Source organism: Streptomyces sp. NPDC046197 (assembly GCF_040646295.1).
In the GTDB taxonomy this organism is placed as follows: domain Bacteria; phylum Actinomycetota; class Actinomycetes; order Streptomycetales; family Streptomycetaceae; genus Streptomyces.
Genome location: NZ_JBEYZY010000046.1, coordinates 1 through 53462, shown reverse-complemented (window position 1 = coordinate 53462; position 53462 = coordinate 1). Strand labels below are relative to the sequence as shown.

General features: G+C 68.0%; 36 protein-coding genes and 2 pseudogenes. 26 read left to right on the top strand and 12 right to left on the bottom strand.

The features are described from left to right. Window positions 1-842: 842 nt before the first annotated feature. The 4 genes and pseudogenes from AB0A61_RS36560 to AB0A61_RS36545 all read left to right on the top strand — a co-directional run. A pseudogene (locus AB0A61_RS36560) lies at window positions 843-1092 on the top strand (DUF5926 family protein); the annotation flags it as partial. A gap of 211 nt (window positions 1093-1303) precedes the next feature. Further along, a complete protein-coding gene (locus tag AB0A61_RS36555; protein ID WP_361302476.1) occupies window positions 1304-1435 on the top strand; it encodes a hypothetical protein in 132 nt (43 codons plus the stop codon). Between the two features lie 938 nt (window positions 1436-2373). After that, on the top strand, window positions 2374-2649 hold the full coding sequence (locus AB0A61_RS36550; RefSeq protein WP_361302473.1) for a hypothetical protein: 276 nt from the start codon (window positions 2374-2376) through the stop codon (window positions 2647-2649). Window positions 2650-3033: 384 nt separating this feature from the next. Beyond that, window positions 3034-3780 carry a transposase family protein gene (locus AB0A61_RS36545; protein WP_361302470.1) on the top strand — a complete coding sequence of 249 codons (747 nt, stop codon included), beginning with the start codon at window positions 3034-3036 and terminating at the stop codon, window positions 3778-3780. 37 nt (window positions 3781-3817) lie between these two features. On the opposite strand, the gene AB0A61_RS36540 is transcribed toward AB0A61_RS36545, so the two are convergent. After that, window positions 3818-5620: a hypothetical protein gene (locus tag AB0A61_RS36540; protein ID WP_361302482.1), complete on the bottom strand. Its 1803-nt coding sequence runs from the start codon at window positions 5618-5620 to the stop codon at window positions 3818-3820. A gap of 79 nt (window positions 5621-5699) precedes the next feature. On the opposite strand from AB0A61_RS36540, the pseudogene AB0A61_RS36535 reads away from it, so the two are divergent. The 3 genes and pseudogenes from AB0A61_RS36535 to AB0A61_RS36525 all read left to right on the top strand — a co-directional run. Beyond that, window positions 5700-5795: pseudogene (locus tag AB0A61_RS36535) on the top strand (IS5/IS1182 family transposase); the annotation flags it as partial. A 1005-nt stretch (window positions 5796-6800) separates the two neighbouring features. After that, the gene (locus tag AB0A61_RS36530; protein WP_361302468.1) at window positions 6801-8672 is read left to right on the top strand and encodes a serine/threonine-protein kinase; all 1872 of its coding nucleotides are present in this window, start codon (window positions 6801-6803) and stop codon (window positions 8670-8672) included. A gap of 219 nt (window positions 8673-8891) precedes the next feature. Continuing rightward, window positions 8892-11252 carry an FHA domain-containing protein gene (locus AB0A61_RS36525; protein WP_361302465.1) on the top strand — a complete coding sequence of 787 codons (2361 nt, stop codon included), beginning with the start codon at window positions 8892-8894 and terminating at the stop codon, window positions 11250-11252. 386 nt (window positions 11253-11638) lie between these two features. On the opposite strand, the gene AB0A61_RS36520 is transcribed toward AB0A61_RS36525, so the two are convergent. The 4 genes from AB0A61_RS36520 to AB0A61_RS36505 all read right to left on the bottom strand — a co-directional run bounded on the left by AB0A61_RS36520 (window position 11639) and on the right by AB0A61_RS36505 (window position 16755). Beyond that, a complete protein-coding gene (locus AB0A61_RS36520; protein WP_361302462.1) occupies window positions 11639-12259 on the bottom strand; it encodes a hypothetical protein in 621 nt (206 codons plus the stop codon). Continuing rightward, window positions 12260-14131 (bottom strand): DnaB-like helicase C-terminal domain-containing protein, encoded by a 1872-nt coding sequence (locus AB0A61_RS36515; RefSeq protein ID WP_361302459.1) that lies wholly within the window; start codon window positions 14129-14131, stop codon window positions 12260-12262. 1407 nt (window positions 14132-15538) lie between these two features. Further along, a complete protein-coding gene (locus AB0A61_RS36510) occupies window positions 15539-16498 on the bottom strand; it encodes a helix-turn-helix domain-containing protein (protein ID WP_361302457.1) in 960 nt (319 codons plus the stop codon). Then, on the bottom strand, window positions 16498-16755 hold the full coding sequence (locus AB0A61_RS36505; protein ID WP_361302455.1) for a hypothetical protein: 258 nt from the start codon (window positions 16753-16755) through the stop codon (window positions 16498-16500). Before AB0A61_RS36505 ends, AB0A61_RS36510 begins: the two co-directional genes overlap by 1 nt. Before the next feature lie 487 nt (window positions 16756-17242). Here AB0A61_RS36505 and AB0A61_RS36500 point away from each other — a divergent pair, with 487 nt between their 5' ends. The 3 genes from AB0A61_RS36500 (at window position 17243) to AB0A61_RS36490 (ending at window position 24634) form a co-directional block, all read left to right on the top strand. After that, the gene (locus tag AB0A61_RS36500) at window positions 17243-21559 is read left to right on the top strand and encodes a hypothetical protein (protein WP_361302453.1); all 4317 of its coding nucleotides are present in this window, start codon (window positions 17243-17245) and stop codon (window positions 21557-21559) included. 102 nt (window positions 21560-21661) lie between these two features. Further along, window positions 21662-23170, top strand: coding sequence for a toll/interleukin-1 receptor domain-containing protein (locus AB0A61_RS36495; RefSeq protein WP_361302450.1), 1509 nt, complete (start codon window positions 21662-21664; stop codon window positions 23168-23170). 192 nt (window positions 23171-23362) lie between these two features. Continuing rightward, on the top strand, window positions 23363-24634 hold the full coding sequence (locus AB0A61_RS36490) for an IS256 family transposase (protein WP_361302447.1): 1272 nt from the start codon (window positions 23363-23365) through the stop codon (window positions 24632-24634). 21 nt (window positions 24635-24655) lie between these two features. On the opposite strand, the gene AB0A61_RS36485 is transcribed toward AB0A61_RS36490, so the two are convergent. Genes AB0A61_RS36485 through AB0A61_RS36470 form a run of 4 tightly spaced genes read right to left on the bottom strand, consistent with a single transcriptional unit; the run spans window position 24656 to window position 29551 of the window. Next, entirely contained in the window at window positions 24656-26023 is a 1368-nt protein-coding gene (locus AB0A61_RS36485) for an AAA domain-containing protein (RefSeq protein ID WP_361302444.1), read from the bottom strand. Further along, entirely contained in the window at window positions 26020-27522 is a 1503-nt protein-coding gene (locus AB0A61_RS36480) for a hypothetical protein (RefSeq protein WP_361302441.1), read from the bottom strand. The genes AB0A61_RS36485 and AB0A61_RS36480 overlap by 4 nt, the downstream gene beginning before the upstream one ends. Continuing rightward, on the bottom strand, window positions 27519-28661 hold the full coding sequence (locus AB0A61_RS36475) for a nuclease-related domain-containing protein (protein WP_361302438.1): 1143 nt from the start codon (window positions 28659-28661) through the stop codon (window positions 27519-27521). The genes AB0A61_RS36480 and AB0A61_RS36475 overlap by 4 nt, the downstream gene beginning before the upstream one ends. Before the next feature lie 50 nt (window positions 28662-28711). Further along, window positions 28712-29551, bottom strand: coding sequence for a hypothetical protein (locus AB0A61_RS36470; protein ID WP_361302435.1), 840 nt, complete (start codon window positions 29549-29551; stop codon window positions 28712-28714). A gap of 432 nt (window positions 29552-29983) precedes the next feature. Between AB0A61_RS36470 and AB0A61_RS36465 the strand changes: the two genes are divergently transcribed. The 13 genes from AB0A61_RS36465 to AB0A61_RS36405 all read left to right on the top strand — a co-directional run bounded on the left by AB0A61_RS36465 (window position 29984) and on the right by AB0A61_RS36405 (window position 46122). Next, the gene (locus tag AB0A61_RS36465; protein ID WP_361302432.1) at window positions 29984-31225 is read left to right on the top strand and encodes an exonuclease SbcCD subunit D; all 1242 of its coding nucleotides are present in this window, start codon (window positions 29984-29986) and stop codon (window positions 31223-31225) included. Further along, on the top strand, window positions 31222-31656 hold the full coding sequence (locus AB0A61_RS36460) for an SMC family ATPase (RefSeq protein ID WP_361302429.1): 435 nt from the start codon (window positions 31222-31224) through the stop codon (window positions 31654-31656). Before AB0A61_RS36465 ends, AB0A61_RS36460 begins: the two co-directional genes overlap by 4 nt. Window positions 31657-31707: 51 nt before the next feature. Further along, complete coding sequence (locus AB0A61_RS36455) at window positions 31708-34434, top strand: SbcC/MukB-like Walker B domain-containing protein (RefSeq protein WP_361302426.1); 2727 nt, start codon at window positions 31708-31710, stop codon at window positions 34432-34434. 497 nt (window positions 34435-34931) lie between these two features. After that, window positions 34932-36527, top strand: coding sequence for a Mu transposase C-terminal domain-containing protein (locus tag AB0A61_RS36450; RefSeq protein ID WP_361302423.1), 1596 nt, complete (start codon window positions 34932-34934; stop codon window positions 36525-36527). Beyond that, window positions 36524-37297 (top strand): ATP-binding protein, encoded by a 774-nt coding sequence (locus AB0A61_RS36445; protein ID WP_361302420.1) that lies wholly within the window; start codon window positions 36524-36526, stop codon window positions 37295-37297. Before AB0A61_RS36450 ends, AB0A61_RS36445 begins: the two co-directional genes overlap by 4 nt. A gap of 122 nt (window positions 37298-37419) precedes the next feature. Then, a complete protein-coding gene (locus tag AB0A61_RS36440; protein ID WP_361302418.1) occupies window positions 37420-38454 on the top strand; it encodes a hypothetical protein in 1035 nt (344 codons plus the stop codon). A gap of 589 nt (window positions 38455-39043) precedes the next feature. After that, a complete protein-coding gene (locus AB0A61_RS36435; protein WP_361302415.1) occupies window positions 39044-39487 on the top strand; it encodes a Pycsar system effector family protein in 444 nt (147 codons plus the stop codon). Window positions 39488-39526: 39 nt separating this feature from the next. Beyond that, window positions 39527-40186: a Crp/Fnr family transcriptional regulator gene (locus tag AB0A61_RS36430; RefSeq protein ID WP_361302412.1), complete on the top strand. Its 660-nt coding sequence runs from the start codon at window positions 39527-39529 to the stop codon at window positions 40184-40186. A 167-nt stretch (window positions 40187-40353) separates the two neighbouring features. Beyond that, complete coding sequence (locus tag AB0A61_RS36425) at window positions 40354-41118, top strand: hypothetical protein (RefSeq protein WP_361302409.1); 765 nt, start codon at window positions 40354-40356, stop codon at window positions 41116-41118. Beyond that, the gene (locus AB0A61_RS36420; RefSeq protein WP_361302406.1) at window positions 41115-43145 is read left to right on the top strand and encodes a hypothetical protein; all 2031 of its coding nucleotides are present in this window, start codon (window positions 41115-41117) and stop codon (window positions 43143-43145) included. The genes AB0A61_RS36425 and AB0A61_RS36420 overlap by 4 nt, the downstream gene beginning before the upstream one ends. Beyond that, a complete protein-coding gene (locus AB0A61_RS36415; RefSeq protein WP_361302403.1) occupies window positions 43142-43906 on the top strand; it encodes a hypothetical protein in 765 nt (254 codons plus the stop codon). Before AB0A61_RS36420 ends, AB0A61_RS36415 begins: the two co-directional genes overlap by 4 nt. Continuing rightward, window positions 43903-44313 carry a hypothetical protein gene (locus AB0A61_RS36410; protein ID WP_361302400.1) on the top strand — a complete coding sequence of 137 codons (411 nt, stop codon included), beginning with the start codon at window positions 43903-43905 and terminating at the stop codon, window positions 44311-44313. The genes AB0A61_RS36415 and AB0A61_RS36410 overlap by 4 nt, the downstream gene beginning before the upstream one ends. A 1098-nt stretch (window positions 44314-45411) precedes the next feature. Further along, on the top strand, window positions 45412-46122 hold the full coding sequence (locus tag AB0A61_RS36405; RefSeq protein WP_361302397.1) for an MBL fold metallo-hydrolase: 711 nt from the start codon (window positions 45412-45414) through the stop codon (window positions 46120-46122). Here the strand turns inward: AB0A61_RS36405 and AB0A61_RS36400 are convergent. After that, window positions 46119-47156 (bottom strand): ketoacyl-ACP synthase III family protein, encoded by a 1038-nt coding sequence (locus tag AB0A61_RS36400; RefSeq protein WP_361302394.1) that lies wholly within the window; start codon window positions 47154-47156, stop codon window positions 46119-46121. The two genes, AB0A61_RS36405 and AB0A61_RS36400, sit on opposite strands and share 4 nt — an antisense overlap. A 21-nt stretch (window positions 47157-47177) precedes the next feature. After that, window positions 47178-48617, bottom strand: a complete 1440-nt coding sequence (locus AB0A61_RS36395) for a DHA2 family efflux MFS transporter permease subunit (protein WP_361302479.1) — start codon at window positions 48615-48617, stop codon at window positions 47178-47180. A 243-nt stretch (window positions 48618-48860) separates the two neighbouring features. Here AB0A61_RS36395 and AB0A61_RS36390 point away from each other — a divergent pair, with 243 nt between their 5' ends. The 3 genes from AB0A61_RS36390 to AB0A61_RS36380 all read left to right on the top strand — a co-directional run bounded on the left by AB0A61_RS36390 (window position 48861) and on the right by AB0A61_RS36380 (window position 52828). Further along, window positions 48861-49808 carry a helix-turn-helix transcriptional regulator gene (locus AB0A61_RS36390; RefSeq protein WP_361302391.1) on the top strand — a complete coding sequence of 316 codons (948 nt, stop codon included), beginning with the start codon at window positions 48861-48863 and terminating at the stop codon, window positions 49806-49808. A 288-nt stretch (window positions 49809-50096) separates the two neighbouring features. After that, window positions 50097-51974: a radical SAM protein gene (locus AB0A61_RS36385; RefSeq protein ID WP_361302388.1), complete on the top strand. Its 1878-nt coding sequence runs from the start codon at window positions 50097-50099 to the stop codon at window positions 51972-51974. Window positions 51975-52009: 35 nt separating this feature from the next. After that, window positions 52010-52828, top strand: coding sequence for a DUF364 domain-containing protein (locus tag AB0A61_RS36380; protein WP_361302385.1), 819 nt, complete (start codon window positions 52010-52012; stop codon window positions 52826-52828). A gap of 97 nt (window positions 52829-52925) precedes the next feature. On the opposite strand, the gene AB0A61_RS36375 is transcribed toward AB0A61_RS36380, so the two are convergent. Then, window positions 52926-53462 (bottom strand): beta-ketoacyl reductase (locus AB0A61_RS36375; RefSeq protein ID WP_361302382.1); only part of this gene is annotated, 537 nt, incomplete at its 5' end.

Sequence of the window (53462 nt, the reverse complement as noted above, 5' to 3'; positions counted from 1 at the left end):
GCGCGCCGTCTCCTCCGGAGACATGACGCGCCGTCACTACGTGACGGAGCGTTGCACCGTCGCTCCGCGACGGTTTTGTAACGCCGCTCCGCGTCGTTACAGGCTGGCTAAAGGGGACCAGTGCTGGCCCTCGCTGGCGTTACATAATTTTGGAGTGGTGTCACTGTTCTGAGGATGTGTCGTCAAGTTGACTTTGGTGCTCTTCTGTATCTCTGACCTGCGCTTTTATCTCTTGGGGTGCTCAATTGCTGGTGGCGAGGGTGGAGCTGACTTGCATTCAAGCGTTCTCCGAACACCCTTCCTACCCCTAATGTGTACCCATCATGTAACGCCCTCGGATCGGTACATAAATCATGCAACGGCTACCCTACGTGATAGGAGTAGTGGTCTGGACCTCTCGTGGAACACTCGATGCTTGAAAGTGACAGGAAACCTCCCGGAGAGATTCTGTAACTCGCCACGAAGGCGGTGTGCATTTCCGGTGCATTACCTGTTTTCGGGTATTCTGCACCGATTCCCTCCGGGTGGTTTTCTCAAAGGGGTGAATCATTGTGCCGCGACGCGGCATATCAGAACCTAATTCAGGGCTCGTTTTTATTGTGCTCGGGTTTCTTTGATCCGTTCTCGGGAGGTGTGAGTGGGAGCTGGTGGGAGGCCTGGAGGGCCTTTGTGTCTTCCGCTGGTTTCGTCGCCGTAGTACCCAACGGTGGTAGTCGGCGTGAGAACGACATGGCTCTTCGCCAATCATGCACCACCCGTCAGCGTCAACGACAAAGTCACCGCACCTGCACCACTGACGCCCAGACGACGACATTCAACCGACACTCCCCCGCAGACCATCACCCACGCTGCGCCGCGACGACGGCACGGTCCTCCTCGGCCGGCAGAACGACACGGCGTCCGGCGACATCAGCCGCGACCTCGCCGACACTCTCCAGCGCGCCCTCACCGCCGAGCCGGGTCGGCGTGGAGAAGCCGGCCGCCGAGTTCGCCGAGCGGCTCGCGACCGCTCTGGCCTCGGAGGCACCGCTCACGCCGGACGAGCGCCGGGCCCGTGGCGGGCTCACCAACCGACAGGTCACGCTGAGCTGAAGCTTTTGGAAGCGGTGGCTCCGGTCACAACTTCCCTGCACGGCAAGCAAATACGTGTCCGAATAGCCGAGATCGAATTCGCGAACCGCCGATGTCTTGTTACCGTTCCCATACCCCGAGAACGCGGCCCACGCCTTCCAGCTGGAGGCGTGTTCAGCGACTCCAGCGGAGCAGGACGCTCTCCTGCACTGGCTGAGGGGAGGAGCCGGTCTTGAAGCTGATCCCTTGGCTGAAAGACCGGTGGCGCCAGGTGCAACCACACGTCACAGCCGAGCGGGCATCCGTCGTCCTGGAGACCATGGGACTGCTTGTGGCCGTGATGGTCTGGGCGCCCTGGCGATAGCACCAGGCCCCGGCTGGGCGTTCCGCACAGCGGATCCGCCTGGCCAGGGCCTGTACATCACCGGTGAAGGCCTTCATCTCGCCCGCGGTAGCCGCCGCGGGACACACGGGATGGAGGTCCTTCCCATTTGCTCTCCAGGCTACCAGCGAGCTACCTGACGCCGATGAGCCGCTCACAGCCGGCAAGCAAGCGAAGGTTCATGAACGGAAGATTACGACCGGGTGCGAGGTGCCCAATTCCACCCGCGCCCCGCCTCCTACAACTTGGGCGCGTTCACACCCGTACGCGTGAGGGCCTCGACCGCGTGCGCCTGGCTGTGCCTATCCAGCATTACGGTTTCAAGATCGCTCACAGGGATTGGCTCACCGTGAAGACTCCGCTGGCCGACGCCTGAACGGCCCGTGGCCTTCACCAAGTTACCTACCCATCGGAACCACTGTGACGCTCCGTGGAGCAAGGCCCGCCGACCGCAATGAACCGATACCCGAGTCAGTTTCTAGTCAACTTTGTTTTAGGCAAGGAGTCAACTGGTCACCCACCGACATCGGGAGTCTATGCAGGACAATGATCGACATAACGCCACGAATATGTGTTTACAAGGAGCAACCGCCATTAGTGCAGGATGGCATAGTTTTTGCGATGCTTTAGAGCAATATGCACGGCTCTGGAAGCTGGACGCGACGAACGCCACGCGCCCTCCGGGAGTGGCCGGAATTGATTCAACGGTCTCCACACTCGCGCACTGCCGCACCCAGGACCTGAGTCCGGATCAGAGCGAGGCTATCGAACAATCGTGCCATCGGGGCCCATATCCTGTGGGTGACGTGGCCGGAAAGCGACGCTCGGAAGGATCTCGGCTCGGCTCGGGCAAACAGGCCAGCGCGCCGTCCGGATAGACGCGGGGGAACTCACGGACCCGCTGCGGTGTCCGGAAGGGTATGGACGGTGATCTCCTCAACACTCTCGTCAGTGCTGCCGGTGCCGTGGCTCTCGTGTTCCTCGGGGCGGCGGGGAACGACTGGCAGACACGCCGTACGGAAGCCCGCAAACAACGGGCCGATGACCGGGCAGAGTTACAGGCTCAGGCGGACGAACTGATCGCGGCGGCGCTTGCGCTCAAGGTAGCGGGCACCATCCACGATCATCTGATGGGCGGCCGGAGGACGCAGCTGACTGTCGGTATACAGGCGCTGGCCCGGGCAGCTGCGGCGTGATCCCGGACGGAATGGGGCGTTGTCGGCTTCCTTGCCAGATACGCCGAATGGACTGCAGTGGCCGGTCAGTGGAACCGGGAGGTCACAGCGTCGGCAGCGGGCATCACCGTGCTCCTGAGCCGTCTCAGCGCGGCCGTTGCACCACTGATGAGGCACCGGGAGCGGGCACTGGCCGACGCGGCCGGAAACCTAGCCACTGCGGTCACCGCCGACTTGGTAGTCGGCGTGAGAACGACATGGCTCTTCGCCAATCATGCCCGCAACGAGTGAGCGTTTTCAGAGTGGCCACCAATCGGGTGACGGGTTGGGCTCCCGCAACGCACGAGGCTCCTGTGCCGTTGAGGGAGGTGTTCGACGTCTCAACTCATCAGCGTAGGAGCCTCGTTGGTTCCCTATCCTGCCGTACTCGACCTCCCGCACGCCCTGGTCGAGTGGGTAACCATGCTCATCATCACCCGCGAGGGTGACCGTCGGTGCAAACTCCCGCCTCACCAGCGTGCCCTCGTCGGCCTGATCTTTCGACGGCACGACACGCTCGCGCAGATCGCCGTCGGATTCGGCATATCGATCGGCACCGCCCACGCCTACGTGACGGCCGTCGTCGGTCATCTGTCCCGGCGGGCGCCCGGGCTGCTGCAGGTCCTGCGGGAGACCGATCCCGAGCATGTCCTGCTCGACGGAACACTCGCCGAGTGCGACCGTGTCGGTGACAGCCGGGCCGATTTCTCTCAGAAGCACCGACGTCACGGCGTGAACGTGCAGGTCGTAGCCGATCCCGCTGGCAAGCTGCTGTGGATCTCCCCTGCACTGCCCGGCCGCACCCATGACCTGACCGCGGCCCGCACCCACCGCATCATCCGGATCTGCGAACGCCAGGGCGTCCCCGTCCTCGCCGACCGCGCCTACATCGGGGCCGGCCCCTGGGTGACCACACCGATCAGACGGCTTCCCCATCAAGGCCTCACCGCGACTCAGCGGACGATCAACCGGGCCCTGTCAGCGGCGCGAGCACCGGTCGAACGAAGCGTCGCGAGATTGAAATCCTGGCGCGTCTTCCGCAGAGCGCGCTGCAGTCCCAACCGCATAACAGTCATCGCCGCCGCCGTCCTCACCCTGGAGAGGCAACGCTGAAAACGCTCCGTGTCACCAACCGCAAACGGCAGTGACCTCACGGATCGCTGCCGTACCCGGGAGACGACGGTGGCCTGTAGTGCGCGGCCAGGCGCTCGTAGGCCGCCACGGCCTCCGCTGCGTTCCGGACAGTGGCGGGCTCTGGCACCCCTGGGGGCGGCGCATGACGCGGGGGGCGGCGGCTGCTGAATCTCGGTCTCCTGCTGAGCGCCTCGTAGCACTCGTCGACCTTGGTGATGGCCTTGTCTGCGGCGGCGAAGACCGGACCGTCGCCGAATAGGTCCCACATCGAACGCCGGGCGCGCTCCAGCTCGTATCGGGACCAATGGACTGCCAGCAGCTCCGCCCCGAGCGTTAGACGGTCATCACCGATGCGGTTGAAGTAGGCAATAGCCCTGTTTAGGTCACGTTCCACCCTCGCAGGCACTTCCACCAGCGGCGGATCAGGAGGGACCCAGGGCGTGGACAAGTGCACCCATTGTGCGATCACCCGTGCCACCGGAAAGATCAGCACGAGGAACACCGCCATCAGTTCGCACACGATGACCAGCCCAGCCCACGGCCCTGTGAAGTCCTGCTGCAGCGTCCAGTGCGTTGTCTGGGGGATATCGGGCCCCGGCAATGCTTCGGCCAGGTGCCAGGCGACCACCTGCAAAGCCGCCCCGCTCGTCGTACCAGCGCCCACACTGCCCGGTCGCAGACTGGCCCAGCCGAAGTCGTGCACGACCACCAGAATCGCGGCGGCCGCGACCAGGATCTCCAGCGCCATCGCGATACAGGTCAGCAGCGCGCCCCCGGCTTCTCGAGGGGACGGGAAACGGTCCAGTTCAGGTCCCTCGCCGAACACGGTGTACGCAAGGCAGGCGATCCCCACAATCGCCAGGATCGCCGGCAACCAGGACACGGCCGCCGCGTCGATGGTGAGGCTGAGTACATGCAGGTTTGGAAGGTGCCCGGTCAGCCACGTGCGTACAGGCGAATCTGCGCCCACGGTGAAGTAGACCAGGCACACAGAAGCGGCCACCGTCATCAACGGCGCCGAGGACGATGGGGCGAAGAAGGGTACCCCACGCGACCGCCGCTGCAGCGAGAGTTCGATGGCTCGCTCGCTCCGCCGGTGCTGTTGTGCCAGCTGAAAAATTACCACCGCCGTGCGGAGCAGCAGGAGGGCGAGGATTAACTTGAAGGCCAGAACGAGGACCCCGCCCAAGACACCGGGCAGCTGCACGGGTTCGGCCCAGCCGAGGCGTTGCGGAATCCTCAGACGCGGTACGGAGCCCACCGACTGCCACAGGTACAGCTGCTCGCACTGCCGCAGGGACAGAGGGACTGCCGAGAACGTGCCGTACCGGGATACCAGTGCTGTGAGTCCGGCGAGTGCCTCCAATGCCGCCGCGAATGCGGCCGCCAAGATGAGCAGCGAGAGAGCGAACGGCCTCCGGTCCTCCCGTTCGGACTTCATCAGAAGGTAGTGGCGAGCAAGGAGCACGAGGAGGACCGCTGCGACCGCTATGACGGCGCCGAGCCCGACCCACCCGAGCGCCCCGTGCGGTCCAGTCAGGAGCAGCAGGCCGCGCAACGCGGCCCAGGTCAGGACGGCGCTTGCGGCGGACGCGAGCAGATACGGAGTCCACCGTGCCGGTATCCCGCGCAGCCGTTGGAGCCGCGGGCTCACCTGGTCCAGCCGACGGCCAATGGCATCATGGAGCGTGTCCAGCCGACGGCTAACGGCATCAAGGAGCGTGTCCAGCTGACGGCCAACGGCATAGAGCAGCCTGTCCAGCCGTGAACCTTGAGTCCGGGGCATCGACATCCAACGGAAGTGCGTGGCCGCCTGCATGAACGGCCGGGGCCTCTGTGCTGTGGAAACGAACGCTACTGCCTATGCGCCACCATCAGGTGCGGCATGCCGTCCGGGGCTGAAGTCGTGGCGGATCTTCCGCAAAGCCCGATGCAGTCCGAATCGAATGTCGTCAATCGCCGCAGCCGTCCTCACCCTGGAGCGGCAACGCTGAAAGAGCTCAGTAAGCACCACCCGTCAGCGTCAACGACCAGGCCACCGCACCTGCACCACTGACGCCCAAACGACGACATTCAACCGACACTCCCCCTCAGACCATCACGTACTTCTCGGACTTCTCGGCTCCGAGTAATCGGTTCAAGTGCGGGCCAGGGCAGGAGCGTCCTGGCAGACGAACTCGCCGTCGGGGGTAACCAACTGAAGTTCGGGAACGCCTTGGATCTTCCCTTACCAGGGAGGGGTAACCATTCGTCGGCCGACAGGCCTTCCCCGTCAAGTTCTGCGTGTTGAACACAAATGCGAGCAGGCTGAAGCGCGCGTGGCGCCCCCTGCTCACCCTCTGGTGGGAGGCCTGTCACGAGAACGCGATGCTCCTGTCATGGCGCCCTCTCCCACCAGGATGGTCTGCGGGAATCTCCGCCGAGCACTGCGAATGACCCATTCATATGTATTTGCCTCGAAACTGATCACATCATATGGAACGGGTATGGCCTGCGCCCGCAGCCTCCCCCGACTTCCACCCGATCAGCGCGTACCGCTACGACGGCACCGCAGGGCCTCCGGCACCCCAATCGCCCCAGCCACGCCCACATCCAGAGACCGCTGCACCGTCGAGCGACTGGTGGCGACCTCGGCGCCGGTCCAGCCGCGCAACGCGCTGGCCACCGCAACGGCTAGACGCGTGAACGCCCCGCTCTCTGCGGCGTGCTCAGTCCCCGAATCACTGACGGTTCGGCTAGGCGTACCACATGGCGACTGATCACTCCTTGGTACCCAAGGCAGCGGGCCTGGCCCCAGTGGAAGCCGTCCTGCTGCCTGAACGCCACGCTGCGATGCCTGCCGATGTATCGGCTGGACATCTACAGCACCGACGATCCTGCAGGCAGAACTCATGGCACCTTGTCCAGCCATCCGACGGAAGGGCCAGTGGCCATACAGCCCATTCCGATGGCGGCGGACCGCAATTGGCTCCCTACAACACTTGGTCTGGAGGGTGGACATGGCGGGGACGAATGGTGCCGCTGGTCGGCTGATCGCCGGGCGCTACCGGCTAGTGCACTACCTCGGCGCCGGCGGAATGGGCCGCGTATGGCTTGCCCAGGACGAGGAGTTGGCATGCAAGGTCGCGGTCAAGGAGATCACCGTACCGCAGGAGATTCCAGAACAGGAGCTGAATGCCCGCATCGCCAGAGCGCGAGGCGAGGCGCGACACTCCGCTCTGCTGCGCGGAAACCCCCATGTAGTGACGGTGTATGACTGCGTCGTCGACGCCGGCCTCCCGTGGATCATCATGGAGTACGTACCCGGAGCACGGAACTTGCAGGCCGTCATCCGCGACAGCGGGCCCCTGTCACCAAGCGACACAGCCAGGCTCGGCCTGGCCGTCCTCGATGCCCTGATGGCAGGGCACCAGTTGGGCATCCTGCATAGGGACGTAAAGCCCTCCAACATCCTGCTCACCGTCCCCCAATCTCAAGCCCCCGACTCTGCTCGGCTCGGAAGGATCCTACTCAGCGACTATGGCATCTCACTCCAACGAGACGTCGGCGAACCACGACTCACCACCGCTTCCGGAATCGTCGGAACCCCCGGCTACCTTGCGCCGGAACGCGCCCGCGGCGCAGAACCGACACCGGAATCAGACCTGTTCTCCCTCGGCGCCACGCTCTATTACGCCGTCGAAGGCCACGGCCCCTTCGACCGCAGCTCTTACGTATCCACGCTCACCGCACTGCTCACCGACGAGCCCCCACGGCCCTCCCGTGCCGGCGACCTGGCGCCCGTGCTGTTGAAGCTCCTTGCCAAAGACCCCGCGCACCGGCTATCAGCTGACGCTGCGGTCCCCCTTTTCCGCGAGCTCACGACTGAGGCCGGCCGAGCCCCCCAGCAGACCGTCACGGAGATGCCGCGCCCCATCAAACGACCGTCAGCCCCCGGGCCTCCGCCTCGCCCTCCACAGCCGGAGACAGCCGAACCAGCTCCTACGCCTCATCCGTCGCGTAAGGTCCGCCGCAACATCGCCCTGGCCGCTACAGCGTCGCTCGTTATTGGGCTGGGGGTGTGGGCACTGGTGGCCGGTCTCAGCGGCCCCCACAAGCCCTCCCTCAGGCCCTCCCCCAGGCCGACTTCGACCGGCCAAGTGATGCCCTACGGAGATGCCGTCGGGCTGACCCGGGAACTGCGCCCCGGCGACTGCGTCAATGCTGCATGGGTGAAGGAGAAATTCGTAGGGCCGCCGCCAAAATTGGGACTAACGGATTGCACTGCTGCCGCCCATGACGGCCAGGTACTCGATACCGATCCGGCAAGCTCTCTGGATGACGCAAAAGAGAATGGCAACAGCCGATGCGAACAACTGCTGGCAGAAACCGTGAATGCGATGGCTGACGCGCAACCATATGCACTCCCGCCCATCAGGCAAGGTTGGGACGGCGGTGTACATAACACCGCCTGCCTGATCTTCGACAAGACCACAACACTCTCGGGAAATGTCGGCCGCTTCCGCAAAATTGGCGATGGTTCGTATCTTGACACTGGTTCAATCGGCGACTGCTGGAGCGACAAGGACGGCAATTCTTATCTCGCCCAATGCGATGCACCGCACGACGGACAGGTCGTTGGATACGTCAATCCGCCTACGGGTATGACGTACCAAACAGCCAACACCGATGCGAACACTCTCTGCCAGAAAAAGTACAGCTCCGACTACGTGAATGCACCAAACGATGTTGAAGGGTTTATCGGATCAGAAGCAGACTACTGGAAGACTGGCTTTCGATATATTGAGTGCGATGTGTATCGACCTGACGGGAAGAAAATTACGTCAAGCGTCGTCGCGCAACTGCCGTCAACCCAACCCACATCAGGGTAGGTGCTATACAGTCAGACACAGGCCGCGTTCGAGTGTTTAGCACATGTAGCCGTGGACGTCTTGGGCCGGTCGCCTGTTTAAGTCGCAGTCGGGCAGGACCGCCCGGCTCCCCGCGTTTGTTCGGCTGCAAACGGATTACCTTCCCACTGTAGCGGGACTTGTGCTCATAGGGCGTGGTGGAAGCGAGCACATATACACGTCATTTGCTAGGATTCTGCTATGGGAGAGCGGCCTGGGGTGCCGCTGGCACCCGAACTTGTTCTCGAGACCGACACGGGTTCTACGGTGATGAGCCCGAGCCAGCGTTACCACGTCGGGCGGGATCCGGCCTCTGACATAGCTATCGGTGATGCCCGGGTCTCCTGGCATCACGCGGTGCTGTGCGCCGATGTCGGCCAGTGGACGCTCGTGGATGAGGGCAGCAAGAACGGCACGTACGCCGAGGGGCGCCGGGTGCAGGCGTGCGCTGTAGGGCCCGGTAGCGTCCTCCGCTTCGGCAATCCGATCACCGGGCCGCGCGCTGTACTGCGCGCTGTACTGACCGCCCGAAACCGGGGATCTCCGGCGGCTGGCCGGCTGGAGGGGCCGTCTGCCGTGCAGGAGCCCTCGTCAACGGGAACCTTTCGTACGCCGACGACGGTGCGGCCCCGGCCGAGGCGAACTGTGCGTATCGGCCGCGAGAAGGACAACGACCTCGTCATCGACCAGGACCTGGGTGTGTCGCGCCATCACGCCGAACTACGCGCGCACACCGACGGAACGTACGAGATCGTCGACATAGGCAGCCACAACGGCACGTTCCTCAACGGTCGTCCGGTCGACCACGCTCTGATCGCCGAGGGGGACATCGTCGGCATCGGCCGCTCGGCATTCTGTCTGACCGGCGACCAGCTGCGGGAGTACGTCGACACCGGTGAGGTATCCCTCGATGTACAGGACCTGGCAGTCGCAGTCGACGGTGGCCGCAAGACGCTGATCGCCGGGATCTCCTTTCCTGTCGGCGCGAAGTGCCTGCTCGCAGTGGTCGGCCCGAGCGGCGCGGGCAAATCCACCCTATTGAACGCACTTACCGGGCTGCGCCCCGCCGACCACGGAACCGTCCTGTATGACGGCCGCGACATGTACCGCGACTACGCGGAGCTGCGCCAGCGCATCGGTCTCGTCCCGCAAGACGACATCCTGCACACCCAGCTGACCATGCGCCGGGCCCTCCTCTACGCCGCTGAACTGCGCTTCCCCCAGGACACCGCCCCGGCGGAACGGGAGAAGCGGGCCGATGAGGTCATCCGGGAGCTCGGCCTGCAGGAACACGCAGCGCAGCCCATCCACTGCCTTTCAGGCGGCCAGCGCAAGCGGGTCAGCGTAGCCTTGGAGCTGCTGACCAAGCCGTCGCTGCTCTTCCTCGACGAGCCGACCTCCGGGCTCGACCCGGGCATGGACCGGTCCGTCATGACCATGCTGCGCGGCCTGGCCGACGACGGGCGGACCATCATTGTGGTCACCCACAGTGTGCTCAGCCTTCAGGTCTGTGACCGGCTGCTCGTCCTCGCCCCCGGCGGCAGGACCGCCTACTACGGGCCCCCTGAGGGTGCCCTGGCCTTCTTCAGCTTCTCTGACTGGCCGGAGGCGTTCGAAGCGTTCGAAGCCGACCACGGCCGGGACTGGGCCGGAGAGTATCGGCGCTCACCGCAGCACCGGCAGTACATCAAGGCTGCCGGCACACGGCAGCCCGCCCAGCGGGCTCCAGCGGCTGGGAGCCAGCCGCTTCCGCGGCGCCAGACCTGGCCAGCGCAGCTGAGGACATTGGTTCGGCGCTACGCAGCCGTGCTCAAGGCCGACCACTTTTTCATTGCCGTCTTGATCGCGCTGCCGTTCGTGATGGGTCTGTTGGCCCGCGGGTTCGCCGGGGGGACTCAGCTGACCCGGGAGTCGGCGACGCGCACGCTGCTCATCCTCTGCGTCGGCGCCGTCCTGGCCGGGGCCGCCAACGCGGTGCGCGAACTGGTCAAAGAGCGCGCCATCTATCAGCGAGAACGGGTCGTCGGACTGTCCAGATCCGCTTATGTGATGTCCAAGGTCGTCGTCCTCGGCACCATCACGGTGCTGCAGGCGGTCGTGCTCACGCTGGTAGCCCTGGCCGGCATCGGCCTGAACGCGCCCGGCGGTCATGGGGTACTCATGGCCTCGCTGTTGGAGATCACGCTCGCTGTGGCCCTGCTGGCCTTCACCGCCATGATGCTCGGCCTGTTCATCTCCGCCCTGGTGAACAAGGAAGAGGTGACCCTGCCGCTGCTGGTCTTCCTCGCCATCGTCCAGGTGGTGCTCTGCGGCACAGTACTGCCCCTCCACGGCGTTCTCGGGATCGTCGCCTGGGTGGTGCCGTCCCGATGGGCGGCGGCCGCCATGGCCTCAACCATCGACCTCACCCGGATCGATCCAACCGCAACTGACGCGCTCTTCCATCACGCCGCAAGCACCTGGCTACAGAACATGGGGATACTCATCGTCTTCTCCGCCGTCCTCGGCTACGCCGTCACACGACTTCTGCGCCGCCACGAACCCGCAATCATGCGGAAGTAGGACGAGCGCGAGAGGCCTCTGTTTTCCTCCCGGACCGAACTCGTGCCCGGAGGCGCCTCCTGGAGCAGGGAGCGCCGTCGGACCGGTGTGCCGGAAGCCCGGGATTACCGGTCGCGGGCACCGCCAGGTGGGTCAGCGGCGGCTGGTCCCGCCGTCGCGGTGGTGGCCCCAGGTGACCTCGTCGACGACTGGTGGTCGGCGTGAGAATGACATGGCCCTTCGCCGGCAACGCGTGGGCACCACCCGTCAGCGTCAACGACCAGAGCACCGCACCTGCGCCGCCGACTCCCAGACGACGTCCAACCCACACTCCCCCGCAGACCATCACCGACACCGCGGGCGCCGGGCGCCGCTTTGGGCCGGCCAGGCCGGCTGCGGCGGTCATGTCAGGCGCCGATGCCGATGTAGGAGACGTAGGTGTAGGCGCCCCAGTCGGAGTCGAGTTCGGCGATGATGTCGTCCCAGAGGTCTTCCATGGTGTCCAGGTCGCTGGCGACGAGGGCGTCGACGGCGTCGTCCCAGATGTAGCGGACCTGCCGGTGCTGGATCCTCAGGTTGTCGCGGCGGCGCGGCTGGTCGACGGCCGCCTGGTTGACGGGGTGGATCTCGAGGCGGGTGCCGCGGCCGTTGCGGTTGAGGTGTTGCTTGAGGGCGCCGGGGTTGGCGAGCACGTTGCGGGCTCGTAGGTTCCAGTAGGCAGTGTCGATCGCTTCGAGGTTGGCTGGGCGCGGGCGCTGGGTGCCGCGGGTCCAGGCGCGGATCGTGGCGGGCGTGGCGTGGAGGCCGGCGTCGGCCAGGGCTCGGGGGCCGCCTTTGGTGGTGGTGAGGTAGCGCATGCGGGCTTTCAGGCCGCGGCGGGTGCCGACCGGGGATTTGATTCCGCCGTCGATGATCATGCGTTCGAGGGCGTCTTCCAGGGCCCGGGCGAGAGCGATTTTGCCGTGGACGTTTCCGGGGTCGCGGTCTGCGCCGTAGTTGCCGAAGTTCTTCCATCCGTCGGTCGACATCTATCGGGCACTCTTCCTCGGTAGGGGGTACTGGTCTTTTTGTTTCATCTGGGTGGTGAGGCGGCCTTCGGTGAATACCGTGCGCCAGTCGCCGGCGACGTGGAGTTCGTCGGTGCCGCGGACGCGGACGACGGTGAGGCCGTTGCTGTGGGCCCGGTGGGATTTATACCAGAGGTTGGCGAATGCCTGGGAGCGGATGATGTGCATCCAGTCGGGTCGGCGGATGTCGCGGTTGACGCTTGATTCTCCGATGGTGGAGGTGAATTTCGAGTACATGGCTTTGATGTATTCGACGGTCAGCGTGTCGTCGGCTTCGATGGCGTTTGCGCGGGCCTCGGTCAGGACGCGGCGGAATTTTTCCAGGAGCCCTTCACTGGCCCCGGAGGTCCAGCGCTCGGTGATGTGCGGGGCCTCGCACAGGCCGAGGCGGGCGCAGCGGATGAGGAGGCGGATGGTGGCGTCGTCGAGGAGGACGGGGCCGTCTTCGCGGCGGTTGCCGATCGGGTCGGGCAGGTGGGGGTGGTGCCAGGTGGGACGGGTAGGGAGGCGGTAGATGCCGGAGCGCTTGGGGTCGAAGCCGCCGTGGGGGTCGTGGATCAGGGCGCCGATGGGCAGATGGGTCTTGAAGGCGGACAGGAAGCTGGCGTTGGTGTCGAGGGCGTTGACGGTGATCGGGGGGTGGGTGCCGTTTTGGAGGGCGTCCATGAGGCGGGTGTTGGTCCAGTTGTGTCGGCCTTCCCAGATTTCGTCGGCACCGTCTTTGGTTTTCTTTCGGAGAAATTCGAGGGTTTCCGGATAGACGGTGTGCTCGTAATTCCCGCCGACGCGGGTTGCCTCGAACAGAGCCATGGCGTTCGGTACGGCCTTTTTCACCAGGGCTTCGGTTGCGGCGGTGATGTCGCCATCGTGGTCGTGGAGGGCTTCGTCGACGGCGCGGGTGATCATGCCGATGAAGTAGCTGTAGTCCCGGTTTGCGTAGCCGCCCTCGGGCGGGGGTGGAGCGGTGGTGCGGCGGGGCGACGGCCTGGGTGGGGCGGCGGCGTGGGCTGTCGGGGCGGGCTCGGTGGGCGGGTCCGGGGATGGGCTGGTGGGGGCTTTGAGGGGTGTCTGCGGGGGCTGTGCGGGGGTGTGCGGGCGCGCGGTCGGTGGCGGCGCTGGGGTGGTGGGGCTGGCGTAGGGGTTGGTGGGATCGGTGATGCGGGCGTGGGCGAGGTCGGCGTGGAGGGTGAGGGTGGCCTGCGGGCCGAGGTCGCGTTCGGTGACGGTGGCGTGGATCTGGTCGGCGTCGCGGGTCAGGGTGATGGTGATGTCGAGGCTGAGCGCGGCGATGAGGTGGGGGTCGTCGGTGTCGACGGCGGCGAGGACGGGGAGCTCGTGGGTGCGGGCTAGGTGGGCGAGGGCCTGGGCGGCGTCGGTGATCTGGGCCGGGCCGGACAGCGGCAACCGGGGGTCTTCGGTGGTCTGGAGGCGGTCGACTACGACGAGGGCCAGGCCGGGCAGGTCCGGGACGCTCTCGGCGATCGCGTCGGTGGTCAGGTCGGTGCCGTCGTCGATGTACAGCGGGGCTGAGGCCAGGTGGTGGTGGAGGGCTGCGGTGTCGTCCTGCTCGGTGGGGGTGAGACGGCCGGCTCGTAGCCGGCGGTAATCGACTGGCAGGTGCGCGGCGACGATGCGTGCGGCGATATCGGCGCGGGTGAGTCCGGAGGCGGCGTACAGGACGGGTTGATGCTGATCGAGGGCGCCGGTGCGAGCGGCGGCAGTGGCGATCAGGCTGGATCCGGCGCCCGGGGCGGCGGCAACGAGATAGAAGCGGCCGGGCTGAAGGCCACCGAGGGCATCGTCCAGGGTGCGGATGCCCGTCGGCAGGCCCATCAGGCGCGTGGGTGTGGTGGTCTCACCGGTGGGGACGGTGGTGGGAAGGACGGTGTCCAGGGCTTGAGCGAGTGCAGCCAGGCGTCGCGGGGTGCGCGGCGCAGTGATGGCTGGCGTGCCGCTGGCCGGGATGGTGGTCCCGTGGCCGGTACCGGGCGTCGCAGGAATGGAGGCCGGCGGGCCCGGCTCGGGCGGGACCGAGGGGGGTCCGGGGAGGGCGGTCGGCGGCGTGACCGCGTGCTGGAGTGTTGGAGTGCTGGGTGTGGAGGTGGCGGGGGTTGGAGCGGTATCGGCCGGTGAGCCGGTGGGGGTGGTCGGTGTGGCTGGGGTGGTGCCGGGTGAGGCGGGGGGTGTGTGGGCAGGTGCAGGCGTGTCTTGGGCTGCCTGCACCGGTTCCGGTTGTGCTTCTGAGGGCGTGGTGGGTGCAGCGGCCGCTTCGGCAGGGGCAGTTGTCGGCGCGGGTGCGAGGTCCTTGGCGGCTTCGGCTGCTGCTGAGGCCGGAAGGGGGGTCTGGGCTGTTTGCCGACCCTCAGGGGGTGTGGCGGCCGGAGCTGCTGTGTCGGGTGCAGGCGGGGCGGCTGTGCCGTCCTCGGCTGCAGGGAGGAGCACGGCGACGGGGGTCTTGTGGCGGCACAGCACCTGGGGGTGGCCCTCGGCACCGTACTGGACCAGATCCCCGAGTTTTTTACGGGCGTCCGCGAAGCTGTGGGTGGTGGCTTCGGTGAGGTCCCAGCCCAGTTCGGTTGCGTGGGCGGGGGTGGTGAGCAGTACACGGTGCGGGCCGCGAGACAGGGGTGTGGGTTGCCCTTCGATGGCGGCGTCGATCATCTGCCGGAGTCTGCTGCGGGCCTCGTGCAGCGTCGTCGGGACGTCTGGTGTTCCCGCGTCAGGGGCGGTGGAGGCTCTTCCCGACTCGGCCAACGGACCGCCAGCTGCCTCAGGCTCACTGTCCTCGCTGTGTGAGCGGTGGTCGGCATCGCCGGAGGCTGCCTTGACCGCTGCCGACGAGGTGGGGGGGGTCCGGAAACTCAAGGGCCAGGTGCCCGCCCAGCGTGGAGCCGGGTCAGTCGGCTCCACCGGGGCTGCGGCGGGGCTGTCCGACACGGCAGCGCCGGAGGCCGCCTCACTGGCGGTGTGGGATGAACGTGAGGAAGGCATCCGGGGACTCCAGGAGCAGAAGCGGCAAGCGGGTTGTGAGGTCGGACAGTCAGGTCGGCAACGGCCGCCAGCAGGTGCGGAGCGACCGAGCCGCAAAAATGTAACGCCACCATCTAGTTTAGCTGACGGTACATAACATTGGCTGGAGTTTGTAACGCCAAGGTTGGCGGCGCGGGTGATCACGCCCGGTCCTGCCCGGGAGGATGGCCGGCGATGGACGAGGGGCGCAGGCGGTCGGTTCGGGAGCCGTCAGGCGTGATCGGCAACCTGCCCCGCGGGGGCCGCGCGCTCCACCATGGCCTTCAACTGGGCGCAGAAGGCGGCCTGCTCAGCGACCCGCGCTTGCCTTTCGGCCTCGTCCTCCGGCTCGCCGTCGGCCTCGGGTTCGTCGTAGTCCTCGTACAGCCAGTCGTCCGCGGCCTGCCGGTACGCCCTCTCGCGCATCCGTTCCTCGTAGTCCTCGTACGTCTCGTCCGGATGGATCTGCCCGGTGCGGCGCTTGATCTCCTCGTCGCGCTCGCGGCGTTCGAGGTACTCCTGCACGGCCGGGTCGCCGTCCGCGCACGTATAGCCCCCTCGCGCGGGCGGCGGGGGCGGCTGCAGGCGGTGCTCAATGCGGTCGAGGACCGTGTGCCACTCGGTGGCGGCCGCGGCGGTCACGTCGAAGGCATTCAGGAGCGCGGCCAACTGCTCGCGGCTGGGCAGGATGTGCCCGCCCAGGATCAGGTGGGCTGTCGAACGCGGCACGCGGTGCCCGCCGGCGTCGGTCGCCCGCTCGATGGCGCTGTATGAGGGCTGGCCGGCCCGCGCCCGCAGCCGGGTCAGGGCCTGGCCCAGAGAGGCCGCGGTGCGGACCTGCCGGGTCCGCAGGCCGCGGCCGGCCAGGTGCGGGCGGGCCTTCTCGATCGCGGCCGCCTTCCACAGCTTCTGGGCTGTCGCTTCCCGCTGCTGCACGGCCCGGCTACCGGGGTCACCAGCAGCGCGGGCATAGGCGAGGACCGTCTCGATCGGGGGCAGGTGGGTGCCGCGGGCAGCCTGGCTGAGGGTGGAGGCCCCACGGTACCCCGGCGTGTTCGTGGGACCGGTGCGCTCGGACAGGGTGGCGTAGGTGACGTCGGCCTCGTCCTTGAGCTGGCGCAGGTACGCGGCCAGGACCCACAGTCGGGGCCGAGCCCTGGCGTTGACGGGCTTGGCGGGGCGGCCCATCATCACCGGTTGCGGCGGCGAGAGGGCCTGCTCGCCGGGCCGTTCGGGCGGCGGCCGGCGATCAGGTCGGCGACGGCGGCAGCAACCACCACGAGCGCGGCCGGGACGGGCCGGTTACCGAACGCCAGGACGACCACGACGACGACCACGACCTCGGGGATGCCCAGCCGGCCCGGCCGAGGGCGGGGGATGCGGGCCGGGTGGGAGGTGGAGCAGAACGCCGACGGCTCGGGGCCGGCGGGCAGGGGCAGGGCGGACATGAGCAACTCCAGAACAGGTCGAGGTCCGGCACCCAACTCGGGTGCTTCGGGGAGGGATTGGTGCGGGATCGTGCCCGCCGTCGAGACCTCATGGTGCCCCTGTCGGCGCTCTCACGGCCAGCCGGATCGGTGCCCGTCCACGCCGACGTCTTCACCGGCTGAAAACGCGGATACCTCGTTCGTCCCTGCTCAAGGCCCATGAAAAATTGAGTTAACCCGAATCCGTCCAGAAGGGCGCACCCTGTTGGAGAGCGGCTGCGAGGCCATCTTCATCCTGCTGCGTGCGCTGCCGGACAGCGATGTGTAACCCCAGGAACCGCCGGCAACCGGACACGATCAGGATGAAATTGCCCGGAGCGGTCCTGGTCTGCTGTGCTTCTGCGCAGCTCGCCCCGAGGCCGGCCGTCGTAGGCGGCGTGTCCCGGGGTCGTGCGGGGTCGGTGTCACAGGGCTGCAGGACGGGCGTAGTCGAGGCGGGGGTAGGTCGGTGGGCACGAGTAAGGGGAAGTCCGCAAAGCACAGCTCGGGGCAGAAGAAGACCAAGTCGTTGGCAGCGGATCTCTCGGAACTGTTCACGATGTTGCGCTCGGGAGCCGCGAATGTGGCCGGGGTGACCTATCAGGTCGCGTTGTCGGCCATGCTTCTGGCAGCGGGCCGAGCAGGGACAGTGGCCGGCCTGCCGGTGATGGCAGTGATCCCGGAGTACCTGGAGGATGTCGACTGCCAACTCGCTGACGGAACCCGGCTGCTGGTGCAGAGCAAGGAACGTGGCCCGGGGGCCGCCGCCATCGCGAATGCGGAACTCGCCGAGATCGCGGCTCACGCGGCCCAGGCCCTCAAGCTCAGCGACGGGTCGGGGCTCGGCGCGCCGGGAGCGCCGCGCGCGCGGCTGGCGGTGGTCACCAACGGCTCGTTCGGTAGCTCTCTCCCGGTCACCGGGTGGACGCAGACACTCGACGAGGCTTTGACGGTGCAGCCTTCCGGCGCAGCGGTCCGGCAGAACCTTCTGGCCTCCTTGCGGGCCAGGTTGAAGGGCCTTGGCCTCGACCCAGGCCTCGCGCCGTTGGTGGTGGAGCGGACGCATCTGGTCCGCCAGGATGCTCCTGCCCCGGTCACCGCCGGCCTTCTGGAAGCCGGTCTGGGGCTGCACCCGGCGGTGGCGGAGCTACTGCGGGCCCGGTTGCTCACCGATCTGTCGGACGTCGCGGCCCGACAGCGCCAGACCACGTTCGACACTGCCGAGACCCGCACGGTCAGCGACCTGGACGCGATGGCCGCGCAGTTGATGCAGGAGGTGAGCGTCGAGTCCCTCGAGGAGGCGCTTCGCGCAGGGGTTTGCGCACCGTTGAACTTCCTGACCCCCTCCAGGGAGGATCCGCGGATCTTCTACGCGGGTGTCAGCGTGGCGCCCGGCCACATCGCCGCCGGGCTCGACGTGGTGCGTCCGTACGAGTGCCGGCAGGTCCTTGAAGGCCTCGCGGTGCGAAACCATGTCGTCATCACCGGTCCCAGCGGAAGCGGGAAGTCGGCGCTGCTGTGGCGCTGTGCCCGCCTGGTGGAGGCCGGCCCCCGGCTGCTGCAGGTGCTGCGGGTGGAGAGCACAGACGATGTCGAGTTGCTGGTCCGGCATGTACAGCGGGCCCGGCCCTCGGGCGAGAACCGGATCGTGGTGTGCATCGATGACGTGGGGCGGGCCCGGACAGGGGCGTGGGCTGACGCCCGTGACCGGCTACTGGCCCTGCCGGGTGTGACGGTGATGGCCGCGGCGCGGCAGGAGGATCTCACCCCGGCCCTGTCCCGCGGGGCGGTGCTGGTGGATGCCGCGCTGACGTCCAGCGCGGCCCGGGAGGTCTATGAAGCCGTGCAGGCGTCGGGGACGCCGGTGCAGATGGCCCGCGAAGAAGCTGTTGGGCGGGCCGGAGGGCTGCTGATGGAGTTCCTGGCGCTGGTGACGACGGGGCGCCGGCTGCGGGAAGTCCTGGCCGAGCAGGTGGCTCGGTTCGATGAGGCGCAGCGTGACGTCGAACGAGAGGTGCTGCGTCTGGTCTGCGCTGCCCACGCCCTGGGTTTTGAGACCTCTGCGGAAACCCTGCCAGCGGCTCTGGAGCGGCCGCGTGCCGAGGTCGAACGCGCACTGCATCGGCTCGTCGGTGAGCACATGCTGCTGGGGACCGGGGACGGCGGCCTGCGGGGGCTGCACGACCTGCGCACCGAGGTGCTTTTGGAACTGCTGCACGAGCATGGTCTTCCGCCGCTCGGTTCGACTTTCGCGGCCGCGGTCTCGGCGCTGGCTCCGGCCAGCCGCCCCCAAGCGCTCCGCCGTGCGGCCACCCGGGTTGCACGTGCATGCGCCCGCGGCCTGGAGGCGATGGACGCCACGGCCCGGCTGACGCGCGTGCACTTCGCGTTGAAGCCGCTGGCCTCGTGCATCGCCGCCCAGCTGCGCGAGCTGGCCGGGGCCATACTCGGCGCCCCTCAGGAGGGCAGTGCGGCGCTGGGGGCTGCTGCCCTGCTGGAGGTGGCGGATCGGATCGACACCATCGCGTACGTGTACGCGTCCTTGCCGCTGGCGGACGCTGTGCGCCCGCCGCACGTGGACCGGGTGATCATGTTGCGCCTGGCCTGGATGTCCCTCGACGGCATGGACATCAGCGAGCTGCCGCCGAACCCCATCCAGGTCCTCGCGCCGCTGCTTCCGCAGCGCTGTCAGCAGGCAGGACGCGCTGCCGGTGCGGCGGTGGGTCCGGACGGGCTGGTCCGTTTGCTCATCGCTGCACCGCTGGCGGATGCGGTGCGTCTGGCCGAAGCGGCCGAAACGCTGATCTCCCTCACTGCGGAGCAGGCCGCCGAGGCGTACCGGCACCTGGTACCGGCCCTGCCCCATCCTCCCGGAAGTGGACCGGGGATCCCGGCTGACCTGCGGGCGCAGCTGACCGCATCACTCGCGTCGCTGGCCGGTTTGCGGGGAGCGGACGTCGCGGCGGTATTCGGCGATGTCAGCCTGCGGGCCGTCGACGCGGTCGCCAGTGACCCGTACGGGCGTGATGTCGAGGTCTCCTTCGTGCCGGCCGGGGAGCTTCGCGCTACCGCCGCCGATTCGCTGGCCCGGCCCTGGACCTACTCCCCCGACCTGGCCTGCACGGCGCGCATGGTGTCCTACGCCCGCCGGCCCGAGACCCCGGTGCCCGCATCGGCATACGCACCGGAGAAGGGTGGTGACCCGCAGTCGGAGAACTCCCAGGTCGTGCGCTTGATGCGGCGGTTGTTCGACGCCTGTCCGGAAGTCGACCTGGTTCATGCGGAGTTGTGGCAGGCGAACGACAGGCCCCAACAGGTTCAAGGGGTCACCGACGGCGTCAAGACCATCCTCGCGGGCGTACTGCGGCGGGCGCGGGCCACCAGCCGGAACACCGCCTTGTATGCCGTTGCTGTCGAATCGGATCAGAACGAGAGCTGGACCCGCCGTTGCCGGGCTCAGGCCGAGCTGGTGCTGGACCTGTTGGCCCTGCTCGAGAAGCTTCCGTCCCGGCTTCGGCCGCGTGACACGGTGCCCGCCCGGCAGGAATGGACGGCGAAGGTGAAACGCGTGCACGAGGCGGCCGTCGCGCTGCCGCCGCGACCGGCGGACCCCGCTGCCCCGCTGTCCCCGGCCGAAGCCGAGATGGTGACGTACGCCGCGGCGGATGATGATGCGTCGCTGCTGGAGGCTGTCGAACAGGACACCGCGAAGAAGGCCCTGATTCATCTGGCGTCCTGTCTGTCCCAGGTGGCTGACTCCGCCGGTAGCGCACAGGGGTTGCGGGGCGCCGGTTCCCGGCTTCTGGACGCGGTCCCGGATCTGGAGCGCACCCGGGAGCAGGGCGCACCGGTGTACTCCGGCATCGGTGACACCTTGCCCGTCGAGCTGATCACCGTGGTGGCGCGGGCGGCGAAGTTGCTTTCCGCCGTCGATGAGCCTGCCGTCGCGCAGGCTCTGGGCCGCGGTCTCGGCGACCGCGGGCGCTTGGAGGCCGCGGTGGAGATGGCGCTGGAACAGGTACTGCAGACCGCGCTGCAGGCTGTGAGAGAAGTGCTCGAGCAGGTGGGCATCACGGTTAACGGCTCCGCTTTCGTCGCGGAGCCGACCCCGTTGGCGCCATGGCTGGACCACCAGGTCGTGGTGACGGTAGCGGTGGAACAGTGGCCACAGACCCAGGATGCCCTCCGCGCCTGGACGGCCGAACAGCGCTCGAGCACCAAGGTCCGCTGCCGCATTGCCTGCGTGCCGGTGGAAGACAACGAGGTCCTTCCCTTCGCCAGCTCAGTCCTCCCCTGCGGCGATGTGCTGCCTTTGGACGAGGGCCGCCTGAACGCGCTGGCCGACGGGCTGGGGCTGCAAATGCGCGGACGATCTATGCAAGAGGCTCTGACACAGCCCGTTCTTGACCTTCGTGCCTACTCCTACGACCTGGTCCGGCGCGCCCATCGTCCCCAGGGGTGGGCCCCGGGCCCTGAGCGCCCCACGCCCCCGGCCCAGATCGCCGCAGCCTTCGCCCGCGACCAAGCTGGCATCCTGGCGCAGGAGGAGGATCCTGAAGCTCTCTCGCTGCGCGACCAATGCCGGCTAATCGCGGTGCAGACCCTGCTGGAGGTGTGTGACCTGGTGGCCGCCGAGGACGGTCGCAGCCCCGGACTGGCTGCCGGGCTGTCCGCCCTCGACGTCGCCAACCCGCAGATCTCCCAGGAATACCCGGCCGTGGCCCGGCTCAACTTCGCCTTGACCGCGGCGATCGAGGCCGACCACGACCAGCCGCCACCAGGCTGACAGGCCGCCGGGTTCAGCCGCTTCCCACACGGCAGCAGTCGCCGACTGAGCCTGCTCCCACGCAACTCATCAGTGTCAGAGCTGGGACCTATCATCCGACGCATGAACGACGAAGTGGCCAAACACGTCTTCATCTCCTACGTCCGTGAGGACTCGGATCAGGTGGACGGCCTCTGCGCTGTCCTGGAGGCGGCCCAGATCCCGTACTGGCGCGACCGCAAGGACCTCGGGCCGGGGGACGCCTGGCGAGCCAAGATTCGGGCGGCGATCAGAGACGGATCGCTCGTCTTCCTGGCCTGCTTCTCGGACAACGCTCGGGCCAAGGACAAGTCCTACATGAACGAGGAACTGACACTCGCCGTCGAGGAGTTCCGCCAGATGCCGCCCGGACGCGTCTGGCTGATCCCGGTGAGGTTCGACGCGGGCGGCGTCCCCGACTGGGACCTGGGGGCAGGACGTGTGCTGAGCGACCTCAACTACTCGGACCTGTTCGGCAAGGACCACATGGCCCACGCGGCCAGGCTCGTCACCACGATCAGTCGCCTGCTCGGTGAGAAAAGGCCCGATCCGGCTACCACCCTCGCCGCCGTCGAGCAGGCGACGTCTGCGGACCGGGCGGACCTTCTCACACGGCTCACCAAGGAGATGCTCCTTGAACCCTCACGGCGCATTGAGTTGGACGACCTCATCTCGCAGGAAGTCCAGCATGTGCTCGCGGTCCTCAAAGACACGGACCGGCTGACCGGACCGCTGGGCGGCACGAACGAGGAGCAGATCGTTCGTATCGCCGAGGAGGCGCAAGGCCTTTGGACCCTCTCCAAGCCGTTCTGCGCGTCGCTTCAGGTGGCCTCCCGTTGGGGAGCGCCCGAATCGTTGCTGCCGTGGAGGAACGGCATTCGCTCCTTCGTCGCGGCGGCGACCAAACCGGAGAGCGGGAAGGCGGCACTCGTCGAACTCCGCCATCTCCCGGGCATGGTTGGCATCATGGCCGCCGCGCTCGCGTGCACGTCGAGCGGCAACTGGGCCAACCTCAAGTCACTCGTCGTCGACCCGTCGGTCAGGGACAGGTACGAGCAGAAGCCGACGCCCATCATCGAGGCAACAGATCCGTGCAAGCCGTTCGGCGCCCCCGCGAACCTCACGTCCCATGTCCTCGCCCGCTCCGCCACGACGGGAAGGGACTTGAACGAGGCGTTGAAGGACTTCACGGAACGCAGGGACAGCAAGTACCACACACCGGTTGCCGAGTGGCTGCATGCCATCCTTCACCCGATCTTCTCGGACCAGTGGCCGGACGATGACGCGTACAGCTCGGAGTTCGACCGGGCCGAAGCCGTTCTCGGGGTGCTCGCGCAAGACATGGCGAACGTGCGCGCGGCCGCAAATCCGCAGAAGCCGTCGTGGAGCCGCTCCCACTGGTACGGGCGCTCGACCTGGCGGTCCCACAGCCACGGCAACCCAGTTGCCGACCTCGTGCACGAGTTCGAGACTCAAGGTGCCCAATGGAGCCCTCTCACGCATGGGTTGTTCGGCGGCGACACGGACCGCGCCCGGGCTGCACTGGAGGCCTACCAAACGTCCTTCAACAAAATCGCGAGTCAGCAGTTCTAGAGGACGCCGGCGATGCCGGCATCCTCGAGTCGGGTCCATATCCTGAGGGACCGCGCACGCTGCGGGCGCGTGCCGCGGACTACTCATCCGCGTCGGCGGCCGGAGCGTGTCTGAAAGATCGTGTAAGTCCGTGATGTGACAGGCTGGCCGGGGCCCGGTTGCAGGGCCTTGACCAGCCCGGATGGACAGATCATGACGGACAAAGGAATCCCGGCGGTGGAGCCGGCCGAGGACAAACTGGTGGACGAGGTCGTCGAGCGGCTGATGGACCGCGCCGACGCCTCCGGAGCCGTCCTGCTGGGCGAGGGCGGCCTGCTGACCGCGGTCACCCGGGCCGTGCTCGAACGGGCCCTGGACGCGGAGATGACCGAACACCTCGGCTATGAGAAGCACGACCCGGCCGGCCGTGGTTCGGGTAACAGCCGCAACGGGACCTCGCCGAAGACCGTGCTGACGGACGCAGGTGCGGTCACCGTGTGCGTTCCCCGGGACCGCAATGGCTCCTTCGAGCCGCAGTTGGTGCCCAAGCACGCACGTCGGCTGGCCGGGTTCAACGAGCAGATCCTGTCGCTGTACGCCCGCGGCATGTCGGTGCGGGACATCCGCTCGCACCTGGCAGGCATGTATGGCGTCGAGGTCTCACCGGATCTCATCAGCAAGGTGACCGACGCGGTCGCCGACGAGCTGGCCGCCTGGCAGAACCGCCCGCTGGACGCGATCTGGCCGATCATCTACATCGACGCATTGTGGATCAAGATCCGGTCCGGATCGGTCGTCTCCAAGCCGGTCTACCTCGCCGTCGGCGTCGACATGGACGGCCGCAAGGACGTCCTCGGCCTGTGGGTCGGCGACGGAGGCGAAGGCGCCACCACCTGGATGACGGTGCTGTCCGAACTGCGCAACCGCGGAGTGGAAGACGTGTGCATCGTCGCCTGCGACGGGCTCAAGGGCCTGCCCGACGCGGTCACCGCGACCTGGCCCCGAGCCACGGTGCAGACGTGCGTGATCCACTTGATGCGGGCCTCGCTGCGGTTCGCGTCGAAGAGGGACCATCCCGCGCTGGTGCCGGCACTGAAGGCGATCTACACCGCGCCGACCGAGCAGGCCGCAGAGCAGGCACTGCAGGAGTTCTCCGTCTCCGAGCTCGGCCAACGCTACCCGGCGATTCTGCGCACGTGGCAGGCCGCGTGGAACGAGTTCACTCCCTACCTGGCCTTCCCACCGGAGATAAGGAAGGTGGTCTACTCCACGAATTTGATCGAGTCGATCAACGCCCGACTGCGGAAGACCACCCGCAACCGCGGGCACTTCCCCTCCGAGCAGGCTGCATTGAAGGTGCTCTACCTCGCAGTCCGCGAGCTGATCACCCCCAAGTCCCGCGATGTCAACCACGTCGCGGCACACTGGAAGACGGCGCTGAACCAGTTCTCACTGTTCTTCGAGGACAGGCTCAACGCCGAGTGAAACCCAAGGACTTACACAAAGTCACTGACACGTCCGGCGGCCGAGCCGTGCCCGGGCGTGGACGGTGTGTTCGGCCAAGTGGGCGAGGACTGCGTGGTTGGCCTCCCAGCCGTCGGCAACCTTGGAGGCGCCTCCGGGGTGTACAGGGTCGTTGGAGGGGTGGGTGTCGAGGAGTTCGGCGATGCCGACACGGGCCACGACGATGCAGGCGTGGCGGTGGCGTGAGGTGAGAACGCACAGGCGGCCGGCTTCCAGGTGGAAGGCGGAGGCGTCGCCGCGGCCGGAGAGGGGGTGCAGGACGATGGTGATGCGGAATTCGCAGCCTTGGAGTCGGTTGGCGGTGTCGACGGTGATGCCGTGCAGTTGGGGGTACTGGCGGGCTACGAGAGCGCGGATGTGGTGGGCCTGGCTGCGGTGGGCGGTGCCGATGGCGATGTCACCGGGCAGCAGGACGTGGCCTTCGGGGTTTTCCTCGCAGGTGGTGATGGCGCGCCGGGCCCGCAGCCGCTCGGCAATGCCGAGGACGGCCTGGAAGGCTTCGATGTCGTGCTGGCCGGTGATGCGGGCCGGTAGTTCGAGCAGTGCCCATCCGGTTCGGGCGGCGTGTTCGATGACCTCGTCGGCAGGGGTGCGCATGCCCGTGATGGAAAACGTGAGGGTGCGGTCGGCTTCACGGCTTGCGGCGTGGAAGGACGTGGAGGGGTAGAAGGCGTCGCTGATCAGGGGGACGGCTGAGGGCGGCAGGCGCCAGGACACGGGCAGGGAGTGGACGGGCAGGTCGCGGTTGTTGGCGAGCAGGACGGCGACCGCGCTGTTCATGGGGTCGTGAGACAGGCCTTGGAAGCGGTTGGTTTCGACCTGGGAGAAGGGGTCGAGTTGGCCGGGGTCTCCGACGAAGAGTGCCTGGTCGAAGATGCCGGCGGTCCACAGAAGCGTGTCGGAGCGCATTTGGTAGGCCTCGTCGATGATCGCCCATGGCCATCGGCGGTCGGTGACCGTGGCCCATTTCATGGCGGTTCCCACGATGACGTCGGCCGTCTTTTCGAGGTTTTCGATGCGGGGGCCGATACGGATGCCGGGATGTGCCTGCAGGTCGTGCGGCACTGTGTGTTCCGTTGCGGTGAGCCGGGCGGTGCGCAGGTGTGGGTGGTGCCGGGCGAATCGCCGCACGAGGTGGTCGACCTGGCTGTTGGTCTGGGCGATGACGACGCAGGGGGCGCTGGATTGCGCGAGGGCGACGGCAGCCTGGGCGACCAGGGTGGATTTTCCGGCGCCGGGCGGGGAGTCCACGACGAGTCCGGGGTGGGTGAGCCTGGGCAGTTGCTCCAGGATGGCGCGGGCGACCGTGTCCATCCGCTGCTGCGGCGATGGCTGATGGGGCGGTGTCACTGTTCTTCCTCGCCCTCGTCCTCGTCGCTGTCGTCCGGATGGTCGGCAGGAGGCCCGCCGTGGGTCCAGGGTGTCTGGTCTCGTGAGGGGAATTCCGGCATCCGGTAGTGGTCGGGTGCGATGGTGAACACGAGGAAGGCGCCGGCTTCGGGCAGGACGGCATGGTTGGGGCGGGCCACTGTGCCCATGCCGGCGGTAATCTCGAGTTCGACGAGGGTGTCGCCGTCGGCCGGAGTGACCTCGCAGATCTTGTAGCGGGCGTTGCGGTGAGTGTGGCAGGCCAAGAGCTGGCCGGGTTCCATGGGCACGGGGTCCGGGGTGGACACGGTGAGGCGGGGCCGCCATTGTGCTCGTCCGGTGGGTCCGCGAAGGGTGTGCTCCGGGTCGATCGTGGTGACGGGACCGCCGAAGGCTTCGCCGGTGGTGCGCAGTTCTGCCCGTGCGAAGGGGTCGTCGGCGGCGCGTTCGGCGGCGAAGGCGGCGGCTGCTTGTTCCATGCGGGCCAGGCGGACGGCGGCGGCGATGGCGTGGTCGCGGGCTGGCCGGGGGCGTCCGTCCTGGGCCAGGTAGATGCATTCGTCGGTGAAGGCAGTACGTTCGTGGTCCCAGCGGCGTGCGGTGCCCTTGGCCTCGGGGAGAGCATGCAGGAGCGCGTAGGCGTGCCACATGAGGTCCCAGGTGGGCTGCACGTAGGTGGCCAGCAGGCGGTCGAGTTCTTGCAGGGTGCGGGTCTGCTCCTGATCCCGGGCCTGGCGCCGGGCGCGGGCGTAGGCGTCGAACAGGGGCGCCAGTTGGTCGTTGTCGAAGGCGGCGTCGGTGGCTGGTCCCGCCGGGCGGTGGGTGGCCGGGTCTTCTGCCTCCAGTGCAGCGTCGCGTCCCGAGGCTGCGTGGCGGGGCGGGTCGATCCAGGCCAGCAGGGTGGCCAGGTCCTCGTCCTCAAGGGGGCTTTGGCCGCTGACCCAGTGCATGCCGAGGAAGCTGGTCATCGGGGTGAGGGCGGCTGAGCCGGCCAGGTCGGCGCGGTCGGTGAGATAGGTGAGCCAGTGTCCCAGGCGCTGGACGGCTCGGGAGTCGGGATTCTGGCCGTCGGCGCTGCGGAATCGCAGGGCGTCTCCGAGGTCTTTCAGGTGCTGCACGGTCTGAGGGTTGGGGACGAGGATCTGGGGGGCGTCGGTGTAGCGCCGGCGGGCCGGCTTGCTGGAGGTGGCGGGCAGGTGTTCGCTGTGCCGCTGACAGGCGTCGATGTAGGCGGTGACGGCGTCTGCCAGGGAAGCGAGCATGGGGGCGGTGCTGCCCGAGGGCGGCGCGAGCAGGAGCCGGGGGCGGTACGGATCGGTGCCCAGCATGACGGCCAGCGGTCGTGCGGCGGGCCCGGTCTGCTTCAGCGCCAGCAGCATCAGCGGCTGGTCGCTGAGGTGGAGGTGGCGCAGTTGGCTGGCGCGTTGGGCGTTGCCGGTGGAGGCGGCGCGCATCCGCAGGAGTGAGGTGAGCCGGATCATGCGGTGTCCGTCTGGAGGTCTGCGTGGATGCGCTGTGCGTGGCGCAGGGCCTGGGTGATGTCTTTCTGGCCCCGTGAGGGGTGCAGGTGGCCGTCGGTGAGGGCCAGGGCCGTGGCGATGGTGTCGATTCCCGCGAGGTCGTCGCGGACTGCGGTGCCCAGGGCCGCGGTCCTGCCCTGGTTGCGGGCCTCGGTGCGGCAGTGGAAGGCCAGGTCGCAGTGGTGGCGGCAGCCGGGGGTGTAGTACGGCCGCACGGTGGCGAGTGCGGCAACGAGTTCACCGCGGGGTCGGGTCGGTCTCTGGTCGGGGCCTGGCGCCAGGTCGAAGGTGGTGCCGGGGGGAAGCTTGTCCAGCAGTTCGGGCAGGCGCCGGAGTCTGCCGAGGTGGCGGCTCAGGTTCTTGATCTGCTTGTGGGCGCTGAAGGGCGTGGCGGTGGGGTGGCGGGTGAAGTTGCGGGGGTTGACCAGGATCACGGTGTCGGAGACGCGGTCTGGTGGGAGGCCGTCGCCGGCGAGGAGTTCCCGCAGGGCCAGGACGTAGGCTGCGGCCTGGGTCAGCGCTGCGTTGGTCTTGATGGGGTCGGGCTGTCCGTGGATGACGGGGAAGGATTTGATCTCCACGACGTGGAAGAGGCCGTCGCGGTGGAAGGCGATGATGTCGGGCTCGAGGTAGGTCTGGTGGCCGGCGACGGTCAGACGCAGTACGGGGTGGTCGAGCAGGGTGCGGGGAGCCGGCTTGCGGTGTGCTGCGCTGAGGATGCGGGAGCGGGTGTGGGCGCGGCGTAGCCTCAGGGGGGACTTGTCGTCATCGCTGCCGACGCTGTTGACGTCCTCGTAGGACACCTCGGACGGGGTCAGGCTCAGGGCTTGGCGGAGCAGCGGCACCAGTGGTGCTCCGGCTTGGGCGGTGACCTCGCGTTCGAAGGTGAGGCCGTAGTCGAGGGCGAGCTGGGATTTTCTCAGCGGCCGCGGGAGGCCCAGATGGGCGGCGAGGGCGTCTTTGTCGATGCCGGCCGCGTCCAGCAGGGAGCGGCGGTCGCAGCTCGGATTGGCGGTCAGCGCTGCCAGGGTGCGTGCATTGTGTGGGATGGGCGGCGCGGTTCCGCGTAATACGCCCAGTCGTGCGTCGAGCGAGCTCACTGTTTTCCTTGGCGGGACAGGGCACAGCCGTGCTGGTTGCAGGGGCGGGTTTACGAAGTGCGGCGGACGCGGGCGGTGTCGCGCAGGATATTGCCGAAGATCTGTTCCACGTCGTCGAGTTGCTCGCGTGCGCGGTGCGCCGCTTCGGCTCGGGTGTCGGCGTCGTCGTCGGCGTGGATCTCCAGTTCCGCTGCGGCGGCCCGGCGCAGCGCGTCAAGGTCGAGCGGGCCCCGGGGGGTGTCGCCGTGGATGTTGCGGCTGTAGTGCAGCAGGAGCTGCTGGACGGGCTGCGGCATCCCCTTCTCGTCGGCGAGGTGTTCGGCGGCGTCCGCGAGCCGCAGGGCCGAGGTGAGGAAGTGGACGCGCTGGGTGAGCGGTCCCACCAGGCGCTGTTCCAGTGGCCAGGTGCTCAGGGCGAGCAACCCGCGGGCCGGTGAGAGCAGATCGGAGGTCAGCGCGGGGCAGATGTAATAGGCGCGGCCGTAGGGGGCGGAGCGGAAGGAGCGTTCCTCGTCGCGGCGCAGGGTGGTCAGACGTGCGGTGTTCAGCGGGCTGGAGAAGAACGCCTGGTGGACCTGGCTGAGCAGTTTCGGCGAGGCGGGGACGGTGAGGAGGGCCAGCGCCTGGTGGACCTGGTCGCGTACGGGCACGCCCTGGTTGGACTCGGTGACCGTCTGCGCGGGCTCCGGCCGGGCCTCTGGCTGGACCTCTGGCTGGGCCGTGTCCGGGACCTCACTGAGCCCGCACAGAACGTTCCACGCGTGCCGAGTGCGGGTCAACTCCTCGCCCAGAACCTTCACTTGGGAGTTGTCGTGTTGCGTGAGCGCCTGCCGGAGCGCCTCTTGCAGCTGCTGCATGCGCTTCTCGAGAGCGACCAGATGCTCATCCATGCCCGCATGCTAGCAGTCACTCGGGACTCCCAGTTTTACTCCAGGCAATCGCGAAGACCGACACCTGGTGGATCTGGTCGCCTATTGGGTTCGCCCGGGTAGGGCTCGGCGACCATCAACGCGGGCGTCAGTTGGGCCGCGTCCGGGACATCACCGAGCCCGCACAGAACCTTCCAGGCGCATCGAGTGCGTGTCAAATCCGCATACAGGCCGCGCACTTGGAAAGTATCGTGTTGCGCGAGCGCCTACCGGAGCGCCTCCTGCAGCTGCTGCATGCGCTTCTCGAGAGCGATCAGGCACTCGTCCATACCGGACGCCGACGACTACTCGGGAAGTCCAGTTTTACTCCAGGGATTTTGATGTACAGTCCCGGGCTCATAAGGCACCACCGGTGCCCTCCTACGCCTCGCTTCCAGAAGGGCGCATGAAGGCATGAGCAGACTGCTCCACACCTCCGACTGGCATTTGGGCCACCTCCTGCACGGCCATCCACGTGAAGAGGACTTCGACGCCGTCTTGGCCGAGATCGTGGCAATCGCCCAGGAGAACCAGCCGGACCTGATCGTCCACAGCGGCGATCTGTTCCACTCCTCCCGTCCCACCGTCCGGGACCTGTTCCGCGCCATGCGCACCCTGCGCGAACTCGCCGCCATCGCCCCCACCGTGGTCGTGGCCGGCAACCACGACTCCCCCCACTACTTAGAGTTCCTCAACTTCATGAGCGGTCCCTCCTGCGGCCGGGGCCTGTTCTTCGTCGACCAGCTCCGCCCGGCACATGACGGGGGCGTGATGACCTTCGAGGCGTGCGGCGGTGAGCAGCGAATCCGGCTGGCTGTCCTGCCGTTCGTGCACCCGAACCGGTTCTGGCAGCGCTCTTCCACCTCCGGCCCGTCGTATGCCGACTACGCCGAGGCGATGCGCGGCCTGCAGGGCGAGCTCCTGGATGCCTTGCACGAGGGATACGACCCCGAGCGGGACATCCTGGTGTTCACGGCCCATGTGCTCGTCGCCGGCGCCAGGACCTCCAAAAGCGAACGGGCCGTGGACGAGTCCTTCGAGACCCCTCCCGAGGACCTTCCGGTGGTGTCGTACGCCGCCCTCGGACACATCCACCGCCCGCAGACGGTAGAGGGCCTGAAGTTCGCCCGCTACGCGGGCAGTCCGCTCCCCATGGACTTCGGTGAAGCCAACGAAACCAAGAGCGTCGTAATCGTCGACGCCGACCCAGGACGACCGGTAAGGGCGCTGCCCCGCCGGCTCTCCAGCGGCCGACGGCTGGCCCACTTCCCCGGGACCCTCGAGGAGTTGAAGGCCGCGGCCGCCCAGTACGACGGGACCTTCCTCAAAGCGGAGATCGCCGGCGAAGAGCCCGACGGGCTCCTCAGCCAGAAGATCGCCGAGATCGTCCCGAACGCGATCCTCGTCAACCCCACCCCGGCACGGGAGGCAGCCGCCGGCGCCGTCCTGGACAGCGACCCGGGTGATGAGCCGGAACTCCCCGACGCGTTCCGGGCCTACCTGGCGCGTGAGGGACTGGACGCAGATGCCGCGGAGTCCACTGTCACCGCCTTCCTCCACCTGCTCAACGAACTCGACGACGAGACACTGACCCCGGTCCCGGCCGAGGAACTGCTGCGCGCCGCGCTGGAAAACCCCTGGATGGAGGCGTCGTGAGGCCCTTGCGGCTCACCCTTACGGGAGTGCGCAGCTACGCCGGCACCTGCAGCATCGACTTCACCGACAAGCGTCTGCTCGCCATCCTGGGCAACACCGGCGTGGGCAAGTCCACCATCCTCGAATCGATCATCTTCGTCCTGTATGGGGCGTGCTCGTGGTCCAAGGACCCCAAGGTCGCCTACGAGCTGATCGGCAAGGGATGCCCCAGCATGCATGTAGCGTTCGAGTTCTCGGCGAACGGCCGCGAGTGGAGTGTGCGCCGCACCCTGCATGCGGACAACAAGAAGAGGCCGCAGGCCGTGCTCGAGCCCCTGGCCGAAGATGCCGCCGACATGCGGGTCAACGACATGCGTGCGGTGACGCAGGCGGTGACCCGGATCATCGGGCTGGACTGGGAGGGCTTTGTCAGCACGGTCCTGCTGCGCTAGGGGAAGTTCGACACCCTCCTCAAGGCCCCCGGGGCCATCCGTGCCGACATCTTGCGGCACATCTTCGGCATCAACGAGCTCGAGCGTGTACGCAAATTGGCCGGCGCGCGACTGGAGCGCCTCAATACACAGATCACCGAGGCCACCAGGGCCCGACTGCGTCTCCTGCCGGATCCTCATGCTGCCGCTTCCCAGGCGACGCTGGACCTGGAACGCACCCGGGGTATCGCGACCCGCCGCCGCGAGCGACTGGATGCGCTGCGCACGGCCCAGAGCCGGGCCATCGAGCACAAGCACCGCAAGACGGGCCTGGACAAAGCGGCACGGCTGCTGCGTGAGCGTGCTGTTGCGGATGCGAGCATCACGATGGCTGCGCTGGCCCGGAAGAAGAGGGAACTCGATGCCGAGGCAGCAGAACAGGAGAAAGCCGGGCGCGAGCTGAACGCGAAGCTGGATGCGGCGCAGGGCGCCCTGGATACGGCCGCACAGGCCGGTGACACGCTCCGATCCCTGTCCAGCGCATCCGCCGTCCTGTCCCGCCTGCCCGAGCGTACAGCCGGCCTGGACGCCGTCGAACAGCGGCTGAAGCAGGAGCAGCTTCAGCACAGCGAGCACGAACAGGAGCACACGCAGGCACGGCAGGAACTGGAAGGGCACGAGCAGCGCAAGGCGGCCCTCGTCGAGGCCGCCGGCCGGGCCGAGCGCATGGTGAGCGAGGCACGCACGCACACCGACCGGGTCCAGGAGGCCGTCCGGGCGGCACTGCAGGAGGCCAACGCCGCGGCCGGGCATCTGCAGGCACAACGCATGGCACTGGAAACGGTGGAGGAACAGCGCGGCCACTGCGCCGGCCTGGAGAGCGAGCTAAAGGAGCGGCGCGGCGCTCTGGAGGCAACCCAGGACGTCCTCGCTGCGCTACAGCGCGGGGAGGCGGCTCACGCGGCAGGTTCCGGTCTGGCGCCCGGGGACGCCTGCACGGTGTGCACCCGGCCCATCACCAGCGACTTCACTCCCCCGCCGCTGTTGGACCGCAAGGCGCTTACTCAGGCCAAAGGCAAGGTCACCACGCGCTCGAAGGCCGTCGAAGCGGCGGTGGAGGCCAAGGCGGAGGCGGCCGCCCAGCTGAAGGGGGCCGAGCGGAAGGTCGACAAGCACCGCCGCGGACACCTGGCCGCGCGCGAGCGCATGGACGCGGCGCTGCTCCAGGTGCAGGAGCTGGTGGATGCGATGCACCCGGCCGGTGCTCCTGCCACGGCCACCGCCGTGGACACGCTGGGCGGGCAGGCGAGGGCTCAGGCGCGTGCCCTTGCCGAGGGTGACCCAGTAGGCCGGGCGCAGATCACCCGTGTGGTCAAAGCACTTGTCCAGCCGCTGCGCGAGGTGGAAGGTGAGACGCTCGCGGCACACACGAGCGCCCAGGCGGAGCTGGGGGCGGCGCAGGCCGAGCATGAGGCAGCCCGGACCGAACTCAAACGCCAGCGCGGCCGCTTGCAGCGTGAACGCAAACGGCTGGACAAGAACCAGCTGCAGTACGAGACCGAGCTGGCGGGTCTGCTGAAGGAGGTCGGCGAACTGCCGCCCTCCGTCCGCCCCGCCCAGTCCTCCCCGTCAGAACTGCCCTCCCTGCAGGACATCGCTTCCGCTAAAGAGGCAGCCGGCCAGCGGCTCGAACGGCTCGAGCAGAGGACACAGGAGCGTGACGACGCCAGGCAGGCCCTCACGCTGCACAGTGAAAGCCTGCAGGCCCTGGACGCGCGCCGCCGGCGCACGGTCGAGACCCCCGCACGCAATCTCATCAAGCAGCTGGAGCGCTGGGCGGACACGGCCACCGATGCCGCAGGCCTTCTCGAGGACGAGGACCCCCCCGACCTGCCTCCCGTTCCGGACGCAGGCGACCTGGCCGCCGTCGACACCTACTGCATGGCCCTCGCCTCGCTGCATCAGCGTCTGACCGGCGCGCTCGGGCAGGCCGCGCAGCACGCCGCCGACGAGGTCCGAGCATTCGAGAAGGAGCTGATCAGCCAAGCCGGCGCCACCGCCGATGAGACGGACCAGGACCCCGACTTCTCGGTGCCTGAGAAGAGCGACCTGCTCGCCCCCGCCGTTCTCGACCCGCTCAGCCGCAAGACAATCCAAGCGGAAGCCGCTCACGACAACGCCAAGACGGACCTGCGCACAGCACGGTCCCAAATCCCCTACGCCGACGCGCTGGACACCGCCCTCGAAGCTGCCCGCCGGCAGGCCGCGGAGTGGAAGAGCGTGAGCGACCAGCTCACCGACGGGAGGTTCCTCACCTATCTCACCGATCAGCGCACCCATTCACTGCTCAGCCACGGCAGCAGGATCCTCCAGCAGATCTCCACGGGCAACTACGCATTCACCAAGGAATTCCAGATCGTTGACCTCGCCACCAATCACGCGCGCGACCCGCAAACCCTCTCCGGCGGCGAAACCTTCCAGACCTCCCTCGCGCTGGCACTGGCGCTCGTCGAACGCCACAACCGCAGCCACAGCAAGCTGGAAAGCCTGTTCCTGGACGAAGGCTTCGGCTCGCTGGACAACAACCGCCTGGACGACACCCTCGCCGTCCTGCGCAGCAGCATGACCCGGGACAAGATGGTCACCGTCATCAGCCACCTGTTCCCGGTGGCCGAGGCCGTCGACGACGTCCTGCTCGTCGACAAGACCGCCCAGGGTTCAACGGCCACCTGGCTCACACCGCAAAAACGCACCGCACTCATCCACGACGGGATCCAGCGCCTGCTGGAACACACCTGAGCAGTACCGGGCCGGCCACCAAAGTCACCAAGGAGCCCATCTTCCGGTCCCCGGGCAGCCTCATCGGGCACCGGTGGCTCCTCTTCCGGTGACCGGCGGGCCCGGCACTTCCTTCCCGGCGCATCAGGTCGCCCCTGCATGCCTGTGGCCAGCGCTGACAAGCACTCGGCTCAGCATCGACCGCGGCCTTCCACCCGACGGCGCCGCAGCAGGACCGGCCGGTGCCGGGCCCTCCCCGGTAACCCGGCGCAAGAGTGCTCCTGCGAGCAGCCGGGCCGTCGAGGAGCACGCCCCCTTCCCAGCGAAATTGCCGACGCTCGCACTCGACGCGGGCTTACGGCTCCGCCGTGCCCGCCTCCCCTGGCATGACGCCGCGCCACGGCCCTGACAGCGGCCGGGAATCGCCCGCGCCGTCCTACCCGGGCACGCCAACCCCCGGGCAAGCACGGCACTTCTGAGCCTTTCCACGATTCGTATCCATGTAAGGAGCAGACCGCATGAGTGACTCTTCTGCCAGCACGCAGGGTGCCGGCAAACCGGTTTTCACCGCCCGCTCGGGGCGGCTGGCCGCGCTGCCGCGGCTGCTGTCGCTGGACCAGAGCGGCGAGCTGACCAGAGCGCACGTGCGCCTGGTCGCCACGGCCGTGGGCCGGTCGGAGCGGGCGGTGTGGCGGTGGGTCGCCAAGGCGCGCGCCACCGGCCACGTCGACGCGGCGTCCCGGACACGGTTCAGCGTCACCCCGGAGATCCGGCGGCTGCTGGTGCTGTGGGGAGGCAACGCCTCCGCCGTGCACCGCGAGCTTAAGCAGCGGGCCCTGGCCGACCCCCGGCTGCCTGCGGCCCCGTCGCTGTCGACGATCCACCGGGCGCTGCGCCGGGACCTGACGCCCGGGGAGCGGGCCGGGCTCGCCAAGGGGGAGGCCGCCCGGCGGGCCTTCGATGTGTTCGCACAGCGCCCTCCCACGCACCGCAACGCCGCCTGGGAAGGCGACCACAAGTGTGTGCCCGTGCGGGTGTTGCTCGATGACCAACTCGTGCAGCCCTGGGTGACTTGGTTCATCGACTGCCACACCAAAGTCATCACGGGCGTGGCCGTGACACCCCACGCACCCAGCGCAGATGCGGTCCTGGCGGCCCTGCGGATGGCCCTGGACCGTGCCGAGCCCTTCGGCCCGGCCGGCGGCCTGCCGGGCCTGATCCGGGTGGACCGCGGCAAAGAGTTCCTGTGTGCCACCGTGGCCTCGGCCCTGGGCGCCTTCGCCGTGCCCGTCATCGATCTCCCGGCCTACAGCCCGCATCTGAAGGGCACCATCGAGGCGCTCAACGGCGCGGTCGAGGACATGCTGTTCGTCTCCATGCCGCGCTACATGCACCGCCAGACGCTCACCGGCGGACACACCGCGGATCCGGACGAGCCCGCACTCACCTTCGAGGCGTTCGTGGAACTGCTGCTGAAGTGGGTGCACTGGTGGAACACCGAGCACCAGCCCAAGGGGCTGGGCGGCCGCACCCCGATGGAGACGTGGCGCTGCGACCCCACTCCCCTGCACGACGTTGCCGCCGAACAACTGGCCCATTTCGGGCTCGAGGACGACGGATGCACCCGCACCATCACCACGCAGGGCGTGCGGTGGCGCAACCGCCACTACATCGCCCCCTGGATGGTCGGCCAGGCCGGCGTCCGCGTAGCGGTGCGCCACCTGCCCCACCACGACATGACCATCGAGGTCTTCGGCCTGGACGGCGCCTACCTGGGCAGCGCCGTTCTGGCCGAGGCGGCCAGCGAGGAGCAGGTCCGCAAGGTCCGCAAAGCCCGCACCGCCAAGGCGCGGCGGCTTCGCGCGGACATGAAGGCCGCGGCACGGCTTCGCCGCGAGCGCTTCGAGGCCGTCACCACCGCCGCCCCACCCGAGCGTCTGGGTGCGCTGACCGAGGCGGAAGCCGAGGCAGAACTTGCCGAATCGGACGCCACGGACCTGCGGCGGGCCGACCCCGGCTACATCCCGCACCAGCCCGTCCCGGACGGCTGGGCCCGCCCGATCCCACCGGCCGCCGACGAGCCGGAAAACGACACCCCTGAGGAGAACGCGTGAACGGCGACATGGACTACGGCAAGCTCCCCGCAGAGGACGAGGACCACTTCCACCGCCTCGATGCGCAGCTGGTGGCCACCGACACGCTCATGACGACCCTGGACGACGTCCAGGCGACGATCGACGCCAAGGCCATGATGGTCGCCTACGGAGCGGCCGGATACGGCAAGACGATGTCGGTGAACTCGGCGCTGCGCAAGATCGCCCCCGACAACACCTACCGCCTGGAGCTGCGCTCGGGACCGACGCCCCGCGACATCCGCCACGGACTGTTCCACGCCCTGGGGCTGCCCGGGGAACCGCCGACCCGGCCGATCGAATTCGACACCCTCCTGAAAGAGACGCTGTCACAGACATTCCGCGTGCTGGTCTGCGACGAGGCCCAGTGGATGGGCCGCAGCTCGTTCGAGTACTGGCGCCACCTGTGGGACGACCGCAACACCGACATCGCGGTGATCTTCGCCGGCGGCGACAACTGCTACAAGGTCCTCAAGCGTGAACCGATGCTGGCGTCACGGATCTTCATCTGGCAGAAGTTCACGCGCATGCCCGAGGCCGAAGTCGTCGCCACCCTGCCGGCGTTCCACTCCCTGTGGGCCAAGGTCGCCCCGCAGATGATCCGCAACATCGACCGGGCCGCGGCCCACGGCAACTTCCGCAACTGGACCACCATCACCAAGCACATGCTCAACGGCATGAAGAAGAAAGGCCTGACCGAGGTCAGCCAGGACCTCGTCAACTGGGTGTACAGCAAGCTGGGCGGCATGTAGCAGCGGCCGCGAGGCGCGGCGGCCCGGCAAGCGCGGGCCGCCGCCAACATGCGCGCCGTACGGACCGGCCTGGTGCCTGGCAGGTCCGGGGCAGTGTGGCGGGGCGCGGCCGGGAGGGGGTGGTGGCACTGGTGTACAGCGACGTGACGATCGTGGTGGACGAGCAGGACGACCTGTTCTACACCCGGGCGGCGCTGCAGGCCCACCGGCCCGGGGAAGGCCGCATCACCGTGCAGCCGACGCCGGCCAGCTCCAGCCCGGCCGCGCTGGCGCACGACATGCTGTATGCGCTGGGCAAGCGGCTGGCCCCCGGGCCCCACTCCCCCGATGTGTGGCTGGACTCGGTGAACGCGGCCTGGCTCGCCGCGGCTGCCTGGGGTGTCGCGATGGGGGTACGGCACGTTGTGGTCCCCCGGGCCCATCTGCTGACCCTCCGGCGCATCGACCAACTGCTCGCCTGGCGCGAGTTGACGGGAGCTCAGCTGACCCTGCTGTGGCAGAAGCCGCCGCGCGGACTGCCACCGGCACTTGCCCGCGTGGAGCGCCGTATCAGCGGCCGGGACCAGTTCGAGGCAATCCTCGCCGAGCCGGGACCGATACCCGCGCGCTCGTCCTTCCCTCCCGCTCCACCGATGGCGGGACCGGCGACGGTGGCTGTGAGGCAGTCACCCTCCCAGCAGCCGCGGGAGACTCGGGCGGCGTCGCTGAGGCCCGGGCGGCCGGCTCACCCTTGTACCAGTGCGATGGCAACGGCGCAGCTGGTCCAGGCCGCCCCTGCCATCGGGATCGCGTCCGAGGAGGCCGACGCTCTGGCCGCTCTCGCGCACCCGCTCATCGCCGGGGCGCTGAGCGTGCTGGCCTTCACTCGGGCCCGCCTGGGCAGCCTGCGCTTCACCCGCGACCTCGACATCACCGGCGACGTCTCCGCCATCAAGCTCCACGGGGTCGGCCATTGGCACTGCCCTCTGCACGCTGTCCCTGCCTGGGCCCGCCCGCTGCTGGCCGGCGCCCGCGCCCACCACCGTCTTACGGCCCACCCGCCCGAAGACGGCGTGTTCGCCCCCGTCATGGTCGCCGAAGCCCGGCATCTGCGCGCGCACGCCGGACGTCTGCCCCGGCTCGACCTGTCCCTGCCCGCCGGCGCCCTCGTCCCTTGAGCTGGGGTGCCGTCCGCTGCGCGCCACAGACACGGCACAGCTAAGGCCACCGTTCGCGTCAGGCACAGCCGCCCACGGCCGGAGGACGACGTGGGACGGGGGACGGGGCAGACGCTGACCTTGCTGCGCCGGGTCATGTCGCTGCCAGATCCGCAGCCCAGCACCCCACGGATGCTGGGTATGGATGATTTCGCCAGCCGGCACGGACAGTCGTACGCCACTGCGATCACGGACGGTAAACGCCATCGTCCGACTGATGTCCTGCCCGGATATGGAGCGGGGCCGCTCGCCGCGTGGCTCACCGCGCATCCCCGCGTGGAGATCATCTGCAAGGGCCGGGCAGGCACCCACGCCGAGGGGCCCGGCTCGGTGCCCCTGACGCATGGGCGCAGCCGGACTGTGACGGGTTCGGCATGCGTGATGCACTGCAGTGTGCCCAGGCCCCGACGTGATTCCTGCACGGTGTGGAGCAAAACCGAGCGATGCAGAACCGAAGCCCCGATGGAGGAACGACGTGGCTGACATGGGCGGGGGGTTCACTCCAGCTGACTGCACGGGTTGCCGGCGGCTTGGGGATGCGGCAGCGGAGATGTTCGTTGAGATGCAGCGGGCGGACACGAAGGCGACGACGTTGTGCGGCGTGACTGGCGGTCTGCTGGCCGTGGACGCTGCGACGCTGTCGACTGTGCCGGGGTCCAGTTGGCTGTCGGTGGCTGCGCTGGCGTGTGCTGCGGCTCTTCTTGGTGCGGCACTCGTCGTTGCCCTGTCCGCGATCCGCCCTGTGCTGCCACGGCGCGGTGGATTCAGGGTGTTCGTAGGTCCTGTCCCGGAACAGGGCGGAGCCGAGGAACTCGTGTCGACGTTCTCGGCGATGGGCTCTGGCCGTCCTGCGCGGGCGGAGGCGGAGCGGCTGGTGTTGTTCGCCGGCTTGGCGCAGCGGAAGTTCCGTGCGGTGAAGTGGGCAGTCGATTTAACGGCAACTGCCATAGGTATGGCCGGAATTGGATTGTTGAGCGGATACATCACTGCTTGAGAACATCGTGGCGTGACGGGTACCACACTCGGGGGGTGTATGTATCAGCCGCATGTCTCGGTCATCGGTGATGATCTTTGGTCGCAGTTGTGTCAGCTGGCTCCGGTCCGTGTGCGCCCGGCCAGGAGCGTGCTGTTACGGCAGGGGGATCCGGGCACCCACGTCATCCTGCTGGTCTCCGGGTCCACCTTGATCACGCTCACCGGATCGCATGGCGAACGGACGCTGCTGGCGGTACGCGGCGCAGGTGAACTGCTGGGCGAGCTGGCGGTGTTGGACAACCAGCCACGCGCCGCGTCGGTCATCGCCGCGGAGGACTGCCGGGTGCACATCATCCCTGCCTCTGACTTCCTGGCCTTCGTGGACCTCCACGATCTGCAGGCCGCGCTGCTGCGTCACGCCATCGCGCGGGTACGCGAAGCGGAGACCGTACGTCTCGAGATGGCCACTTCGGCCGTGCCCGTGCGCCTGGCCTCGGCGCTCGGACGGCTGCTCCAGGCCGCGTCGGCGGGCGGCGCCGAATGCCTCGTGCGGCTGACGCAGCTGGAGCTGTCACAGCTGATCGGCGCGTCCCGCAACGCCGTGGGAACGGCCTTGAAACCGTGGCGCGAGCAGGGATGGCTCGCCACGGAGGCCGCTGGCGGACTCATCATCCGTGACATCACATCGATCCAGTCACACGCTCACGTGCAGACGTGACCGACCGCACCGGCGCGGTGCCCAGCACTGGGCACCGCCGTCGCCCGGGCGCGTCCAGCATGAGGCAGCACACCCACTCGGAATTCCCCGACACGATGGAAAGGCTGCTGCCCATGCCCTCTCTCGTCCCGTCCGATGTCACCGATGTGCCGCCGGAGCATGCTCTGTTGACCGTCGATATGAAGGAGTACAGCAAGCTCCCCGAGGCGAAGATGGCGCCTACGCGGGCCGATCTGGACAGCATGCTGTCGACGGTGTTCGCTCAGTGCGGGATCGGCGACGCGACGCTGCTCGGCGCCGTCAAGGACCGTGGAGACGGTGCCATCTTCGTGCTGCCGGCCCGACACGCGGCACGGTTGATCGACCCTCTCCTCGTCCACCTCGGTCAGGCACTCGAGCGGCGCGAGCAGACCCGGCTGGCCAGCGCGCCGACGATCCGGCTGCGGGCCAGCGTGCACGTCGGGCCCCTGGCGCCGCCGGAGCACCGGGGGGACGCGGTCAACGACGCCTGCCGGCTGGTCGACAGCGACGCGGCCCGCCGGGCCATGATCGCCGCGGTGGACCACGGAGTGCTGCTGGCTGCCGTGGTGTCGGACACCGTCTTTGGCCGCACGGTCGCCGCGGGCCGCACGCCAGCTCTCAAGGAGCATCACTTCCACCGGGCCACCGCCCGCGTCGAGGGCAAGCCGGGCTTTGAGCAGATCTGCTGGCTCTTCGTCCCCGGGCTGGTTCCCTCGGTACTCGCCCCCTACCTCGCACAGGACAGCGGCGCCGTACCCGGCGGCCGCCCCAGCCAGGCCGCTCAGCACAGCACAAAGGCCACCACCGCGAACGAGAGCAGCGGCACCGTACGCCAGAAGGGCAAGGCCAGCGGCAAGGCCCGGCTGATCCAGGTCGGCCGCGACTACATCCCCAGCCAGGAGCAGTCATGACCGACGCCGAGGGCACCGCAGCGGTGCAGCAGCAGATCGAAGCGTCCGGCCAGGCACAGGTGACGCAGGTCGCCGGCGACTACGAAGAGCACCACCACCAGTACGTCCGGGGCTGGCAGTACCTGCGCAGCGCCAGTGTCGACGACGGCGAACTGGACCTCGCGGAACACGCGTTCGTCGATCCCCCCGGGCCGCAGGGATCCGGCCAAGTGGCGCAGGCCGTCAGTATGCTCAGCCGCCCCTACGGCAAGAGCCACGTCCTGGTGCTGTGCGGGCAGGCCGGCACGGGACGGCGCACCGCCGCGCTGCATGCACTGCGGAAGGCTGGGGTGCACAGGAAGCAGATCAGCTGGCTGGTCCTGGACTGGGACCAGCCGCGCACCGAGCAAATCCCCCACACCGAGGGGCGCGCATTCGTTCTGGACCTGACGGACTACCGCGATCTGTCGGAGGACTTCTACACCGCCCTTGCCGACTACCAGAAGCAGGCACAGACCGCCGACGCCGTTCTGGTCATCCTGGCCGATCCGAACGGCTGGAACCCCAGGACCCTCGCGACCGTGCCGACCGTGCACCTCGCACGCCCCTCGGCCGCACTGGTCGCCGAGGCTCACCTGCGCCACCTCGCTGCTGGCCGGGTCGACTGGCTGACGCACGATTCACTCCACGACCTGCTCGCCCCCGCAGCGCCGGCATCCGACGGCGCCCGGCTGGCACGCCTCATCGCCGAGGCCAAGGACGACGGCCAATCCGCAGTCGGCAAGCAGTTCACCGACTGGCAGAAGCACCTGGAAACCTGGTTCGAGGAGCACTCCGCACCGGGAGACCTGCAGGAGCGCGCGCTTCTGATTGCGGCCGCCCTGCTGGATGGAGCCCCGGCCGCCGTCGTACTCGGGGCCGCGGACCAGTTGTTCACGCAGGTCGGTGGCGAACTGCCGCGTGGCGGTGCGCTGTACGGTCGTGACCTGGACAAGCGGCTGACCGCCATCGGCGCCTCGTACAGGGATGACGAGGGCATCTCCCTGGAGGAGAAGCAGCGTGGGCTGTCCGGGGCTGCGCTGAAGTACGTGTGGCGGCAGCGGCCGCAGCTGCGGCCCGTGCTGCTGGAGTGGGCCTCCCAGATCAGCGCACCCAACAAGATCGCCGTGCGTCATCTGCAGCGCATCGCCGACTGCCTGGTGCCACTGGCGTTGCTGCCCGGCGGCTCCACCGTGCTGTCCGTGGCCAGGCGGTGGATCGAGACCGACCGTGTGGCGCACCGTCAGCTTGCCATCCACATCCTGCAGACCATGGCGCTCCACCCGGTCGCGGGCGTCGCCGTACGTAAGCAGCTGTACGACTGGGCCCAGCAGAAGACGACCAGCGAACAGATGATCGCCGCGGTCGCCGCGGTCTGCGCGGGCGAGCTGGGCCAGCGGTATCCCCGGGTCGCCCTGACCCGGCTGCGGCTGCTGGCCTCCCGCGATGACGACCAGGCCCGGGACGCCGTCGCCGACGCGGTGCGCACCCTGGTGAGCACTCCCGCGCAACGCGTCCTGGTGCTGTCGGAGATCGTGGAATGGGCCGAATCCAGCGACAGCACCATTCGTAAGGCCGGAGCGGGCACGTTCCTGGCCCTGACCGACATCACCAGCGACATCCTCCTGCCGCTGCCCGCGAACCAGGAGAGCACCGGCGAGGCCGTCGACGCTTCCGATGTGCTGGCCGGTCAGCTGTTCGTCCGCGGTTGGCGCGCGGCCCTGCAGGAGCCCACGGCAGCTCAGGCGGCGTACCGGCATCTGGCGGCCTGGTTGGACTCGCCCAAGCTCCAGGACGACCAGGTCCTGCCCCTGGCGGCGCAGGTGCTGCGCGGCTATCTGGGCCAGGAAGGCCCCTCCGGCCTGCTGGTGGGCTCGCCCGACAGCTCCGAGCTGGGACGGGCCCGGCGCGCACAACTGTTCGCCCAGCTGATCTCCGAGGTGGCCTCCCCTGCTAGCCCTGGCGCTATGGCGCGGTCCGGCGGTGACGGCGCCGCCGTGACGGCGTGAGTCTGCTGCGCCGGCGCAGCAGACCGGCCCAGCTCGCAGCAGATGCGGCAGGCACGGGCACGGCTCATCCGCTCGTGCTGAGCGACGAGCGGATGGCCAGCCGCATCACCAGTGTGCGCTTCACCGTCCGCATCACAGGGAGCTGGCAGTGGACGCACCCCGGTGACACGGGCCGGGGCGACCTGGCGATGCCGGCGCGTGCGCACCTGCGCCGGCAGGCCGCGGGAATCCTGTGCCGGCACTCCGTTCTGGATCTCGCAGCGGCCCACGACGCCATCAACTCATCCCTGACGCAACGCGGTTGCCCCATGCCCGGGCTGGAGGTCAGCGGCATGGCCGAGCTGAGCGTCGCGGCAGCGGACCGCGCCCTGGCCGAGGAACATGCCCGCCGACAGCAGGCAGCAGACCTCGAACACGGCGAGGAGCTGCACCGCCTGGCCCAGCTGCAGCGGGTGCTCGCCGACCCGGACCTACGCCGCGTGTGGTGGATGGCCCAATTCCCCGACCGCTTCAACGACCTCGACAACCTCGCCCAGGCACTGAAGGGCCTACCTGCGCCGCAGGCGGCGCAGGACGACGACCTGCGCGGTGACATCCGGCGCTTCACCGACGCCCTCGTCACCACCCTGCACACCCCGCAGCAGCGCGAGGTCTTCGTCCAGGCCCTCGTCCAGACCCTCACGGCCCTCGGCCACCAGCGCCTGGCCACCGCCGCCGTCCTCCGGCACCGCCCTCACGATCCCGGGAGCCCACCGGCATGAAACTCCATACCGCACGCTGGTTCCTGGCCCCTGTGCGCCAGCTACGCACCCGCCGGCTCATGGCCCGGCACGGGCCGACGCTGACGTACGACACCGCCTGGGCCCTGATCACCCTGCACAGCGCACCAGACGAAACCACCCTCGTGCGCGCCTGGGCCCGCGAGAACCCCGGCGCTGCCCCCGGCATCCACTACGACCACTGGCACACACTGAGCCAAGCCGAACAGCAACGCCGCCTCAGGTGGCTGCGCAGACACGGGCACTCCCCCATCCAGCTCCTCCAACTCGACGCCGGCCTCATCCACAGCACAGGCCTCCACGTCCTGGACTGGAGCCGCCCGCCGATCCCTGCCGACCAGCACCATGCGACGCCACCCCCCTGGTCACAAACCCGCGAACAGCCCTAGCACTCCTGTGTACGTGCATCGCTCCGACCAGCACGGCAGACGACAGGGTTCCCCTTCGAAGCGACCACCGCCGACGAGCAGAGCCTGGCGCAGCTCGGCGGCGCCCTCCATGCAGCATGGGGGTAGTGCACCCATGCCTGGGAAGCGAAGGAGGATCGAGGACAGGGTTCCGCGGATGTGGCAGCATGCCCGACCGAGAGCGACTCCCCCGCATCGTCCCTGTGCCACAACCCCAGGCCGCGTGCCGCAGTTCACATTATCCGCAGGCGCCAACAGGGGAACACACCCAAGCAGTTCGCCGTTCTTCTGTACGTGGCTGCGGAGGGGACAGTGTCCCCGGGCCTCGCCTATAGCCCATGGGGACGATCGTCCGGCTGAAGCCCCATGGAGCCTTCCGCCGAGAGGCGACCGCCCTCCGCTCGCCATCACCCGCGGCCCCGGCTGGCCTCCCCCGTCCAGCCGAGGCGGCGCTCCTGTGCGTTGGGGCACCGACGGAACTCGCTAAGCAGCGGTAATGCAGGAGCCTTCGAAGATCATTTCCCGTGCTGATGGAGATCCTTTCCCACCGCCCTGGTCGGCAACACGCCGCGACCACTCTGATGAATGCCGTCGCGTTGGTCTTGGTCGGGCACCATAACCCGTCGGCCGCGACGCCGACTGCAGTGGTGGCCGCCCCGTCTCCCCACCAGAGTCTTTCGTAGCCACGCTGCCGCCCAGCCTTGTCGGCGTCACGCTGGCTGGCGCGAGAGCTGGGACGAGCCTCGGCGTCGCTCTCTAACCATGGCCGCCGTCAGTCGGCAGCGGGAGGGACGACAGACCTTGACCGTCGCCCCCGGGGCACTCGGGCGACAAGACCGCGAACGTCTCGTCGGTCACGGGCACCCCTTACCCGAGAGGGCAGCGCCGCCCCGCGACGCGATCGTCAGGTTGCCGCTGACGTGCAAGCGTTCCTCCGAGGGCAACAGGAAGGTACTGGAGCGCTGTCCCGCCGACTCGCCGCGCGCACGGATACAAACATTCGTTTGACATTACGGGCGGGCGCTATGCTCTGCGTGAACGACTGATAGACCCCTGAATTTTGTGGCTATGTCAGATGTTATGCGCATCGTTGAACTGTCGCCCCAGCTGTACCAGCTCAGCTTCGAGGTCGGGCACGCCTACCTGTGGCGGGATGCCGACTCACTTACGCTGATCGATACCGGGACAGCCGGATCGGGGGAGTCGATCGCGAGGTCGATCAAGTGCTTGGGATTGTCACCAGAAGATCTGCACCACGTAGTACTGACACACGCGCACGACGATCACGCGGGTGCGGCCGCAGAGATCGAGGCATGGGGCAGTGTGACGGTGATAGCGCACCGCCTCGACGTTCCAGTGATCCGTGGTGAGAGCATCGCGACAAAGCCTGTGTTTGAGGGAGCGCCCGAGTGGGAGCGAAAACTGTACGAGACCAAGCCTCCGCTCCCGTCTGCTCCGCCGGCCCGGGTGAATAGGCAACTCGAGGAGGGCGATGTGCTGAACTTCGGCGGCGGGGCTCACGTGCTCGGCGCTCCTGGGCACACCGATGGCAGCATCGCGCTGTACCTGCCGAAAACGGGCGTGCTATTCACCGGAGACGCCATTGCAAACGTGGGCGGGCGAACCATGGTGGGCGTCTTCAACACGGAACGCACCCGTGCGATCGCGTCACTTCACAGGCTTGCCGAGCTTGAAGTGGAGACGGCCTGCTTCGGTCATGGAGATCCCATCATGAAAGGTGCGTCAGCAGCTTTGCGGGGGGCTGCGAAATCCCATGAGGCAACCGGTTAGGACCATGCTGGCTCCGCCGTTATCTCCAGCACCGCGCATCCGAAGACGAACCCGGCGCCGACACCGGACAGCACCACCTTGTCTCCGGGGCCAACAGCCTTCGACTCGAGCAGGTGACTGAGCCCCGCGATCTGGTCCCCCGCACCCAGGTGCCCGAGCTCGCGCCCGAAGTCCCAAGTGGTCTGGGTGATGCTGATGCCAGAGACCTTTTCGATGAGGTCCCAATCGACCACCGCACGCCCGGCATGGGCGTATACGAACCGAGCGATGTCCTTGACCTCGACGTCGGCCTCGGCCATGGCCCGATCCATGGCCTCCTGCTGTCCGTCGCGCAGGGAGCGGGCCAGGTCAGCCACATCTACGCCGGAGCCCAGATACTCCTTGAGACGCTGCCGCATGTCGATGGGCCATCCGTGCCCGCCCGCTTCAGCAGCCCACGGCCGCGTACCGCGGTAGGCACCCTCATGGGTGGTGTCGGAGACGACGGAAGTGGACAGCAGTCTGGCCACGCCGGAGCCCCGGGTGAGGACGAGCGCGGTGGCTCCGTCCCCGCGCGGCAGCCCCTTGTCCGACCGATAACGGTCGAACATGGGCGGCTGGTACTTGTCGCAGGTGGTGATCAGGGCGGCACACGGTGACGGACGGACCGTCAAGTGGGCGGCGGCGAGGTCGATCGCGGCTATGGCGCCGTTGGACGCCTGCTGGAGCTGGACCGCCGACCCTCGACCGCCGACGGTTCGGGCCTGGATATACGAGGCGGGTGTCCAGTGGTCGAGGCCCTGGTAGCCGACGCTCGTGACATGGGCGACGAGATCGAAGTGCTCATGGGGTGCCCGGGTACGTTTCAACGCGATCCGCGCCGCCTCCACAGCCATATCCGGATGACCCATGTCATCGACCACGCTGACGCCAGCGTAGTCGTCGGCCTCGCATTCCTCGGCGGAGTAACGGCCCTCGGCCACCGCCAGCCGCACGTCCTCGCGCCGCCCCGCCCAAACCGCGGCCGCGTCGACGTAGACATCATTCCAACGCATCTTCGATGGCTCCTGCTCTGCTCATGCGGGCGCTGCGGGCTGTTCGGCCGGGACCGACCGGGGAGGTGCCATACCGAGTGCAGTAACCGCGCTGACGCCCATGCACAGCACGATCCCGTACCAGACCTTCATGAAGGCGGTATGCGTGTCGCTGTAGGTGGTGGGAACTCCGATGAGCGCGACGAAGAGGCTGACACCGAGTACCGCGCCGACCTGGCGGCTCATGTTGACAATGGCGCTTCCGGTGGCAAACCGCGGCGGGGGGAGGGTAGCGGTGGCCAGACCGAGCATGAACGGCAGAGCAAGGCCCACCCCGATGCCGCCGATGAACCATCCGGGCAGCAGCTCGGTCGCGTAGTCGGGGGTCCGGTCAAGCAGCAGGCCCTGGCTCAGCACACTCGCCGCAAGAATGACGCATCCGATGGCTGCCAGCCGACTCGGCGGCACACGCTTGGCGAGCCTTCCGCCAACCGCGGTGGCAAAGGGGACGACCAAGGGGCCAGGCACGAGCCCAAGACCTGTGCGCAGAGCGGAGTAGTGCCACACCTGCTGCATCCACAAAATGGCCGCCAACAGGTTCGCAGCGAAGGCGATGCTGAACACGAGGGCGGTCAGGTTGGCCCAGGCAAAGCTGCGGACCCGCATCAACGCCGGTTCCACGAGCGGGTTCTCGTGGCGAAGCGAACGCAACCAGAAGGCGCCACAGGCCAGTACACCCGCGGCGAGCACCAGGGTGGAGCGCGGCACGGACCAGGCATTGGCCTGAACCAGGCCCAGGGCCACTAGGCCAATGCCAGCAGTGAGCAACACTGTGCCGACGACGTCCGGTACCCGCTCTCCTCGTTCGTCGTGAGAGGCCGGTAACACCCTTGCGGCCACAGCGATCAGCAAAGCGCCGACGGGAAGGTTGATCAGGAAGACCCAGCGCCAGGAGACCGTGGTCAGAAGACCTCCCACGACCGGTCCAACGGCGGCGGCCAGAGCACCGGTAGAGGCCCAGGTACGGACCGCGCCCGCGCGCCGTTCTGGCGGAAAGACCGACAACAGCAGTCCAAGGCTCGCCGGGGTGAGCATCGCCGCGCCGGCCGCCTGCAGGAGCCGGAAAGCTATCAACATCCAGAGCGAGGCTGACACCGCGCATCCGAGGGAAGCGCCGGTGAAGACGGCAACGCCGGCGAGGAAACCGGCCTTGCGGTTGTGTCGGTCAACCAGTCGGCCCAGGGGCACCAGAAGCGCGGCGAAGATGATCGCGTAACCGTTGAGCACCCAGGACAGCTGGGACAGCGGCGCGTGGTCGAAGGCCGCACTGATCCTCGTGAACGCCACATTGACGATGAACAGGTCCAGGCTGGCCATGAATGCGGCCAATGACAGGATGCCAAGCGCCGTACCTGTGTGCACCGTCCTGGGCTTGGCTGTTGATGGAGACAAGGATTCCGTGTCCGTTCGCTGTAGGGCCATGGGCGCGCGTGACAGGCGCGTCGACACTGTAGGACCGGGCGGGCCGGGTATCCAGGCAGCCGTGAGCCAGGTACTCCACGCACCACGACGACTTATGGACATTGGTGCCAGTGTCGGCAAGTTTCAGAGCCACAGGCATGGCCGAATCTAGGTTCATCTGGCTAAATCCAGTCACCTCTTGGGGGATTCTTTACTTTCGCCGCCACCTCCACCTTGTTGAAAATTTAGCGACTTCACCGAGTCATGACCGAATCCGGATCCCACTTGCATATGCCGAGATCACCGAGTTACCGTCTGATGCATCTTTTGGACATTACGGGGGCCACGATGTCTGATTCCGAGTTCCGTCGGCGGGAACGTGCACATTTCCTGCGCACCCGTCGCGAGTCGATGAAGCCGGAGGCGGTCGGACTGCCGAAGGGGTCGCGCAGGCGCACTCCAGGACTGCGCCGAGAAGAGGTCGCGGTACTGGCCGGCGTGAGTCCCACCTGGTACACGTACCTGGAGCAGGCCCGGGACATCTCTCCGTCGCACGAGGTACTCGACAATCTCGCCGACATACTGAATCTTTCAGTATACGAGCGTTTATATCTGTATAACCTGTCGCATCCCGCACCCCTGCCGACAGAACACTCTCCCCAGCGTTCGGCCGCCGTGGAGAACTTGACCGAAATCGTCGAATCGGTGGCCCCGCTTCCCGCATACCTGTGTTCACAGGTCGGCGATCTGATGGCCTGGAACAACGCGGCGATCGACTGGTTCGGGGACTTCGCCGCGACCTCCGAACCGCGCCCCAACCTGCTGGTCTGGATGTTCACCTCGGAGACCGCCCGGCAGCGCTTCGTGGACTGGCAGGATCAAGCCGAAGGCCTGGTCGCGTGTTTCCGCGCCGACGCCCTGGAGTGCCGGGACACCGCCCAGGTGACCTCGCTGGTACAAGATCTCGCCTCGGTGAGCCCTCACTTCCGCCGCGCTTGGGACGAGCACCTGGTGGGCAGCCAGGGCATGAGCCAGTGCACGGTGCGCCACCCACGACACGGCGTCATCACCATGCGAAGGATCAACCTCAGGCACCAGGCCGCGCCCGAGCCGTTGAAACTCGTCGTCCATCTTCCGGTCGATGCCCCGCACGACGAGCGTCTCCGGACAACACTCACGCGGCCCCGACTGCGCGGCGCCGGCATTCCCTGAGGCGGCCCGGGCCCATCCGCGCCCCCTCAGCATGGCGTAAGAAGTACCAGGCTATTTACTTTCTGGATAGCCGCCTCCACCTGAGCAACTCTGGTCGGGCGAGCCGAGTCTCCAGTAAACGGCGGGTGAAATCGTCGGCCGAGCGGAATACTGCTCCGCCGACGATTTCACCGCAGTTCGGCTGATCATTCGGCGAAATGCGTCCAAGGCGCCACAGGTTTCTCTGGAGGTATTCTCTTGTTGACACGCCGTACTGTGAAACATACCTGCCTGGTGGCGGGAAATGACGTGTCTCCCGATCAACTTGCTCGTCTCGACCGGCTCCGGAAGTCCCGTCTCGCCGAACTGACGGAACGCACCGGAAGCGAAGAAATTCCTTGGGACGCCCGACGCTACCCGGTCCTCGCGGCACTCGCCCCGGTCATGACGTCGACGGAGGGCGAGATCACCTACCCCGGCGACCCCATGTGCCTGTACGCCGCCCTTTCGGTCGCGGTCGACCACGCGCTGCGCTCGGCCAGCCGAGGTGCGGGGCCCGATTCGCCGTTCAGCGATTTGTGTCCCGACTGGGGCACGGTGCCCCACCGCCGCGACAGGCTCGCCGCCGACCATTCGCTCCGGCAATGGAACCCGGACGACAGCGTCGTCGATCACACTGTTTTCGACCCCCGTGTCTGGGACGACCGCTCAGAGGCTGATTTCCGCGCGGAACTGCGCTGTCGCCGCCCCAGAGTTCTGCTCATCAGCACGGTCTCACCGGGCAACCGCTACGCGCTGGAGATGGCACGAGTCACCAAGGAGGAATTACCTCACTGTCTCGTGGTCGTCGGCGGTCGGCACATCGACGAGACCATGCGGTACTTGCCCGGCACGGACGAGCTGGTCGTGGAGTACAGCAGCCCCTTGCGGGCCATCGACGACCGGCGGGTCGGACCCGTCGTCGACTTCCTCGTCGCGGGTGAGGGCCACTACGCGTTGGACCTGCTGCTACGGGCGGTGTCCCTCGCCATGGACCTGGACCGCGGCCGAGCCGATCCCACCGACGTCGTCGACATCCTCGACCTGCTCGGCCGGGCCGGGGAGCGCATCCCGGGTTCCTCCCTGATCTGCGCGATCACCGAGGACGCCGTACACGCCTTCCCGGTCCGGGGCCCGGCCTTCGACCTCGCCGACCTCCCCTCCCCCTATCAGGGGTTCGCGATCCGCTCCCGCTTCCCCGTCTTTCCGCTCGCCGACGGATCCCCCGCCCGTACCGCCCACCTGACGGTCTCCAACGCCTGCCCGTACCACTGCGACTTCTGTTCCGAGGCGGCCACGGTGGTCGGCGGGCTGAAGAGATTCGGCCGCGATCCGGCGGCCACCGCGGTCGAGCGGATCTGCGAGTACATCAGCTACGGCGCGGAGGCCGCGTTCTTCGACGACTCGATCTTCTGGTCCGGCACCTTCCCCCAGATCCGGGCCTTCTGCGATCAGCTCAGCACCGTGCGACGGGCCGAGGGTCCCGACGACCTGCCTCCCGCCTGCCGCAGGTGGATCGTCGAGGACGACGACTGGCGGCGACTGCGCGGGTTCCAGTTCGGCGCCCAGGTCACCGTCGACCTGATGACCGCCCTGCACAAGGAGGACGACGTACGCCAGGTGCTCGCCGCCATGCGCGAGGCGGGCTGCACGTACCTCTACATGGGCATCGAGAGCATGGCCACCGAGGTCATGCAGCACGTGCACAAGAACGTTCGCCGCACCGCGGACCGACCGTGGAAGACGAAGGTGCGCCGGGCCCTGGAACTGATCCTCGAGGCCGGCATACCTGTGGGCAGCTCGGTCCTTTTCGGCCTCGAAGGAGAGACCAGGGAGACCATCGAGGAGACCGTCCAGGAGGTCGGCTTCCTCATCGACGGCGGACTGCTCGGTCTCGCCAGCCCCAACATCCTCACCTATCACCCCGCGACCGCCATCACGCGCGCCCACGGCATGGCCGACCGACTCGACTACCACTCCCCCCAGGTGGAGAACCGGCCACCGTACGTCTACTTCGAGGAGGCCTTCCCCGGAGTGGTCTCCCGGCGTCTGACCGAGGAGGACATCTGGTTCATCCACGAATCGACGGCGAAACGCTGGGGCACCGTCCGCAACTCCGCAGTTCCGGAGCAGCGCAGCACCGTCTGATCCCGTTCCCTCACTCACCGCCGTGGAGCCCCTCCGTGCACACCATCATGGACACCCTGCGGACGATCGTGGCTGAGCGCAGCCACGACGTACCCGACGACGACTTCCGCCTGCGCGCCCTGTGGGGCGTGGACTACCGCTCCCAGCCCACCCCCTACGAACGGTTCATGGTCTACAGCTTCGTCATGGCCCAGACGGTCCGACAAGGCTGCTGTTACGCCGACTTCGGCACCGTCTCCGTCGACGCGGACGGCGACGCGCTGATCGGTGGTGACGCCCGGGAAACCGTCGGCCGCACCGACGAGGAGAACATCGCCATCCTGGACGCGGCCTTCGGCGCGCTCCCGCACACCCCGCAACGCCTGCTCGTCATCGACGGACGTCCGACCGAGAAGGCGTTGGCCCGCGCCGAGGTCGTCGTCGAGGAGACCCTGCGCCAGCTGCGTCGCACGGGCAGCGGCAAGCGCATCGCGCAGATCGGTGTCATGGGGAACCTCATCCACCTGCTCCAGCAGGAGAACGTCACGCTGGCCGCCAGCGACTTCGACGAGGAACTGATCCAGCACGGCATCCTCGGTGTGCCGGTCCACCACGGCGACCGCAGCGCGGAGCTGGTCGCGGACGCCGACGTGGCCCTGGTATGCGGCGAGACGCTCGCCAGCAGGACCCTGGAGTCCCTGGTGACCGCGGCCCGCGAGAACGACACCCGTCTGGTCGTCTTCGCCGTCTCCGGCTGCCACTTCGCGCAGGAGTACGTGCAAACCTTCGGGATCGACGCGGTGGTGTCCGAGCCCCAACCGCAGTACCTCTTCCAGGGGCCGTCGCGGTTGGAGGTGTACCGGCGGGAGCACTGAGCGCCGCCGACCCTCACGACACCCCTCACGCCGATGGCCGCACCTCTGGAGGTGCGGCCATCGGCGCATGCGCGGTCACCACGACCGCCGCGACCCGCTAGGGCGCGAGTTCCCCGTGCAGGTACTCGGCGAGTTCCAGCGTGGTCGGGTAGTCGAAGACGAGCGTGCTGCTCAGCCGCAGGCCCGTCAGCGCGTTGAGACGGTTGCGCAGCTCGACAGCGGTGAGCGAGTCGAAGCCGAGATCCATCAGTTCGGCTTCCACATCGACCTCGTCCACCGAGTCGTGCCCGAGGACGGCGGCCACCTCCCCACGGACGGCATCCAGAACGAGCCGGGCCCGCTCCGGTTCGGCCAGGTCCTCGAGCTGCGCCTTCAGGCTGACGGGCGGCGTCGGCTCCGGCCGTGCGTCCGCTTCCTCGACAAGGCTGCCGAGGAGTGGCGGCAGGTGCTCCTCCGCGATTGCGCTGCGCAGGGCGGCCGGGTCGAAGCGGGCGGCGACCACGGCCGGGGCCTCGATCGTCAGTGCCGCGTCGAAGAGGGCCAGGGCGTCTTCCGTGGCCAGCGGGGCGATGCCGAGGCGGGCGAGCCGGGCCCGGTCGGCTGCTGCCAGCTGGCCGGTCATGCCACTGCTTTC

Coding starts and splice junctions, on each gene's coding strand:
- AB0A61_RS36465 (WP_361302432.1), top strand. CDS start 29,984: ATGAGCAGACTGCTCCACACCTCCGACTGGCATTTGGGCCACCTCCTG.
- AB0A61_RS36490 (WP_361302447.1), top strand. CDS start 23,363: ATGACGGACAAAGGAATCCCGGCGGTGGAGCCGGCCGAGGACAAACTG.
- AB0A61_RS36480 (WP_361302441.1), bottom strand. CDS start 27,522: ATGATCCGGCTCACCTCACTCCTGCGGATGCGCGCCGCCTCCACCGGC.
- AB0A61_RS36420 (WP_361302406.1), top strand. CDS start 41,115: ATGACCGACGCCGAGGGCACCGCAGCGGTGCAGCAGCAGATCGAAGCG.
- AB0A61_RS36430 (WP_361302412.1), top strand. CDS start 39,527: ATGTATCAGCCGCATGTCTCGGTCATCGGTGATGATCTTTGGTCGCAG.
- AB0A61_RS36400 (WP_361302394.1), bottom strand. CDS start 47,156: ATGCGTTGGAATGATGTCTACGTCGACGCGGCCGCGGTTTGGGCGGGG.
- AB0A61_RS36470 (WP_361302435.1), bottom strand. CDS start 29,551: ATGGATGAGCATCTGGTCGCTCTCGAGAAGCGCATGCAGCAGCTGCAA.
- AB0A61_RS36405 (WP_361302397.1), top strand. CDS start 45,412: ATGCGCATCGTTGAACTGTCGCCCCAGCTGTACCAGCTCAGCTTCGAG.
- AB0A61_RS36530 (WP_361302468.1), top strand. CDS start 6,801: ATGGCGGGGACGAATGGTGCCGCTGGTCGGCTGATCGCCGGGCGCTAC.
- AB0A61_RS36495 (WP_361302450.1), top strand. CDS start 21,662: ATGAACGACGAAGTGGCCAAACACGTCTTCATCTCCTACGTCCGTGAG.
- AB0A61_RS36450 (WP_361302423.1), top strand. CDS start 34,932: ATGAGTGACTCTTCTGCCAGCACGCAGGGTGCCGGCAAACCGGTTTTC.
- AB0A61_RS36390 (WP_361302391.1), top strand. CDS start 48,861: ATGACCGAATCCGGATCCCACTTGCATATGCCGAGATCACCGAGTTAC.
- AB0A61_RS36520 (WP_361302462.1), bottom strand. CDS start 12,259: ATGTCGACCGACGGATGGAAGAACTTCGGCAACTACGGCGCAGACCGC.
- AB0A61_RS36540 (WP_361302482.1), bottom strand. CDS start 5,620: ATGCAGGCGGCCACGCACTTCCGTTGGATGTCGATGCCCCGGACTCAA.
- AB0A61_RS36410 (WP_361302400.1), top strand. CDS start 43,903: ATGAAACTCCATACCGCACGCTGGTTCCTGGCCCCTGTGCGCCAGCTA.
- AB0A61_RS36515 (WP_361302459.1), bottom strand. CDS start 14,131: ATGGGCCTGCCGACGGGCATCCGCACCCTGGACGATGCCCTCGGTGGC.
- AB0A61_RS36395 (WP_361302479.1), bottom strand. CDS start 48,617: ATGGCCCTACAGCGAACGGACACGGAATCCTTGTCTCCATCAACAGCC.
- AB0A61_RS36525 (WP_361302465.1), top strand. CDS start 8,892: ATGGGAGAGCGGCCTGGGGTGCCGCTGGCACCCGAACTTGTTCTCGAG.
- AB0A61_RS36435 (WP_361302415.1), top strand. CDS start 39,044: ATGTTCGTTGAGATGCAGCGGGCGGACACGAAGGCGACGACGTTGTGC.
- AB0A61_RS36510 (WP_361302457.1), bottom strand. CDS start 16,498: ATGATGGGCCGCCCCGCCAAGCCCGTCAACGCCAGGGCTCGGCCCCGA.
- AB0A61_RS36550 (WP_361302473.1), top strand. CDS start 2,374: ATGGACGGTGATCTCCTCAACACTCTCGTCAGTGCTGCCGGTGCCGTG.
- AB0A61_RS36505 (WP_361302455.1), bottom strand. CDS start 16,755: ATGTCCGCCCTGCCCCTGCCCGCCGGCCCCGAGCCGTCGGCGTTCTGC.